This window comes from Streptomyces sp. NPDC052299, from assembly GCF_040679335.1.
Classification (GTDB): Bacteria; Actinomycetota; Actinomycetes; order Streptomycetales; family Streptomycetaceae; genus Streptomyces.
In genome coordinates, this window is sequence record NZ_JBFAUP010000005.1 from 1 (window position 1) to 56,969 (window position 56,969).

At 71.8% G+C, this 56,969-nt stretch carries 46 protein-coding genes (1 of these 46 running past the window's edge); 19 read left to right on the forward strand and 27 right to left on the reverse strand.

The annotated features are described in order from the left end of the window. Positions 1-141: 141 nt before the first annotated feature. Both AB0L33_RS09855 and AB0L33_RS09860 read left to right on the forward strand, forming a co-directional pair. Positions 142-1,056 carry a hypothetical protein gene (locus AB0L33_RS09855; protein ID WP_365679454.1) on the forward strand — a complete coding sequence of 305 codons (915 nt, stop codon included), beginning with the start codon at positions 142-144 and terminating at the stop codon, positions 1,054-1,056. A 310-nt stretch (positions 1,057-1,366) separates the two neighbouring features. After that, positions 1,367-1,972 (forward strand): winged helix-turn-helix domain-containing protein, encoded by a 606-nt coding sequence (locus AB0L33_RS09860; protein ID WP_365679456.1) that lies wholly within the window; start codon positions 1,367-1,369, stop codon positions 1,970-1,972. A gap of 75 nt (positions 1,973-2,047) precedes the next feature. Here the strand turns inward: AB0L33_RS09860 and AB0L33_RS09865 are convergent, their stop codons facing one another. Beyond that, positions 2,048-4,183 (reverse strand): MMPL family transporter, encoded by a 2,136-nt coding sequence (locus AB0L33_RS09865; protein WP_365679458.1) that lies wholly within the window; start codon positions 4,181-4,183, stop codon positions 2,048-2,050. A 239-nt stretch (positions 4,184-4,422) separates the two neighbouring features. Here AB0L33_RS09865 and AB0L33_RS09870 point away from each other — a divergent pair, with 239 nt between their 5' ends. After that, the gene (locus tag AB0L33_RS09870) at positions 4,423-5,691 is read left to right on the forward strand and encodes a sensor domain-containing protein (protein WP_365679460.1); all 1,269 of its coding nucleotides are present in this window, start codon (positions 4,423-4,425) and stop codon (positions 5,689-5,691) included. Beyond that, the gene (locus AB0L33_RS09875; protein ID WP_026171579.1) at positions 5,676-6,323 is read left to right on the forward strand and encodes a response regulator transcription factor; all 648 of its coding nucleotides are present in this window, start codon (positions 5,676-5,678) and stop codon (positions 6,321-6,323) included. The genes AB0L33_RS09870 and AB0L33_RS09875 overlap by 16 nt, the downstream gene beginning before the upstream one ends. A gap of 20 nt (positions 6,324-6,343) precedes the next feature. Here AB0L33_RS09875 and AB0L33_RS09880 read toward each other — a convergent pair whose 3' ends face one another. Further along, positions 6,344-6,859, reverse strand: a complete 516-nt coding sequence (locus AB0L33_RS09880; RefSeq protein ID WP_365679462.1) for a MarR family transcriptional regulator — start codon at positions 6,857-6,859, stop codon at positions 6,344-6,346. 72 nt (positions 6,860-6,931) lie between these two features. Between AB0L33_RS09880 and AB0L33_RS09885 the strand changes: the two genes are divergently transcribed. From AB0L33_RS09885 to AB0L33_RS09905, 5 genes are all read left to right on the forward strand, one after another. Further along, complete coding sequence (locus tag AB0L33_RS09885; protein ID WP_365679464.1) at positions 6,932-7,477, forward strand: carboxymuconolactone decarboxylase family protein; 546 nt, start codon at positions 6,932-6,934, stop codon at positions 7,475-7,477. Positions 7,478-7,554: 77 nt separating this feature from the next. Continuing rightward, positions 7,555-9,486, forward strand: a complete 1,932-nt coding sequence (locus AB0L33_RS09890; RefSeq protein ID WP_365679466.1) for a hypothetical protein — start codon at positions 7,555-7,557, stop codon at positions 9,484-9,486. A gap of 79 nt (positions 9,487-9,565) precedes the next feature. Continuing rightward, on the forward strand, positions 9,566-10,471 hold the full coding sequence (locus tag AB0L33_RS09895) for a metal-dependent hydrolase (RefSeq protein WP_365679468.1): 906 nt from the start codon (positions 9,566-9,568) through the stop codon (positions 10,469-10,471). 2 nt (positions 10,472-10,473) lie between these two features. Beyond that, on the forward strand, positions 10,474-11,565 hold the full coding sequence (locus tag AB0L33_RS09900) for a PDR/VanB family oxidoreductase (protein WP_365679470.1): 1,092 nt from the start codon (positions 10,474-10,476) through the stop codon (positions 11,563-11,565). Positions 11,566-11,601: 36 nt separating this feature from the next. Beyond that, positions 11,602-12,324: a TetR/AcrR family transcriptional regulator gene (locus tag AB0L33_RS09905; protein WP_365679472.1), complete on the forward strand. Its 723-nt coding sequence runs from the start codon at positions 11,602-11,604 to the stop codon at positions 12,322-12,324. Between the two features lie 37 nt (positions 12,325-12,361). On the opposite strand, the gene AB0L33_RS09910 is transcribed toward AB0L33_RS09905, so the two are convergent. The 5 genes from AB0L33_RS09910 to AB0L33_RS09930 all read right to left on the reverse strand — a co-directional run bounded on the left by AB0L33_RS09910 (position 12,362) and on the right by AB0L33_RS09930 (position 23,388). Further along, positions 12,362-13,585 (reverse strand): hypothetical protein, encoded by a 1,224-nt coding sequence (locus AB0L33_RS09910; protein WP_365679474.1) that lies wholly within the window; start codon positions 13,583-13,585, stop codon positions 12,362-12,364. A gap of 72 nt (positions 13,586-13,657) precedes the next feature. Further along, positions 13,658-14,008 carry a 5-carboxymethyl-2-hydroxymuconate Delta-isomerase gene (locus AB0L33_RS09915; RefSeq protein ID WP_365679477.1) on the reverse strand — a complete coding sequence of 117 codons (351 nt, stop codon included), beginning with the start codon at positions 14,006-14,008 and terminating at the stop codon, positions 13,658-13,660. Between the two features lie 80 nt (positions 14,009-14,088). Beyond that, positions 14,089-16,125 (reverse strand): regulator, encoded by a 2,037-nt coding sequence (locus AB0L33_RS09920; protein WP_365679479.1) that lies wholly within the window; start codon positions 16,123-16,125, stop codon positions 14,089-14,091. A 95-nt stretch (positions 16,126-16,220) separates the two neighbouring features. Next, entirely contained in the window at positions 16,221-21,545 is a 5,325-nt protein-coding gene (gene pulA / locus AB0L33_RS09925) for a pullulanase-type alpha-1,6-glucosidase (RefSeq protein WP_365679481.1), read from the reverse strand. Between the two features lie 124 nt (positions 21,546-21,669). Further along, positions 21,670-23,388, reverse strand: a complete 1,719-nt coding sequence (locus tag AB0L33_RS09930) for a carbohydrate-binding module family 20 domain-containing protein (protein ID WP_365679483.1) — start codon at positions 23,386-23,388, stop codon at positions 21,670-21,672. Positions 23,389-24,104: 716 nt separating this feature from the next. Between AB0L33_RS09930 and AB0L33_RS09935 the strand changes: the two genes are divergently transcribed. Next, positions 24,105-24,923 (forward strand): hypothetical protein, encoded by an 819-nt coding sequence (locus tag AB0L33_RS09935; protein ID WP_365679485.1) that lies wholly within the window; start codon positions 24,105-24,107, stop codon positions 24,921-24,923. A gap of 88 nt (positions 24,924-25,011) precedes the next feature. Here the strand turns inward: AB0L33_RS09935 and AB0L33_RS09940 are convergent, their stop codons facing one another. The 5 genes from AB0L33_RS09940 to AB0L33_RS09960 form a co-directional block, all read right to left on the reverse strand. Next, a complete protein-coding gene (locus tag AB0L33_RS09940) occupies positions 25,012-26,082 on the reverse strand; it encodes a LacI family DNA-binding transcriptional regulator (protein WP_365679488.1) in 1,071 nt (356 codons plus the stop codon). Next, positions 26,067-27,743, reverse strand: coding sequence for a glycoside hydrolase family 13 protein (locus AB0L33_RS09945; RefSeq protein WP_365679490.1), 1,677 nt, complete (start codon positions 27,741-27,743; stop codon positions 26,067-26,069). The genes AB0L33_RS09940 and AB0L33_RS09945 overlap by 16 nt, the downstream gene beginning before the upstream one ends. A 100-nt stretch (positions 27,744-27,843) precedes the next feature. After that, positions 27,844-28,731, reverse strand: a complete 888-nt coding sequence (locus AB0L33_RS09950) for a carbohydrate ABC transporter permease (RefSeq protein WP_365679492.1) — start codon at positions 28,729-28,731, stop codon at positions 27,844-27,846. Then, the gene (locus AB0L33_RS09955; protein WP_365679494.1) at positions 28,728-29,744 is read right to left on the reverse strand and encodes a sugar ABC transporter permease; all 1,017 of its coding nucleotides are present in this window, start codon (positions 29,742-29,744) and stop codon (positions 28,728-28,730) included. The genes AB0L33_RS09950 and AB0L33_RS09955 overlap by 4 nt, the downstream gene beginning before the upstream one ends. Positions 29,745-29,765: 21 nt before the next feature. After that, positions 29,766-31,040 (reverse strand): extracellular solute-binding protein, encoded by a 1,275-nt coding sequence (locus AB0L33_RS09960; RefSeq protein ID WP_365679496.1) that lies wholly within the window; start codon positions 31,038-31,040, stop codon positions 29,766-29,768. A 371-nt stretch (positions 31,041-31,411) separates the two neighbouring features. Between AB0L33_RS09960 and AB0L33_RS09965 the strand changes: the two genes are divergently transcribed. Together AB0L33_RS09965 and AB0L33_RS09970 are read left to right on the forward strand one after the other, a co-directional pair. Further along, positions 31,412-32,482: a LacI family DNA-binding transcriptional regulator gene (locus AB0L33_RS09965; RefSeq protein WP_365679498.1), complete on the forward strand. Its 1,071-nt coding sequence runs from the start codon at positions 31,412-31,414 to the stop codon at positions 32,480-32,482. A gap of 162 nt (positions 32,483-32,644) precedes the next feature. Further along, entirely contained in the window at positions 32,645-33,553 is a 909-nt protein-coding gene (locus tag AB0L33_RS09970; protein ID WP_365680110.1) for a phosphatase PAP2 family protein, read from the forward strand. A 59-nt stretch (positions 33,554-33,612) separates the two neighbouring features. On the opposite strand, the gene AB0L33_RS09975 is transcribed toward AB0L33_RS09970, so the two are convergent. The 7 genes from AB0L33_RS09975 to AB0L33_RS10005 form a co-directional block, all read right to left on the reverse strand. Beyond that, complete coding sequence (locus AB0L33_RS09975; RefSeq protein ID WP_365679500.1) at positions 33,613-36,603, reverse strand: bifunctional [glutamine synthetase] adenylyltransferase/[glutamine synthetase]-adenylyl-L-tyrosine phosphorylase; 2,991 nt, start codon at positions 36,601-36,603, stop codon at positions 33,613-33,615. A gap of 166 nt (positions 36,604-36,769) precedes the next feature. Next, the gene (locus tag AB0L33_RS09980) at positions 36,770-37,573 is read right to left on the reverse strand and encodes a putative protein N(5)-glutamine methyltransferase (protein ID WP_365679502.1); all 804 of its coding nucleotides are present in this window, start codon (positions 37,571-37,573) and stop codon (positions 36,770-36,772) included. 164 nt (positions 37,574-37,737) lie between these two features. Then, positions 37,738-37,962 (reverse strand): hypothetical protein, encoded by a 225-nt coding sequence (locus AB0L33_RS09985; protein ID WP_365679504.1) that lies wholly within the window; start codon positions 37,960-37,962, stop codon positions 37,738-37,740. Positions 37,963-38,015: 53 nt separating this feature from the next. Beyond that, positions 38,016-38,369, reverse strand: a complete 354-nt coding sequence (locus tag AB0L33_RS09990) for a hypothetical protein (RefSeq protein WP_365679506.1) — start codon at positions 38,367-38,369, stop codon at positions 38,016-38,018. After that, complete coding sequence (locus AB0L33_RS09995; RefSeq protein WP_365679508.1) at positions 38,366-38,806, reverse strand: tetratricopeptide repeat protein; 441 nt, start codon at positions 38,804-38,806, stop codon at positions 38,366-38,368. The genes AB0L33_RS09990 and AB0L33_RS09995 overlap by 4 nt, the downstream gene beginning before the upstream one ends. A 111-nt stretch (positions 38,807-38,917) precedes the next feature. Further along, a complete protein-coding gene (locus AB0L33_RS10000; protein ID WP_365679510.1) occupies positions 38,918-39,292 on the reverse strand; it encodes a hypothetical protein in 375 nt (124 codons plus the stop codon). A gap of 14 nt (positions 39,293-39,306) precedes the next feature. Further along, the gene (locus AB0L33_RS10005; RefSeq protein ID WP_365679512.1) at positions 39,307-40,560 is read right to left on the reverse strand and encodes a helix-turn-helix transcriptional regulator; all 1,254 of its coding nucleotides are present in this window, start codon (positions 40,558-40,560) and stop codon (positions 39,307-39,309) included. Positions 40,561-41,227: 667 nt separating this feature from the next. Here AB0L33_RS10005 and AB0L33_RS10010 point away from each other — a divergent pair. Then, the gene (locus AB0L33_RS10010; protein ID WP_365679514.1) at positions 41,228-41,734 is read left to right on the forward strand and encodes a contact-dependent growth inhibition system immunity protein; all 507 of its coding nucleotides are present in this window, start codon (positions 41,228-41,230) and stop codon (positions 41,732-41,734) included. Here the strand turns inward: AB0L33_RS10010 and AB0L33_RS10015 are convergent. From AB0L33_RS10015 to glnA, 3 genes are all read right to left on the reverse strand, one after another. Next, positions 41,665-42,666 carry a response regulator gene (locus tag AB0L33_RS10015; RefSeq protein WP_365679516.1) on the reverse strand — a complete coding sequence of 334 codons (1,002 nt, stop codon included), beginning with the start codon at positions 42,664-42,666 and terminating at the stop codon, positions 41,665-41,667. The genes AB0L33_RS10010 and AB0L33_RS10015 overlap by 70 nt on opposite strands. Next, positions 42,641-43,651, reverse strand: a complete 1,011-nt coding sequence (locus AB0L33_RS10020; protein WP_365679518.1) for a HAMP domain-containing sensor histidine kinase — start codon at positions 43,649-43,651, stop codon at positions 42,641-42,643. The genes AB0L33_RS10015 and AB0L33_RS10020 overlap by 26 nt, the downstream gene beginning before the upstream one ends. A 281-nt stretch (positions 43,652-43,932) precedes the next feature. Continuing rightward, complete coding sequence (gene glnA, locus AB0L33_RS10025) at positions 43,933-45,294, reverse strand: type I glutamate--ammonia ligase (protein ID WP_365679520.1); 1,362 nt, start codon at positions 45,292-45,294, stop codon at positions 43,933-43,935. Between the two features lie 227 nt (positions 45,295-45,521). Between glnA and AB0L33_RS10030 the strand changes: the two genes are divergently transcribed. From AB0L33_RS10030 to AB0L33_RS10040, 3 genes are all read left to right on the forward strand, one after another. Continuing rightward, entirely contained in the window at positions 45,522-46,208 is a 687-nt protein-coding gene (locus AB0L33_RS10030; RefSeq protein ID WP_365679522.1) for a DUF3105 domain-containing protein, read from the forward strand. Positions 46,209-46,364: 156 nt separating this feature from the next. Continuing rightward, on the forward strand, positions 46,365-46,799 hold the full coding sequence (locus AB0L33_RS10035; protein WP_365679524.1) for a CBS domain-containing protein: 435 nt from the start codon (positions 46,365-46,367) through the stop codon (positions 46,797-46,799). A gap of 72 nt (positions 46,800-46,871) precedes the next feature. Further along, on the forward strand, positions 46,872-48,626 hold the full coding sequence (locus tag AB0L33_RS10040; protein ID WP_365679526.1) for an NAD+ synthase: 1,755 nt from the start codon (positions 46,872-46,874) through the stop codon (positions 48,624-48,626). A gap of 92 nt (positions 48,627-48,718) precedes the next feature. Here AB0L33_RS10040 and AB0L33_RS10045 read toward each other — a convergent pair whose 3' ends face one another. The 4 genes from AB0L33_RS10045 to AB0L33_RS10060 form a co-directional block, all read right to left on the reverse strand. Continuing rightward, positions 48,719-49,966 carry an MFS transporter gene (locus AB0L33_RS10045; RefSeq protein ID WP_365679528.1) on the reverse strand — a complete coding sequence of 416 codons (1,248 nt, stop codon included), beginning with the start codon at positions 49,964-49,966 and terminating at the stop codon, positions 48,719-48,721. A gap of 230 nt (positions 49,967-50,196) precedes the next feature. Further along, on the reverse strand, positions 50,197-51,225 hold the full coding sequence (locus AB0L33_RS10050; RefSeq protein ID WP_365679530.1) for an endonuclease/exonuclease/phosphatase family protein: 1,029 nt from the start codon (positions 51,223-51,225) through the stop codon (positions 50,197-50,199). Positions 51,226-51,391: 166 nt separating this feature from the next. Next, positions 51,392-52,054 (reverse strand): TetR/AcrR family transcriptional regulator, encoded by a 663-nt coding sequence (locus tag AB0L33_RS10055; RefSeq protein WP_365679532.1) that lies wholly within the window; start codon positions 52,052-52,054, stop codon positions 51,392-51,394. A 114-nt stretch (positions 52,055-52,168) separates the two neighbouring features. Beyond that, positions 52,169-53,773 carry a DHA2 family efflux MFS transporter permease subunit gene (locus AB0L33_RS10060; RefSeq protein WP_365679534.1) on the reverse strand — a complete coding sequence of 535 codons (1,605 nt, stop codon included), beginning with the start codon at positions 53,771-53,773 and terminating at the stop codon, positions 52,169-52,171. 168 nt (positions 53,774-53,941) lie between these two features. Here AB0L33_RS10060 and panB point away from each other — a divergent pair, with 168 nt between their 5' ends. The 3 genes from panB to AB0L33_RS10075 all read left to right on the forward strand — a co-directional run bounded on the left by panB (position 53,942) and on the right by AB0L33_RS10075 (position 56,855). Continuing rightward, positions 53,942-54,826, forward strand: a complete 885-nt coding sequence (gene panB / locus AB0L33_RS10065; protein ID WP_365679536.1) for a 3-methyl-2-oxobutanoate hydroxymethyltransferase — start codon at positions 53,942-53,944, stop codon at positions 54,824-54,826. Positions 54,827-54,981: 155 nt separating this feature from the next. Then, positions 54,982-56,001 (forward strand): ATP-binding cassette domain-containing protein, encoded by a 1,020-nt coding sequence (locus tag AB0L33_RS10070; RefSeq protein ID WP_365679538.1) that lies wholly within the window; start codon positions 54,982-54,984, stop codon positions 55,999-56,001. Beyond that, positions 55,998-56,855: an ABC transporter permease gene (locus AB0L33_RS10075; RefSeq protein WP_365679540.1), complete on the forward strand. Its 858-nt coding sequence runs from the start codon at positions 55,998-56,000 to the stop codon at positions 56,853-56,855. The genes AB0L33_RS10070 and AB0L33_RS10075 overlap by 4 nt, the downstream gene beginning before the upstream one ends. Before the next feature lie 2 nt (positions 56,856-56,857). On the opposite strand, the gene AB0L33_RS10080 is transcribed toward AB0L33_RS10075, so the two are convergent. Beyond that, a protein-coding gene (locus AB0L33_RS10080; RefSeq protein ID WP_365679542.1) for a BTAD domain-containing putative transcriptional regulator crosses the window boundary here: on the reverse strand, positions 56,858-56,969 show its 3' end. It continues 3,209 nt past the right edge of the window; the window shows 112 of its 3,321 coding nt (coding positions 3,210-3,321); its start codon lies off the right edge, out of view; its stop codon occupies positions 56,858-56,860.

Sequence of the window (56,969 nt, forward strand, 5' to 3'; positions counted from 1 at the left end):
AACGCGGCTGATCGTGGACACCTGCGCCACGGCCCGGGATAAGGCCGGCCAGGAATCACCCGCCCCCGGTCAGGGGTGGGGCGCCCACCGCACGTGCGGTGGGCGCCCTTCGTTGTCAGTGCCGTGTGCCAGGCTGATCCCATGCTCAGCATCAAGGTCGAGACCGAGAACCAGCAGACCCACACCCGCGTTTCCGCCCAGCGGCTCGGGGACCTCGTGCACCGCATCGGCGCACCCGGGGACAACTTCCTGGTGGTGCAACGGATACCCGACATCCCCGGCACCTTCATCCAGGTGTGGCACGAGGCGGGCGGGGACTACGAGTTGGAGCACCGTACGGGTACGGCGACGAGCCAGGTCCGCACCGTCATCGGCGACCCCGAGCGGGTCCTCGCGCTGATGACGCGCTGGGCGCGCGAGGAGCCCGGCTGGGACGCGGGCACCGACTGGGAGAGCGCCGGAATCCCGGAGCCGGAGCCCGTGCCGGAGCTCGCCGAGGAGATCCGGCAGCAGTTGGAGCCCCGGGTCCGGGAGCTGCTGCGCGGCGGTTACGGGACCGTGCTGACGCTCACCGAGGCGGCCGAGGACTACCTCGTGAAGGACGGGGTGCGGCCGGTCTCCCGGGACCAGGCACGGGAGTTGGTGGAGCGGCTCTGGCTGGAGCGGGTCGAGGAGCAGCGGGGCTGGGCGGACGACATGACGGACCCCGACCGGCTGGAGCGGGCGTTCGCCCGGCTCGACCGGGGCGGCATCACGGCCCGGGAGAACTTCACCTGCTGCCGTTCCTGCGGGATGAGCGAGATCGGGGCGGCCGGACGCGAGGACGCCCGGGGCTTCGTCTTCTTCCACGGCCAGGGCACGGAGAGCGCGGCGGCGGGGCACAGCCTCGCGCTGTATTACGGCGGGTTCGACGACTCCCCGGAGACGACCGCCGCGGTGGGCCGCGAGGTGGTGGCCGCGCTGGGCGAGGCCGGGCTGACGGCGGAGTGGGACGGTTCGCCGGACAAGGCGATCGAGCTGACGGGCCTGGACTGGCGCAAGCGGCTGGTGGGTTAGAGCTTTCTCCTCTGGATCGGGCCGGAGTGAGGAACGTAACGCAAAGGGTCCGTATCGACGGGTGAGAGAGGTCTGCTCCCGGGCCGTGTTCTCTGCTTCAATGGGGGCATGGCCAGCTTCCCGCACACCTCGACAGGTCGCAGCGACCTCGAGCCGTTCTGGCCCTCCCGTCAGCACCACGACTTCGACCGGGTGTGTTGCCGCGCGCTGAACGCGCCGGCCCAGTAGAGCCCTCACCCGGCCTTCGGTCCGCGCGCACGCAGCAAGTCCGTCCATCGACGACTCCCTCGCGCGAAAGAGCTGACCCCTCATGGCGAACACCCGTACCTTCTCCGCCGCCGCCACCACCGCGGCTCCGGCGGTGGCCGCTGCGACCGCTCCCGTCCGTTCCCACTCCCCCAACCGGCACCGGCTGCGCGCCGTCGCCCCCGACGAGGTCGCCCAGCAGGCCGACGTCTCGGCGCTCCTGACGCCGGGTGCCACCTGGCTGCCCGCACCCCAGCACACCCTGCCCAGCCTGCCGGGCCGCCCGCCGATGGTCGGCTACCTGGTGCTCGTGCCCGCCGACCAGCAGCCCGCCTTCGCCGCCGCGGCGGCGCAGTACGCGGTGCCGGAGCCCGCCCCGGAGGCGGCGGCGGGTCCGGTGACCATCGACTCCGTGCAGCGCTCCGCGTCCGTGAACGGGCGACCGCTGGACCTCACCTACCTGGAATTCGAGCTCCTGGCCCATCTGGTGGCCCACCCCCACCGCGTCCACACCCGCGACCAGCTGGTGACCACCGTCTGGGGTTACGGGCACGTGGGCGACGGCCGCACCGTCGACGTCCACGTCGCCCGGCTGCGCCGCAAGCTGGGCGCCGAGCACCGCCGCTCGATCCAGACCGTGCGCCGGGTGGGGTACAAGTACACGCCCTGACACACGGCGAAAGGGGCGGGCCCCGGTACTGGTGAGTGCTCACCGGTACCGGGGCCCGCCGTCGTACGCCTCGCCTCAGCGCGGTCCCGGTCCGACCGGTGCCGGCGCGGGCACCGGGGCCGGCGCGGGCTCGCTGTGGTCCAGGCCGGGCAGCCGGCCGAGGCCGCGCGGGGTGCGCCAGTTGCGCTCGCCGAGCAGCGCCATCACGGAGGGCAGCAGCACCATCCGTACGAGCGTGGCGTCCAGCAGGACCGCGACCGCGAGGCCGACGCCCATCTGCTGCATGTCCTGCATGGACAGGGTCGCGAAGACCGAGAACACCGCCACCATGATCACGGCGGCGCCGGTCACCGCTCCGGCCGTGCGGCGGATGCCCTCGTCGATCGCGGCCCGGTTGCCGATCCCCCGGCCGTGCGCCTCGCGAATCCGGGAGACCACGAAGACGTGGTAGTCCATCGAGAGCCCGAACAGGACGACGAGGACGAACAGCGGCATCCAGGACTCGACCGCGCCGACGCCCTCCGAGCCGATCAGTCCGGCGCCCCAGCCGTCCTGGAAGACCGCGGTCATCACCCCGTAGGCGGCGGCCACGGAGAGCAGGTTGAGGACGATGGACGTCACGGCGATCACGTACGACCGGAAGCAGAACAGCATCAGCAGGAACGTCACCGCGGTGATGAAGAGGAAGACGGGGGCGATGCCGCGCTTCAGCTGGTCGTTGAAGTCGACGGACCCGGCCACCTCGCCGGTGACGTAGGCGTGGGCGCCGCTGGAGTCGAAGGCGGCGGGCAGGCGGTCGTCGCGCAGGGCGGCGAGGTCCTTCTCGCCGCCGGGCAGCGGGACCTCGAACTCGGCGATGTTCTGCGCCCGGTGCACGGCGACATCGTCGAAGCCGGCGAGGGCCTCGCGGACGGCCGGGGCGGTGATGTCGTCGGCCTCCACGACGACCTGGGCCGGGGCGGGGCCGCCGGGGAAGGTCTCACTGATGTGGCGGTAGGCGACGGACAGTGTGGAATCGGAGCCGAACTGCTTCTCCAGGCCCAGGGATTCGGTCTTCATGCCGATCGCGGGCGCGGCGAGCACCAGCAGGACGGCGACGGACGCGGCGGCGAAGAGCTTCGGGCGGTCGAGGACGGGGCGCAGCACCCGCCCGGCGATGCGGCCGCTCTCGCCCTTCCTCCGCTTGCCGCGCCGGTTGAGCAGCGGCACCCGGCCCGCGTCGACGCGGTCGCCGAGCCAGGACAGCAGGGCGGGGAGCACGGTGACGGAGCCGAGCATGGCGATGCACACGACGGTGATGGTGGCGAGGGCGAAGCCCTTGAAGAGCATCAGTCCGGACAGGAACATGCCGGCCATGGCGACCATGACGGTGATCCCGGAGACGAGGACGGCCCGGCCGCTGGTGGCGGCGGCGATGCGCAGGGCGGTGTCGGCGTCGCGTCCGGCGGCCCGCTCGTCGCGTTCGCGGCGCAGGTAGAACAGGCAGTAGTCGACGCCGACGGCGAAGCCCATCAGGAACATCACCGAGTACGTGGTCTGGAACAGGTGCAGCTGGTGGCTGGCGAGCGAGAGCAGGCCGAAGGCGGCCATGCACGCGGTGAGCGCGAGCCCGACGGGCAGCAGGGCGGCGACGACGGCGCCGAAGGCGACCAGCAGGATGCCGAGGGCCAGCGGTACGGCGGTGAACTCGGCCTTCTTGAAGTCGTCCGCGAGCAGGTCGCCGAGCCACTTGCCGGCGCTGGCGTCCCCGAACTGGCTCACGGTGACGTCCGGGTGCCCCTTCTCGACACCGGCGACGGCGTCCAGCACGGGCTGCACCCGGTCGGGGGCGGTGTCCGGGTCGCCCTTCATCTCGAAGGTGATCAGCGCGTCCTTGCGGTCCTTGGACGCGACCGGGTCGGCGAGGCCGGTGACCTCGCCGGTGTCCCGGACGGCGGCGGTCAGCTCGCGGACGGCGGTGCGCCAGCCGTCCGGCTCGGCGGACGACACCATGACGAGTTCGCCGGCCCGGTGGCCGAGCCCCGCGTCGGAGAGGATCTGCTCGGCGCGGGCCGAGTCGCCCGCGCCGTTCTCGGCGTCGGTCATCTCGACCATGCCCGAGGCACCGCCGATGCCCGCGGCGAGTACGACGAAGAGCAGCCAGCCGAGAATGGCCGTCTTGCGGTGGTGTGCGCTCCACACACCGATACGTGCCGCGAGGTTACGCCTCATGGCGGGTTCGCCCCCTGTTGGTGGAAGTCCGACGATGCCCCTCGAATCTAGGAACGCCGGGCCGGGCGCCCCAGCCGGTGAAACCCCCGGTGGCACGGCACACAGGGCGAGGGGGCGGGGGTGGTGCTGGGTACACCCCCGCCGGGTGGGAAACCGGCTGACGTGCGCGGGGCGCGCCGGGTCAGACTGTGTGCGACACGGGGCCGGCACAGGGCCCGGCGAGGGAACGAGGGACCGGGATGAACGCGATGCGGGGACGGATCGGGGCGGCACTGCTGGCCGCGTGGCGCGGGCTGGTGGTGTCGTTCGCCGCCCTCGCGGGGTCGTGCACGCTGTTCGTACTGGCGCTGCTCTCCATCTCGATGATCCCGCTGGGCATCGGCCTGGTGACCACGCCGTACATCCTGGAGGCGGTTCGCAAGCACGCCAACCAGCGCAGGCTGCTCGCGATCACCTGGTCGGACGTGCGCATCCCGGTCCCGTACCGGCCGTTCCCGAAGGACGTGCGCAGTGGGTTCACCGGGCAGGTGGAGCGGACGACGCTGATGCTGAAGGACCCGGCGACCTGGCGGGACATGCGGTGGATGGCGGTCGACATGACGGCCGGCTACACCGTGGCGATCCTGGCGGCGGCGCTGATGGTCTACCCGGTAGAGGGGTTCGTGCTGGCGGCGGGCCTGTGGCGGGTGTTCACGGACGACCGGTACTGGTACGCGTTCGTCCCGGTCGACAGCCAGGCGACGGGGCTGCTGGCCGCGGCGCTCGGCGTGGTGCTGTTCGCCTTCGGGGTGCTGGTGAGCGAGCGGCTGCTGCGGGCGCACTTCGTGCTCGCCCGCTCGGTGCTCGCCCCCACCCAGGAGCAGGAACTCGCGCTGCGCATCGACCGGTTGACCGAGACCCGGCACGAGGCGGTGGACACGGCCGCCTCCGAGCTGCGGCGCATCGAGCGCGATCTGCACGACGGGGCGCAGGCGCGGCTGGTCGCGATGGGGATGAACCTCGGCACCGTCGAGGCCCTGATCGAGAAGGACCCGGCGCAGGCGAAGAAGCTCCTGGCGATGGCCCGGGAGTCCTCGGCCGAGGCGCTGACCGAGCTGCGCGACCTGGTCCGGGGCATCCACCCGCCGGTGCTCGCGGAGCGTGGTCTCGGGGACGCCGTGAAGGCGCTGGCGCTGCGGCTGCCGATCCCGTGCGACGTGGACGTCGAGCTGGGCGGTCGGGCGGAGGCGCCGGTCGAGTCGGCGGCGTACTTCGCGATCAGCGAGGCGCTGACGAACGCGGCGAAGCACTCGGGGGCCGGGCGGATATGGGTGGACCTGCGCCACGGTGACGGGGCGCTCAGGTTCTCGGTCACGGACGACGGGAGGGGCGGTGCCTCGGTGGGCGCGGGCTCGGGGCTGAGCGGAATCGAACGGCGGCTCGGTACATTCGACGGCGTCATGGCCGTCAGCAGCCCCGCGGGCGGTCCCACCATGGTGACCATGGAGATCCCTTGCGAGTTGTCCTAGCCGAAGATCTCTTCCTGCTGCGCGACGGCCTGGTGCGGATGCTGGAGGCGTACGACTTCGAGATCGCGGCCGCCGTCGAGACCGGGCCCGAACTCACCAAGGCCCTCGCCGAGTTGGAGCCGGACGTCGCGGTGGTCGACGTCCGGCTCCCGCCGTCCCACACGGACGAGGGCCTGCAGTGCGCGCTGGCGGCCCGGCGGGCGCGGCCGGGGCTGCCCGTCCTCGTGCTCTCCCAGCACGTCGAGCAGTTGTACGCGCGCGAGCTGCTGGCGGACGGCAACGGCGGGATCGGATATCTGCTCAAGGACCGGGTGTTCGACGCGGACCAGTTCATCGACGCGGTGCGCCGGGTCGCGGCGGGCGGTACGGCGATGGACCCGCAGGTCATCTCGCAGCTGCTGACGCGGCGTTCGCAGGACAAGCCGATGGGCGGGCTGACGCCGCGCGAGCGGGAGGTCATGGAGCTGATGGCCCAGGGCCGGTCGAACGCGGCGATCGCCTCGCAGATGGTGATCACGGAGCGGGCGGTGGCCAAGCACACCTCGAACATCTTCGGGAAGCTGGGCCTGCCGCCGTCCGACGACGACAACCGCCGCGTTCTGGCCGTACTGGCGTATCTGGACCGGGGTTAGCTGCCGGACGGCGGCTGCGCTCAGCCGTTGAACCAGGCCGCCACGTCGAGCCGGAAGGCGCCGTCCGGGGCCATCGTGCGCAGGTCGTCCTCCAGGGCGCGGACCCGTTCGGCACCGAGGGTCCGGACCCACTCGGCGCGCAGCCGGTCGAAGCCCTCGGCGGACCGCCGGAGCACGTCGATGCCCCGCGCGGTCAGCAGGACCAGCTTGCGGCGCCCGTCGGCCGGGTCGTCGGCGCGCTCCAGGTAGCCGAGCCCTTCCAGCCGGTCGACGGTCTTGCCCGCGGCCTGCTTGGAGACGCCGAGGCGACGGCCGATCTCGCTGGCGGTCGCCCCCTGGACGCCGACGGCCTGGAGGACGTAGCCGTACGCGGGCCGCATGTCGGGGTGTCCCTGCTCGGCCAGCTCGCGGTGGAGCGCGTCGATGACCGTGCGGAAGCCGGCGAACAGCAGCAGGGGCAGCTCGAATCCCCTGCCGCCTTCCTCGGGGCGCGCTTCGGGGCGCACCTCTCCGTGGCCGCCCGCACGCTCAGCCATTGCGCAACTCGACAACCTGGTTTACGTTTTTTTCGTCAATCACGTTGTCGAGTTTACCCGAGGGGCCCCGCCATGCCCGCGACCGCCTTCCCCGACCACACCCTGGAATCCGCCCCCGCCGCCGCCCGCCCCGGGCTGTCGGCCATCGCACGGAAGCAGGGTTTCCTGCCCGCCGCCGCCGGGCGGATGGCCGCCTCGCCCGAGGTGCTGAGCGGCTTCCTGAAGATGAACGCCCTCTTCGAGTCCACCACCCTGGACAAGCTCTCGCGCGAGGTCCTGAGCATGACCATGGCCACCCGGAACGGCTGCCACGTCTGCGTGGCGATGCACACCGGGATACTCACCGCCCTGGACGCCGAGCCCGCCCTCGTCACCGCCCTGCGCGAGGGCACCCCGCTCCCGGACGAACGACTGGAAGCCATGCGGCGGTTCACCCTGGCCGTCCTCGCCGTGAACGGGGCCGTGGACGACGCGGCGATCGAGGCGTTCACCGCCCACGGCTACACCGCGCGCAACGCGCTGGAGGTGACCCTCGGCATCGCCACCTACACCCTGTCCACCTTCGCCAACCGGATGACCGGAGCGCCGGTCGACGGCCCACTAGCTCGCTTCTCCTGACGCCCGCGGAACCCGGCGCAGGGCCCCGGCGCAGGGCCCCGGAGTGACCATCGCACCATTCGCTCGTTCAGCTGAATGTGCGCCCACCGACAGAGCTACCGCAGGCCGTCGTCCCGGTCGACGCGGAACAGGCCGAGGCCGCCCTGGTCGAGCACTACCCGCGACTGGCGCGGATCGGCTATCTCCTGCTCCCGCCCTCGCGGAGCCGCGCCCGGCGGGTGCTCGCCGCCCACGCCCTCGCCCAGCGCTCCCTCCAGGCCGCCCACCGCGCCGGGGCGGCGAGCGTCCCCCTCCCCCGCCGCCCCGGCCGCACCGGCGACGCCGACCCCGCGTACACCTACGTGCGGCGCCAGCTGCTGCGCAGGGTGCTGGCGGCGGGGCGCTCCCGGCGCCTCCGGTGGCGGCCTCGCCGCGCCGCGCTGCCGCCCGTCCTGCCGTCGGTGTGGGGCCTGCGCCTGCTCCCGCATCCGGGCGGCGCCGGTGAACTCGCCCTGGAGCGGGAGCTGGCGGCGCTCACCGCCCCCGCCCGGGCCGCGTTCGTCCTGCGCGGCCTGGAGGGGCTCGCGGACGGGGAGGTCCGGCGGGAGCTGGCCGCCGCCGGGGTGACCGATCCGCACGCGGCCCTGACCGAGGCGGACGGGGTGCGGGCGAGCCACGCGCTCCTGGGCTCCCCGGAGTTCGACCCCTGCTCGCTCCAGGCCCGGCCGCCCGATCTGCCGGGCCGCCGCAGACGCGCCCGCACCGCCCTCGCGGCCGGTGCCGCGCTCCTGGTGTGCGGGGCGCTGTTCGGGCTGCCCGGCGGCGGCTGGGGGCAGGGCGGGCTGACCGCCCCGGTGTACGCGCGCAATCCGGCGTCCGAAGCGGCCCTGGACCCGGGGGCGTTGCGCCGGGTGCCCGCGACGTACTGGCGCCGCTCCGCGCGCGCGGACTTCACCGCCTGGCCCACGCGCGGCGACCGCACCCAGGACACCCGGCTGCTGCGGCGCGCCCTGGGGGTGTGGGCCCGGCCCGGCGGCGGCGTCCGGACATCGGCGACACCGGACACCCCGACCGGCCCGCCGATGGGCGCTCCGCAACTGCTGTACGCGGGTGAGGTGGGGAACTCCGCGGTGGTGCTGTTCCACGACGGGCTGCGCGTCGTGCGGTACGCCGAACCGCGCAACGCCGACCCCGCGCTGGGCGCCGCCCTCGACTTCGCACGGGTGGACGGGGCGGACGAGGCGTCGTCGGGCGCGCTGGTGGTGGCCAGGACCGCGGACGGGGTGCGGTATCTGACGGCGCCCTGGGTGCGGGGGGCCGGGGTGCGGGACCTGCTCGCGCCGGACCGGGCGGCCCGCCCGCTGGACCTCTCCCCGGACGGGGTGACCGGCCCGCTGGCCGACCCGGCGGCGGGCTCCGGCTGCCGGTCCTGGAAGGCCGTCGAGCTGACCGGGGGCCCGTCCGTGCGGCTGGTCACGGACCTGGGCGAACTCGCCCCGGCCAGGCTCACCTCGGGCGCCCCGGGCAGCCCGCACGACGTCACGGGGCGGGCCGAGCGGGAGAGCTGGGCGCGCACCGCGTGTCTGCTGCGGACGGTCCGGTCGCACGGGGTCCGGTCGGTCAACTCCTGGGCGTACGCCCGGCAGCCGCTGCCCGAGGGCGGGGGCACGGCGCGCTGGGTGTGCACCCGGGCCGAGACCTGGCGCGGGGCGGGGAGCAGGGTCATCGCGCAGTTCCAGGCCCCGTCGGCCCGTCCGGCGGCGTCCGGCGCGGTCGCGGCGCGGGGCGAGGACGCGCCGGAGTGCGGGGCGCGGACGCCCAGGGTGCTGGCGGGCGTGCTGTGGCAGTCGCCGGGCGGGCGGTGGTACGTCCTGGCGGCGGGCAGCGGGCAGTTCGCTTCGCTGTCCACGTCGGGCGGGGTGACGGGCACCGTCCGGGGGTGGCTGCTCGCCGTGCCCGCGGCCGAGGGCATCCGGCCGCGGCTCCACGGACTGCTGAAGGACGGCAGCCGGGTCGACGCGCTGCACTGAACGGCCGGTCCGGCGCGGGGGCCCGGGAATTCGGCGCACGCCCCTGTTCCCCGCGCCTACCGCTCAGTATTTTGACAACATGTCCAACAAGCAGCCTGCGGCGGTCGCGTCGGAGCGGACCCCCCTCAAGGCCCGCCGGGTCGGCTTCGCCTGGGACCGGACGCCCTTGCACTGGGTGCCGGGCGACCCGTTCACCACGCACACCATCAACGTGCTCCACCTCCTGCTGCCCGCCGGGGAGCGCTGGTTCATCCACGTCTACCGCCAGGTGCTCCCGTACATCCACGACGAGGAACTGCGTCAGGACGTCATCGGCTTCATCGGCCAGGAGGCGGTGCACTCCCAGGCCCATGACGACGTGCTGCCGCACCTCAAGGAGCTGGGGCTCGACCCGACGCCGTACACCGCGCAGGTCGACTGGCTCTTCGAGAAGCTGCTCGGCGACCGGACGCTGCCGCCGGGCCGGGCACGCACCTGGTGGCTGAAGGAGCGGGTGGCGACGATCGCGGCGATCGAGCACTACACGGCGTTCCTCGGCGACTGGATACTCAACGCCGACGAGCTGGACCGGCGCGGGGCCGACCCGACCATGCTGGACCTGCTGCGCTGGCACGGCGCCGAGGAGGTCGAGCACCGCTCGGTCGCCTTCGACGTCTTCATGCACGTCGACGGCGGCTACCGGCGGCGGGTGCGGACCTGGGCGACGGCGTTCACCGCGCTGCTCTTCCTCTGGCAGCGCGGCGCCCGGTTCTTCATGGAGAACGACCCGAGCCTGCTGGACGGCAAGGCGTCCTTCGGGCAGTTCTACCGCAGCGGCCGGCGCGGCACCCTGCCCAGCACCCCGGCCATGCTGCGGTCGATCCCGCGCTATCTGAGCCGTACGTACCACCCCTCGCAGGAGGGCAGCACGGCCCAGGCCGTCGACTACCTCACCCGCTCGCCCGCCGCCGTCGCGGCCGAGGCCCGTACGACGGAAGCCCGCTGACCATGCCGCGTTCCCTGCCCCTGCCCCGCCTGCGTACGGTCGCCGTGGCGGCCGGAGCCGTGCTGCTCGCCCGGCGGGCGATGCGGCGGCGCATACGGAAGTCGCCGCTGTGGCCGATGCCGGCGCTGGAGGAGCCCGTGTCCGGCCGGAACACGCGCCGTTCGACCACCGGGCGGCGGCTGCTCGTCACCGGGCGGACCAGTCCCGCCGAGGGCGTCGTCCAGCTCCGCCTGGAGGGGCCGGACCTGCCCGCCTGGGAACCCGGCGCCCATCTGGACCTGGTGCTGCCCTCCGGCCTGGTCCGGCAGTACTCGCTGTGCGGGGACCCCGCCGACACCGGCTCGTACACAGTGGCCGCCCGGCTGGTGGAGGACGGGAGGGGCGGCTCCCGCGAGGTGCACACCGCGCTCCACGAGGGCGCCGAGGTCGAGGTGCGCGGCCCGCGCAACCGCTTCCCGCTCGCCGCCGCCCCCGCGCACCTACTGATCGCCGGCGGCATCGGCATCACCCCCATCCTGCCGATGGTCCGCCGGCTGGCCGCCGAGGGCGCCGACTGGCGACTGCTGTACGGGGGCCGGAGCCGGGCAACGATGCCGTTCCTGGCGGAGGTCGAGAAGCTGGGCGCGGACGGCGGCCGGGTCACGGTCGTCCCGCAGGACGAGGCGGGGCACCCGGACCTCGCCGCCGCCCTCGCGGACGCGGCCGACGGCACGGCGGTCCACTGCTGCGGACCGCAGCCCCTGATGGACGCGGTCGCCGCCGCCCTGCCGCCCGGCTGCACACTGCACCTGGAACGCTTCACGGCGGCGGGCCCCGGAACGGCCGGGGCGGCCCCGTTCGAGGTGGAGCTGCGCCGCTCGGGGCTCACGGTGCCGGTCGCCGCGGACCAGTCGGTGCTGGCCGCCGTGCGCGCCGAACTCCCGCACGTCGCGTACTCCTGCGAGCAGGGCTTCTGCGGGACGTGCCAACAGCGCGTCCTGGCGGGCGAGGTGGAGCACCACGACGAGCTGCTGACGGACGCGGAGCGCGCAGACTCCATGCTGATCTGCGTCTCCCGGTGCCGGGGCGGCGGCCGGCTGGTGCTGGACCTCTGATCCGGCCCGGACCCACCGGTCGGTACGCTGGACGGCATGACGACCGGGGTGCGGCGCAGGATGGGCGTCGAGGAGCGCAGGCAGCAGCTGATCGGCGTCGCGCTGGAGTTGTTCAGCCACCGGGCGCCGGACGAGGTGTCGATCGACGAGATCGCGTCGGCGGCCGGGATCTCGCGGCCCCTGGTCTACCACTACTTCCCGGGCAAGCAGAGCCTGTACGAGGCGGCCTTGCGCCTGGCCGCCGACGAGCTGGCGGCGAGGTTCCTGGAGCCGCGCGAAGGACCGCTCGGCGCACGGCTGCTGCGGGTGATGGGCCGGTTCTTCGACTTCGTGGAGGAGCACGGGCCCGGGTTCGCCGCGCTGATGCGGGGCGGTCCGGCGGTGGGCTCGTCCACGGCGAACGCCATGATCGACGGGGTGCGCCAGGCCGCCTGCGAACAGATCCTGGCCCATCTGGACGTCGGGGAGCCCCCGGCCCGGCTGGAGTTGGTCGTACGGTCCTGGGTGTCGCTCGCCGAGTCGACGGCGCTCCTCTGGCTGGACGGGCGGCGGGTGCCCCGGGCCGAGCTGGAGCTGCAGCTCGTGCACGACTTCGCCGCACTGGCCGCCGTGAGCGCGGCGTACGACGAGGAGATGGCGGGAATCGTGCTGCGGGTGCTGGCGCAGGAGCCGGCGGACGGGCCGTTCGGGGACCTGCTGGCCCGGCTCTCCGCGCTGGCACCGGCCGTTCCGGCGGTTCCGGCGCAGCGGCTGCCGTAGGGGACGGCGCGGTGTCACGCGCCGCCCCCGGGGGTGTTCAGCGTCGTACGGACACGAACGGCTGCGGCTCGGCGCCCTCGGCGGTCGAGGTGCCGACCACCGTCAGCCCGGCCCGGCCGCCGGTCACCGCGCTCGCCACGTTCTCCACCGGGCCCGTCGCCGCGGGCTGCGGAAGCCCGAGGTCCTTCCAGCGGCCCGGGCTCCCGGACTGCCACGCCCACGCCAGTGCGTCCCGCCGCTCACCGAGGGTCTGGCCGACGACGGCGATGCCGCCTCCGGAGCGTGCGGTGACGCCGAAGAGCCGTGCGGGCACGTCCGGCACGGCGAGCTTGTGCCAGCCGGTGGCGTCGTGGCGGGCGACCAGGGCGCGCGTCGATCCGTCCTCGGGCGACCAGTCCTCGCCCACCAGCCACACCGCGCCGTCCTCGGTCACCGCGAACTTCTGGGCCTGGCCGGGGATGTCCGTGACGCCGGGGGCGTCCACCCGCTGCCAGGAGGCACCGTCGTAGTGCAGCAGCAGGGGGCGGCCGGTGTCACCCTCGTAACCGGCCGCCCAGACGTCGTCGTCGGCGACCGCCTGTATGCCGTTCAGGTACCAGTACTCGCTGGGCAGTGCGGGAAGCGGCACGTCACGCCAGGCCGCTCCGTCGAAGTGGCGGACGATCCCGGCGGTCCGGTACTGGATGTTCCAGGTCCCCTTCGCCTCGTTCCAGGTGCGGGAGACCTCGATCTGCGCGAGCCCGGCGGCCCAGGCGCCTCCCGGGCGGGCGTCCACGTCCAGCAGCGAACCGGCGTCCGACTTCTCCGGCAGCTCCGCCGGCACGACCTGCCAGCGCTTGCCGTCGAAGTGCTGGGTGTACACCTTCCCGTCCAGCACCGCGGAGTCGTCGCCGACGAGCCACACGTCACGGCCGCCGTCCGCGTCCATGGCGTTGACCCGGCTGCTGACCTCACCGGCGGCCGCGGTCGCCGAGGGCACGGGCTTCCACGCCGCGCCGGGCTCGGCGCGTTCGGCCACGACGGGCCGGAAGCGCGTCACCTGGCCCTCGTTGTGGATGGTGAACCCGGCCGCCCAGGTCCTCCCCCGCCCCACGTTCGCGACGTCGAGGAGTGTGGCGTCGCTGTACGGTGCCGCCTCGCCCGCCCAGGTGCGCCCGGCCCCGTCCAGCGCGGCGGCGGGCACGGGAGCGGACAGGGCGACGGTCAGGGCGGCCGTGGCCACGGCGGCGTGGAGCAGTGAGCGGCGGCTGTACTTCAGCACAGGGTGGTTCCTTCCGGAGACGATCTCACCCGGTAAGTGCCGTGGACCGCCCGCCGGGTTGCACCCGGGCGGTCAGACCTTGCGGTAGGAGGGGTCGAGGTCCCGGGCCTCCACCGAGAGGTGCAGCGTGGGTCCGGTGACCGCGCCGAGGTGGGCGCGCAGGAGCGCCAGGACGGCCTCGGTCAGCCGGGCCTTGGTCTCCGGGGTGCGGCCGGGCAGCAGCGAGATGTCCACGTGCACGAGCGCGTCGCCGTCCGGTGCGTCCGCGACCACGGTCTCCTCGGCCCGCCGGAAGCGGGTCTTGCACGCGGCGATTTTGGTGTCGACGGTCTCGGCGACGACCGGGTGCAGGGCGAGGGCGAACGCGGGGCGGTCGAAGGCGTCGCCGAGCTCGGCGGAGTAGTCGACGGTGATCTGCGGCATGGCGGTCTCCGGGGCGGTCGGGGCGTGGAGGGACGCCGCCCAGCCTTCCCGTACCGGCGAAGGCGCACAACCAGGATTCACTATGTGAGCAGTTCGCCGTGGAGTGCCAGGGCGAGGCCCGCCTCCGCGCTGTCCGCCCGACCCTGCTCGAAGGCGCGCCGGTACGCCGCGTCGCCGACCGCCTCCCGGGCGCGCCGTTCGCAGGTCTCGCGGACCGGACCCAGCTCGGGGGTGCCGCGCTGGGGGTGGCCGACCATCCGCCAGTAGACCTGTCCGGTGCCGTAGACGCGGGCGGCCCGTGCCCCCTCCCCCTGGGCGGCGATCGCGGCGGCCAGGATGTCGAGGCCGAGCGCGATGCCGAAGCGGTCGCGGAGCCGGTGCTTGCCCGCGAGCATGGCCCGGGCGTGCGCGGCGGCCGGTTCGGCGCGGCCCTGGAGCAGGGCGATCAGGGCGAGTTGGTAGTCCACGTAGGACCGGGTCCAGCACTCGTCCTGCGCCTCGCAGGCCGCCCGCAGCACCACGGCGGCCGACGCGGCCTCCTCCAGCCGGCCGAGGCCGGTGAGGGCGAAGACGGTGATGAGGTGGCAGCGCAGCCGGTAGGCGGCTTCGAGCCGGGTCCCGGTCGCGGTGATCCGCAGCACCCGTCGCGCCTCGCGGAGGCCCTTCTCGGGCTCGCCGGTCATCAGGTGGGTGAGTCCGCGCAGATAGGCGGCGGCGAGGATGCCCTCGTCGGTGCCGTCGGCGGCGGCCTCGCGGACGCACTCGCGGCCGATGCGCTCGGCGGCCGGGTAGTCGCCCTGGAGCAGTACGCAGATCCCGAGCACCCACAGCACCCGGGTGCGGTGGGGGCCTTCGGCCGGTCCGGTGTCCAGGGCGCGCTGGGCGTAGCCCCGGGTCTGCGGGAGGTGGCCGCAGCAGCACCAGAAGAAGCCGATCCGGCCGGCCATCTCCTGGGCGGCGGCGGGGTCGTGGGCGAGGAGGTGGTCGAGCGCGGCGCACAGGTCGGCGTGCGCGTCGGCGATGCGGTGGTACCAGAGGATCTGGTCGTCGCCGGTCCACCCGGCGTGGGCGTTGCGGGCGAGGCTCAGGAAGCAGGCGGCGTGCCGGTCGGCGGCCTCCCGTTCCTCGCCGAGCTCCGCGAGCCACATCCGGCCGTACTCGCGCAGGGTGTCGAGCATGCGGTGTCGGGTGCCCTCGCGGGTGACGACGGACTTGGCGGCCAGGCCGCGCAGGGCGGTGCGGACGCCGTCCTCGGTGAGGGGTCCGCCGGTGCAGACGGTGACGGCGGTGTCCTCCTCGAAGTCGCCGCGGAGCACGGTGAGCCGGGCCCACAGGAGCCGTTCGAGCGGGGTGCACAGCTCGTGGGACCAGCCGATGGCGGTGCGCAGGGTGCGGTGGCGGACCGGGCGGAGCGTGGCGTCGGCGAAGACGTCGAGCCGGGAGCCGAGGCGCTGGGCGATCTCCTGGACGCTCTGCCGGCCGACCGCCGCGGCGGCGAGCTCGATGGCGAGCGGGATGCCGTCGAGGCGGCGGCAGATGTCGGCGGCGGCCTCGGCGGTGCCCGGTTCCCGGAAGGGGGTGGCGGGGGCGGCGGCCGTGGCGCGTTCCCGGAAGAGCGTGAGCGCGTCGGCGGCGCCGTCGACGGGCAGCGGGTCGACCTCCACGAGCTGTTCGCCCCGCAGGTCCAGGGGCTGGCGGCTGGTGGCGAGGACGGTGAGCCCGGGCGAGGTGGTGAGGATCTCGCCGAGGAGGTGGGCGCAGGCGGGGAGCAGGTGCTCGCAGGAGTCCAGGACGAGCAGGAGCTGTTTGTCGGCGAGCCATTCGCACAGTACGTCGATGGGCGGGCGCACGGTGTGGTCGCTGAGGCCGACCGCGTCGGAGACGGTGGCGAGGAGGAGTTCGTCGTCGTGCAGGGGGGCGAGGTCGGCCCACCGGACGCCGTCGCGGTGGCCGGGGGCGGCGCGACGGGCGGCGCGGAGGGCGAGCCGGGTCTTGCCGACGCCTCCGGTGCCGGTGAGGGTGGTCAGCCGGCCGGTGGCGAGGGCGTGTTCGAGCCCGGTGAGCTCGGCCGTCCGTCCGACAAAGCTGGTGGTCTCCTCGGGGAGGTTGCTGGCCATCGTCACCGTCGCTGCACAGGTGGAGTGAAAGGCGTGCCCGGGGGTGTCTGGAGCGACACCCCCGGGCGGCTGCCCACACGGTAGTCCCGTAACGGTCAGCGCAGGGTGAACACCGCCACCGTGCGTCCCGGAACGGTGAAGCTTCCCGAACTCCGCTCGTACGAGGACTTCTTGACGGTAGAATCCGCGCCCTTCGCCTGGACGGGGTGCAGGACGTAGTCCTCACCGGCCAGCGCGGCGACCTTCTGGGTCGTGGTGGCGGGGGCCGCGTTGAAGACGACGACGAGCTTGCCGAGGCGCATGGTGATCACGCCGGGCGTCTCGTCCTTGCCGGACAGCGGGAAGGTGAGCCGGGACTGCACCTGCGCGGCGCTGGACAGGTCGAAGTCCTTCTCCGTGGTGCGGATGGTGAGCAGGTCCTGGTACGCGGCCGAGGCGCCGTTGATCTGCGCGCAGCCCGGGGTGACCGTGGCATTGGTCAGCAGGGGCTTCGCGTAGGGCCACTTGGCCTCGTTGTCCGCGGCCGGCGGCAGTCCGCGCCCGAAGCCGTTGCCGGCCCGGCAGTCCCAGTGCAGGGCGTTGAACCAGTCGCCGCTGTCGAAGGAGTTGCGGTCCAGCGACTTGGAGCGCAGCAGGTCCGTGCCGGCCTGGGAGAGCGCGGGGCCCTGCGAGAGGGTCGCCGTCGCCATGGCCAGGACCTGCATGCGGGCCCGGTCGGCGGCCGGGGTGCCGGCCGGGAGCTTGAACGCGAGCGCGTCGTACAGGGTCTCGTTGTCGTGGGCGTCGGCGTAGGCGAGGGCGTCACCGGGGGCGGCGGCGTAACCGGCCGGGGCGCCGTTGTAGTCGACGCCGGAGCCCTTGACCGTGTTCCCGGAGGTGTCGGTGAAGGTGTAGTCGGCGAGGTTGCCGCTGAGGCCGACCTTGATCAGGTCCTGGTAGTGCAGCAGGCGGGCCTTCTGCTCGGCCCGTGTGCCGTTGGCGGTGGAGTTGTTGGGGTCGGTGTAGAGGCCGGTGGCGAAGCCCTGGACGCCGGGGTCCTCGTCGAACGGGGAGCCGCCGCGCACGGCGTCGCGGGCCCGGTCGGAGAAGGTGGCGATGCCGGTGCCGGCCATGTTCTTCTGGGTGGCCTGGACGAAGCGGACGTCATCGGCGATCTCACCGAAGTTCCAGCCCTCCCCGTACAGGATGATCTTCTTGCCGTCCACGCCGTCCTTGGCGACGGTCAGCGCGTCGAGGGCCTTGCGGACGGCCAGGATGTTGGCCTTGGGGTGGTGACCCATCAGGTCGAAGCGGAAGCCGTCGACCTTGTACTCCTTGGCCCAGGTGACGACCGAGTCCACGACGAGCTTGCCCATCATGGTGTTCTCGGGGGCGGTGTTGGCGCAGCAGGTGGAGGTGGCGACGGTGCCGTCCTCCAGGAGCCGCTGATAGTAGCCGGGCACGATCCGGTCGAGGACCGACTTGTCGTCCTGGCCGGAGGCGACGGTGTGGTTGTAGACGACGTCCATGACCGTCCGCAGTCCGGCGCCGTTGATGCCCTGGACCATCTGCCGGAATTCGACGGTGCGCTTCGTGCCGTCCGGGTCGGAGGCGTAGCTGCCCTCGGGCACGGTGTAGTGCAGCGGGTCGTAGCCCCAGTTGAAGCCGTCCTTCGCGGCGGCCTTCGCGACGCACGCCTGCTGTTCGGCGGAGTCGGGGGCGTAGACGGACAGGTCGCAGGCGGGCTTCTGCTGGTCCTTCTTCTTCTCGGGGATGGTCCCGATGTCGAAGGCGGGCAGCAGGTGGACGTAGCCGGTGCCGGAGTCCGCGAGCTGCTTGAGGTGCTTCATCCCGTCGGAGCGGGTGTCGGTGAAGGCCAGGTATTCGCCGGGGTGCCCGGAGGTGGGGTCCGCGATGGAGAAGTCGCGGATCTGGAGCTCCTGGATCTGCGCGTCGCGCAGCGGCACGGCGGCGGGCTTGCGGAGGGTGTCCCAGCCCTTGGGGGCGAGCTTGCGGTCCGCCAGGTCCACGACGAGGCTGCGGGCGGAGTCGGCGGTCAGGGCGGTGGAGTAGGGGTCGGTGACCTTGTTGGTGACGAGCTTCTGGACGGTGGGTGCCCAGACGTTCACGACGTACCGGTAGGGCTTGCCGGTCCAGCTCTTCTTCCCGGTGACGGACCAGACGCCGGTGCGGTCGTCGCGCCGCATGGGCACGGTCTTCCCGTCGAGTTCGAGGGCGACGGTACGGGCGGTGGGCGCCCACACCGAGAGGGTGGGGGTGCCGTGGCGGAAGACCGGGCCGAGCGCGGCCCCGCTCGCCTTCGCGCCGTAGAGGTCGTCCAGGACTCCGGCGCTCTGCACCCCGGTGGCGGCGAGCAGGGCTCCGTTGGCGGCGCGCTGGGTGGCGATGAGCTGGCCGCGCAGGGCGTCGCGGACGCGGTCGCGGTCCCGGGCGTCGACGGTGAAGGCGGGGTAGTCCTTGAGGTGCGGGTACTTCGCCTTCTGGGCGTCGGTCAGTGCGGCCGGGGTGAGGCGGAGCCACTGCCCCTCGTCGCTGAGGGCGCCGTCCTCGACGGTGATGCCCCCCTTCTCGGCGTACACGAGCTGCTGGCTGGTGGCCTCGGTGGCCTTCACCTTCCAGACGACCGTCCCGGCGTCGATCCACTGCGCCTCGGCCTTGGTGAGGTCGGGCGTCGGCACGCCTCCGGCCTGCGGGAGCAGGTAGCCGCCCCGGCCGCCGAGCATCCACACCTCGTGGCCGTACGTGGCGAGGTCGAGGGACTGGTCGCTGGGCAGGTCCTTCTCGTCGCCCCGGTGCAGGATGTAGCTGAGCGAGGTCGCCCCGTCGGTGAGCGGGACCTCGAAGGTGAGCCCGGAGGCGTCCTTCTTCACGGGCTGGAGCGGCTTCGCCCAGTCCGTGGGCTCCTTGGCGCCGGTCCAGGTGTGCAGGCCCCAGCCGTCGTAGTCGCCGTCGGCCCGGTAGTAGTGCAGGACGGCCTTGGTGGTGTCCTGCTCCGGGCGGGCCCCGTCCGGCGCGGTCTCCGCCTGGCCGTCCTCGCCCTGCTCGATCCACACCTCACCGGTCTTCGCGAGGTCGACGGTGCGCTCGGGCCCGTCGGCGGTCCCGGCCTTCTCGACGGTGTACGGGACGGTGGCGGCGCCCTCGGGCACCTCGATCCAGGCGAACGCGCCGTACGCGTCGCGCCCGGCGAACGCGGCGGTGGCCTCGCCGGACCTGGCCTGCCAGCCGTCGTAGTCGCCGTCGGCGCGCTTGTAGTGGACGACCGCGTAGTCCCGCTCGACGGCGACGGGCCTGGCGGGGGCGGGCGCCTGTCCGGCGGTGGAGGAGGCGGTGGCGCTCGCAGTGCGGCCGGTGCGGTCCACCACGACGGCCTTGTAGCGCAGCGGTGTTCCGGCGGCGGTCTTGTCGCTCAGCGTCTGGGTGACCTTGTACGGGGCGTGGTCGGCGGTGCCGAGGGTGGTCCACTTGCCGTTGCCGGTCTGGGCGGCGAAGACGACCCGGTTGAGCGAACCGCCGTCCACGTCGGCGGTCAGCTCGACGGTGCCGGTGGCGCCCGCGGCGGGGGCCTTCAGGGTGACGGAGGGCCTGGTCGCCGGGGCGGCGAGCGGTCCGGCGGCGCGGAGCACCAGGCTCGACAGGGCCGGAACGGTGACGGTGACCTTCCGGTCGGCGCCGCTGCGGACCGTACCGGAACCGCCGTACAGCGTACGGAAGTCCATCCCGGCGGACCCGGTGGGCAGCTCGACCGTCTTCGCGGAGGTGCCGTTGTTGGTGGCGACGACGTACTCGGTGCCGCGCTCGGCGTCCGTGCGCGAGAAGGCGTACACGGAGCCCTCCGCGTACCGCTCGGTCTGGACGCCGTCGCGGAGCGCCGGGTTGTCCCGGGTCAGCTTCGAGAGGGCGGCGATGGCGCGGTAGAGCGGGTGGGTCTCGTCGTACGCGTCGGAGGCGTGCGTGCGGTCGGTGCCCAGCTCGTCGTCGTCCAGGTAGTCGGCGGTCTTCGAGGCGAACATCGTCTGGCGGGCGTCCTTGTCGCCGCCCGCGCCGGTGAAGCCCTGCTCGTCGCCGTAGTAGACGACCGGGTTGCCCCGGCTGAGGAACATCAGCTCGTTGGCGAGCTCCGCGCGCTTGACCAGCTCCGCGTCGCCGGCCTTCGGGTTGTCCTGCTTGAGGAAGGTCCCGATGCGGCCCATGTCGTGGTTGCCGAGGAAGGTCACCTGCTCATAGGCGTTGGCCTTGTCGGTGGTGTACCGGTAGTCGTCGCCGAAGACGGCGGCGAGCTTCGAGGCCGGGGCGCCCTGCGAGGCGTACTGCCGGGCCGCCTCCTGGAAGGGGAAGTCGAGCGTGGCGTCCAGGCGGCCCCGGGTGACGTACGGGGAGGTGATCGCGGTGTCGGACGAGTAGACCTCGCCGAACATGAAGAAGTCCTTGCGCCCCTGCTTGGCCGCGTAGGCGTCGAGCGCGGTGGCCCACTGGGTCCAGAAGTCCAGGTCGACGTGTTTCACGGTGTCGATCCGGAACCCGTCGATGTCGAAGTCGCGGACCCACTTCTCGTAGATCTTCTCCATGCCGGAGACGACCTCGGGCCGCTCGGTCCACAGGTCGTCGAGCCCGGAGAAGTCGCCGTAGGTGGTGGACTCGCCGGCGTAGGTCGAGTCCCCGCGGTTGTGGTACATCGTGGGGTCGTTGAGCCAGGCCGGCGTCTTGCCGCCGCCGCTGACCGGCTTGTACGGGAAGGAGTCGGCGTCCACCTTCGCCATGCCGGCGGCGTCGTCGAAGGGGCGCCCGTCGCGGTCGAGGTAGGGGTAGGCGCCCTTGGGCTTGTAGCCGTAGGTCTTCTCGGCGTAGTCGACGGTGTCCGCGGTGTGGTTGGTGATGACGTCGAAGAAGACCTTCATGCCCTTGCGGTGGGCCTTGTCGATCAGCTTCGTCAGGTCGGCGTTGGTGCCGAAGTGCGGGTCGACCTGGGTGAAGTCGGTGATCCAGTAGCCGTGGTAGCCGGCCGAGGCGTCCTTGCCGGTGCCCTGGACGGGCCGGTTCTTGAAGATGGGCGCCAGCCAGATGGCGGTGGTGCCGAGCCCCTTGATGTAGTCGAGCCGGTCGGTCAGCCCCTTGAGGTCGCCGCCCTGGTAGAACCCCTTGTCGGTGGGGTCGAAGCCGGTCTCCAGACGCGAACCGGTCAGCCCGCCCCGGTCGTTGCCGGTGTCCCCGTTGGCGAACCGGTCGGGCATCACGAAGTAGAACTGCTCGCGGGTCAGGTCGTGCCGGGTGGCCTGGGCGGCCAGCTTGGCGTCCGAGGGTGCGGCGGGCGGCCGGGCCGCGGCGGCAGGCAGCGCGGGCACCAGGGCCGCGCACAGGGCGGCCGCGACGACGGCGGTCGCCGTTCTGCGTGCGGGCACGCGCGGGTACGGACGTTTCACTCGGGCTCTCCTAGCGGGGGTACGAGGGTGTGCGGGGCCGGACGGGCCGCTGGGGGACGGCCCGCCCGGCGGGTGGGGGGTGGAGGCCGGCCGCTGGGGCCGGCGGGTCAGCCGCTGGGGCCGGTCAGCCGCGCCAGACGTCCGTGGTCAGCGTGACCCTGCCGGAGGACGGCACCGTGGCCGTGCGGTTGGCACCGCTCTCCCAGGTCACGTTGCCGCTCGCGTCCTTGCGGATGTACTTGTACTCGAACGTGGTGCCCGCGGGCAGGTTCACGTCGAGCTTCCAGACCGGGTACGTCGCAGGGTCCAGCTTCAGCGCGCTGCCGGTGTTCCAGTTGCCGAGCGCGGACTGGTTGCCGGTGACGTAGATGTTCTGGCCGAGCTGGGTGGTGGCGTTGACGCCGAAGGAGGCGCCGGAGCTGCCGGTCTCCGTGCCGGGGTCGGTCGGGTCGGTGGAACCTCCGCCGCAGGTGCGGGCGCCGGTGTGCAGGGCGAGCGCGGTGTTGGCGCCGAGGGTCGCGGTGAACTGGCCGGAGCCGTTGACCGTGACGCCCTTGCCGGACTGGACGTCGCAGTAGTCGCCGGCGGGCAGCGAGGTCTGGAACGTGCGCGTCAGCGAGGAGCCCTCGTGGTTGATCGCCACGTACGCCTTGGAGCCGCGTCCGAAGGCGATCTGGTCGCCGCCGTTGTCCCACCAGTTGGTGACGGCCTCACCGCGCGCGGTGTTGCGGAGGCCGACCATGGAGGAGATCTCGCGCCAGGCGTGCTGGCACTTCCAGCCGTCGCTGTAGCAGGCGTTCACCGTGCCGCCGTTGGGCGGGCCCGCGTCCTTGTCGGACCACTCGTAGCCGGAGTGGACGTCGGGCGAGCCGTAGGGCCAGGCCAGCATGAACACGCTGGCGAGCGTGTAGTCGGCGCCGTCCTTGTAGTTCAGCGTCTCGCCGTTGCGCTCGGTGTCGTGGTTGTCGACGAACACCGCGGCCTTCGAGGAGGACATGAAGCCCCAGCCCTCGCCGAAGTTCTTCAGGTTGGCGAGGTTCTCGTTCTTGAAGACCTGCTTCAGGCCGCGGGCGTAGCGGAACTCCTGGACGTCGCCGTTCCCGGCGTACTCGTCGGGCGAGACGGCCTCGCCGGCGCCGTAGATCGCCTCCTGCTTCCAGTAGACGTTCGGGTCGGTCAGCCGGGACTTGATGTTGGCGAGGTCCCCGGCGGGCATGTGCTTGGCGGCGTCGATGCGGAATCCGTCGACGCCCAGCGAGAGCAGGTCGTTGAGATAGCCGGCGATCCTGCCGCGCACGTAGTCCTCGCCGGTGTCCAGATCGGCGAGCCCGACCAGCTCGCAGTTCTGGACATTGGCGCGGTTGCCGTAGTTGTTGATCTCGGAGGTGCAGTCGTCCATGTCGTACGAGGAGTACAGCCCGGGGTAGTTGTACTTCGTGTACGAGGTGCCGCCCGTGCCGGTGCCCGAACCGCTGGTCATGTGGTTGATGACCGAGTCCGCGACGACCTTGACGCCCGCGCTGTGGCAGGCGCTGACCATGCGGGCGAAGGACGTGCGGTCGCCGAGCCGCCCGGCGATCTTGTAGCTGACCGGCTGGTACGAGGTCCACCACTGGCCGCCCTGGATGTGTTCCTGGGGCGGCGAGACCTGGACGAAGCCGTATCCGGCCGGGCCGAGGGTGTCCGTACACGCCTTGGCGACGGAGTCGAACTTCCACTCGAAGAGCACGGCGGTGACGTCCTTGGTGCCCGGGGCGGACGCCTGGGCCGTCGTGGCGGGGACCACGAGGGCGGCGGCTCCCGCGACGAGGGCGAGCGCGGCAGACAGGGGTCTGCTGGCCATGTTTTCCTCCTGCTGTGGGGGAAATGCGGGTGACGGTTCGGAGGGTGCCGGGTTGTCTCGGACCGGGCGGCCACGGCCTGGCACGCACGCTTCCGGCGTTGTCGTCGCTCGCCAACGCTCCGCGTTGACTCCCTCCTCCGCCTTGGAATCGCACGCACCAGACCGCGTCCGCTGTCCGATCCGAGACAACCCGGCACCCTCAGCCTCGTACGGCAACGCGCCCTGCCCTCAAAGGCTCTGAAGGTTCTTGCTGCAAGAATGCAAACCTTGCCGCAGCGAGACCGTACGAGCCCGACAGGTCCCGGTCAACCCTTTGGACACCGCCCGCTCACATCCACGAAATACCGCAGATTTCTTCCTGCAAGGTCTTACGCAAAACATTGCAACCCTGTTACGTTTCTCCCGACTCCGGTCCGGCCGGCCGGGGGTCCCGTTACCCCGGGCCCCACGCGCCCGGGCGGCCGGGCCGGTCGCAGAACAAGAGGGGCGCCGGAGGTCACTCTCCCCGCCGGCCCGACCGGGCCGACTTCCGGCGCCCTTCCTGCACGGCCGCCCCGGGCCACGGGCCCTTCCCGGCCCGTGACTAGGCTCGCCCCATGTGACCAGGAGAGCAGTCGCACCCCGATCACCCCAACACGCCGGGCGCGCAACCCGGTTCACCCCGGGCGCAGCCCGATCGCGGCACACCCGACTGGCACGCCGCGCCCACGATGGGCATGGGCACCCCCGAACCGCCCCGTCCCCGCCGCAACCGGACCACGGTCGCCGTGGTGGCCGCGTCCGCCGCCGTCGTCGTGGCCTGCGCCGCCGTGGGCTACCTGGCCCTCCGGGACAACGGGGACGCCGAGGCCGGCCCGCAGCCGACGCCCACCCCGAGCGCGTCCGCGAGCGACGGCAGCACGGACCGGGGCACCGGAGGCGGCGGCTCCGCCCCGCTCGTGCCCGGCTGGAACACCGTGGTCAACGCCAAGCGCGGCATCACCTTCGACGTGCCCGCCTCCTGGAAGCGCCAGTCCGCGGACTGGGTGAGCTACGTCACGGAGAACGACGACCCGAAGGAGAAGCCGCTGGTCGCGATGATGGCCCCGGCGGTCCTCGAGGAGAAGTGGTGCACGTCCGACGACGACAAGGACGGCACCCCCGAGGAGTCCTCGCTCGCCTCGGTCGGCACCACCGGGGAGCAGGGCGCCAAGAGCGCTGCCGAGGCCGCCGAGGACACCGCCGAGACCTGGGTCTACGGCCTCTACACCCAGCCCGACCGCTCCCGCCTGACGGTCGGTGAGCCCGAGTCGTTCCGTACGGAGTCGGGTATCGAAGGCAGCCTCGTCACGGTCACCTCGTCCGGGACGCCGAAGAAGGGCAAGTGCGACAGCGACGGCAAGGCGGTGACGTTCGCCTTCAAGAACGCGGAGGGCAGGTTCGTCTCGTGGACCTACGTCGGTGCCCACGGCGTCCCGGACGAGGTCTCCGACGCCACGATCCGCCGGATCCTCGGCACGGTACGCCTCTACAAGGACGGCGACGGCGCGGACTGACCCATGCGTACCCGCGCCGCCACGGCCTCCCCCCGGTACGGCCAGGGCCGGGTCCCCCCTCCGGACCCGGCCCTCTTCGTCTGCCCGCTCACGCGCTGCGCAGCGCCGCCGTCGAGCCCCGGACCACCAGCTCCGGCTGGAACACGTACTCCGTGCGCTGCACGGGGCTGCCGCCGATCTCCTCCAGCAGCGCGCCCACCGCGGCCGCCGCCATCGCCTGGACCGGCTGGCGGACCGTGGTCAGCGGCGGGTCCGTGAACGCGATGAGCTGCGAGTCGTCGAAGCCCACCACGGACACGTCGCGCGGCACGTCGAGCCCGCGGTCCCGGGCCGCGCGGACGACGCCCAGCGCCATCAGGTCGCTGCCGCAGACGATGCCGGTGCACCCGCGGTCGAGCAGCGCGCCCGCCGCGACCTGGCCGCCCTCGACGCTGAACAGCGTGGAGCAGACCAGGAGTTCGGCGTCCGCGCGGTCCAGGCCGAGCACCGAGACCGCGGCGTCCACGAAGCCGTCCCGCTTCCGGCGCGAGGGCACATAGCGCTGCGGCCCTATGGCCAGGCCCACCCGGCGGTGGCCGAGTTCGGCGAGATGGCTCACGGCCATCCGCACCGCGGCGGTGTCGTCGGGCGAGACGAACGGGGCGCTGATCCGCTCGTTGTAGCCGTTGATCAGGACGAACGGCACCCCGCGCTCGGTCAGCGCGGCGTAGCGCGCCGGGTCGGCCGAGGTGTCGGCGTGCAGCCCGGACAGGAAGACGATGCCGCCGACGCCCCGCTCGACCAGCTGCTCGACCAGCTCGTCCTCGGTGGCGCCGCCCGGGAGCTGGGTGCAGAGAACCGGCGTGTAGCCGTGCCCGGCGAGGACCTGCTCCACGGACTGGGCGAACGCCGGGAAGATCGGGTTGGTCAGCTCGGGGGTGATCAGCCCGATCAGCCCGGCGCTGCGCTGCCGCAGCCGCACGGGCCGTTCGTAGCCCAGGATGTCGAGCGCCGCGAGCACCCGCTGACGCGTGGTGTCCGCGACGCCCGGCTTGCCGTTGAGCACCCGGCTGACGGTCGCCTCGCTGACGGCCGCCTGACCGGCGATGTCCGACAGCCTGAGCGCACCGCCCGCGCCGGGGCCCCGCGGCAGGGGGACGGTCGTCACACCGTCCACCACACCGTGGTGTCGGCGGGCAGCTCGACCGTGTCGCCGTCGGTGGCGACCGGCGCGCTGGACAGCAGGGCCGTGCCCGGTACGGGGATGCGGACCGGGGCACCCGTGGTGTTGACGGTGCAGACGAACCCGGGGCGCGCGAAGGCGAGCAGCCCCTCCGGAGCGTCCAGCCAGCGCACCTCGGCGCCCGCGCCGAGACCGGGGTGCGCCCGGCGGGCGGCGATGGCGGCCCGGTACAGCTCCAGGGTCGAGCCGGCCACGCCGGTCTGCGCCTCGACGCTCAGCTCCCCCCAGCCGGTGGGCTGCGGAAGCCAGCTGCCGCCCGCACCGAAGCCGTACGAGGAGCCCTCGCGGGTCCACGGGATCGGGACGCGGCAGCCGTCGCGGAAGCCGTCCTGGCCGTCGGCCCGGAAGAACGAGGGGTCCTGGCGGGCCTCGTCGGGCAGGTCGGTGACGTCGGGCAGGCCGAGCTCCTCGCCCTGGTAGACGTAGGCGGAGCCGGGCAGCGCCAGCATCAGCAGGCTCGCCGCGCGGGCCCGGCGCAGGCCGAGCTCGCGGTCGCCGGGGGTGCGGATCTGGGTGCCGAGGCCCGCGGGGTTGGCGAACCGGGTGGCGTGCCGGGTGACGTCGTGGTTGGACAGCACCCAGGTGGTGGGGGCGCCGACGGGCCGCATCGCGTCGAGCGAGGTGTCGATGACCTCGCGGAGCGCGGCGGCGTCCCAGGCGGTGGCCAGGTACTGGAAGTTGAACGCCTGGTGCATCTCGTCGGGGCGCACGTAGTTGGCGGTGCGCTCGACGGTCGGCGTCCACGCCTCGGCGACCGCGATCCTGTCGCCGGGGTACTCGTCCAGAATGGTGCGCCAGCTGCGGTAGATCTCGTGCACCCCGTCCTGGTCGAAGAACGGCATGACATCGTTTCCGAGCAGCTTCAGCTGGTCGTGGGTGCCCAGGTCCGGCAGCCCCTCGGCCTTGACCAGGCCGTGCGCGACGTCCACGCGGAAGCCGTCGACGCCCATGTCGAGCCAGAAGCGCAGGATCGAGCGGAACTCGTCGGCGACGGCCGGATGCTCCCAGTTGAAGTCGGGCTGCTCGGGCGCGAAGAGGTGGAGGTACCACTCGCCGGGCGTGCCGTCCGGGTCGGTCGTACGGGTCCAGGCCGGGCCGCCGAAGATGGACTCCCAGTCGTTGGGCGGGAGTTCGCCGTCGACGCCCTTGCCGGGGCGGAAGTGGTAGCGGTCGCGCAGGGCGGAGCCGGGGCCCTCGGCGAGCGCGCGCTTGAACCACTCGTGCTGGTCGGAGGAGTGGTTGGGCACCAGGTCGACGATGATCCGCAGGCCGAGGTCGTGGGCGTCGCGGATCAGCGCGTCGGCGTCGAGCAGGCTGCCGAACATCGGGTCGATGGCCCGGTAGTCGGCGACGTCGTACCCGGCGTCGGCCTGCGGGGACGCGTAGAACGGGCTGAGCCAGACCGCGTCGACGCCGAGCTCCTTGAGGTACGGGAGTCTGCCGCGTACGCCTGCGAGATCGCCCATGCCGTCACCGTTGCCGTCGGCGAAGCTGCGCGGATAGACCTGGTAGATCACCGCGTCCTGCCACCAGCCGGTGCGGTGGCCGGCGGCGTCGTCGGACGTGCCGGTGGAGGGGGCAGCGAGGTGCTGGGTCATGTCGTCCCTGGGGTGTCTGGGTGGGGGGTGGCGCCGGGACCGGGTCGGGATTCCGGCGCCACCGTGACTGGTGCGTGCGTGCGGGTCGTACGGGCGTTGCTCAGCCCTTGACGGCTCCGGCGGACATGCCGGTGACGAGGTGCTTCTGCGCGAACAGGAACACCAGGGCCGCGGGTATCGCGATCAGTACGGACGCGGCGGTCATCGGGCCCCACTGGGCGCCGTACTGGTTGACGAACAGCTGGAGGCCGCCCGCGAGGGTGAGGTTGTCCTCGCCGACCATGAAGGCGGAGGCGTACGCCACCTCGCCCCAGGCGGTGATGAAGGAGTAGAACGCGGTGACCGCGAGGCCCGGCTTGGCCAGCGGCAGGATGAGCCGCCAGAACGTGCCGAACGGGGTGAGCCCGTCGACCTGCCCGGACTCGTCGATCTCGCGCGGGATGGTGTCGAAGAAGCCCTTCATCATCCAGGCGCAGAACGGCACCGAGATGGTCAGGTACGTGATGACGAGACCGGCGGGCTTGTTGAGCAGCCCCATGCCCGCCATGATGTTGTAGATCGGCACGATGAGGACGGCGACCGGGAACATCTGGGTGACCAGCAGCGTCCACATCAGCCCGCGCTTGCCGGGGAACCGGAAGCGGCTGACGGCGTAGCCGGTGGAGGCCGAGACGATGACGCCGATGAGCGTGGTGAGGCCCGCGACGACCAGCGAGTTGCCGAACCAGGTCAGGAACTTCGTGTCCTTGATGAGGTTCGTGTAGTTCTCGAACGTCGTGTCCTTGAAGAAGTCCGTGGTGGTGGCGAACTCGGCGGGCTTCAGCGAGGTGAGCAGGACCCACAGCACGGGGAAGACGGCGATCACGGACGCGACGATCAGCGTCAGGTGCAGTGCGGTGGAGGCCAGCGGCGAGCGCTCGCCGCGCAGCCGGACCTTGGCCGGGCGGGGCGCGGAGTGCCGCGCGGTGGGGGTGGGTGCGGTGGTCACCAGTCGTCTCCCTGGGTGCGCAGGACTCGCCGGTAGACCGCGGCGAAGATCAGCAGGAGTACGAGGATCAGCACGCCCCACGTGGAGGACTGCGCGAAGTCGCGCGGGCTGATCTCGAAGGAGAACTTGTACGCCTGGGTGACCAGGATCTGGGTGGCTTCGCCGGGTCCGCCGCGGGTGAGCAGGAAGATCACCGGGAACATGTTGAAGGTCCAGATGGTGGAGAGCAGGATGACGGTCGTGGAGACCGGCCGCAGTCCGGGCAGCGTGACGTGGCGGAAGCGCTGCCAGGCGGTGGCGCCGTCCATCTCCGCGGCCTCGTACTGCTCGCTGGGGATGGACTGGAGGCCGCCGAGCAGGGCGACCATCATGAACGGCACGCCGAGCCACACGTTGACGACGATGACGGAGATCTTCGCGATGGTCGGGTCGCCCAGCCAGTCGATGCCGTCGATGCCGCCGCCGGCGAGGATCTTGTTGAGCAGCCCGCGGTCCTGGTTGTAGAGGAAGCGCCAGGCGAAGACGGAGACGAAGCCGGGGATGGCCCAGGGCAGGATGAGCGCCATCCGGTAGGCGGAGCGGCCGGCGATCTTCCGGTTGAGGATGTTGGCCAGGGCCATGCCGAGGCCGAAGGTGATGGCCACGCAGGAGACCGTCCACACCAGGGTCCACCCGAGTGTGCCGAGGAACTGGTTGCCGGTGAGCGCGTCGGCGTAGTTGTCCAGGCCGACGAACTTGTACGTGGCGGGCAGGTGGTTGACACCGATGGACCGCGCGACGTTGCGCTCGTTGGCGTCGGTCAGCGACAGGTAGATGCCGCGGACCAGGGGATAACCGATGATCACGCCGATCACGACGACGACCGGGGCCACCATCGTCCAGGCGTACCAGTGCGTCGACAGGGCCCGCCGTATCCGTCCCGGCGGCGGGGGGTTACCAGTTCCGCGGCTCCGGCCGCGGGCGACGTCGTCGCCCGCGGCCTTCACCACCGACTGGCTGGTGTGGACAGCCATCAGCCGGCCTGCCTTCCTGAGTTACTTCCAGCCCTTGAGGAGCTTGCGGTAGGAGTCGCCGGTCGCCTTGACCGCCTTCTCCGGGGTCGTCTGACCGGTGAGGACCTTGGTGTACTCGGTGACGAGCGGCGCGAAGAGGCTGCCGGTCTCCGGGATCCAGGGGCGCTCGACGGCGCTCTCGACGACCGGCTTGAAGAAGCCGACGATCTCGTTGTTGACGACCGGCTCCTCGGCGTAGGCGGAGGTACGGGTCGGCAGGAGGTTCAGCTCCTTGGTGACCTGGGCCTGCGTCTTGACGGAGGTCATGTAGTCGACGAAGGCGTAGGAGGCGTCCAGGTTCTTGGAACCGGCGTAGACGGCCAGGTTGTGACCGCCCTGCGGGGCACCCTGCGCGGCGGAACCGGCCGGGACCGGGGCGACGCCCAGGTTGGCCTTGTCCTTGAACTCCTTGCCGGTGTAGGTGTCGGCGACGGCCCACGGGCCGTTGATCATCATCGCGACGTCGCCGTTCTTGAACGACGCCTGCATGTTCTCCCAGCCGTCGGTGGCGTCCGTCTTGGCGGCGCCCGAGTCGACCAGGTCCTTGACGACCTTCATGGCCTTGACCCCGGCGGCGTCGTCGATGGTGACCTTCTTGTCGGCCGCGCTGACCATGTCGCCGCCCTCGCCGTACAGGAAGGACAGGAACCAGTAGGCGTCGTCGCCGCGCAGGTAGAAGCCGGTCTTGCCGGTCTTCGCCTTGATCTTCTTGGAGACGGTCTTCAGCTCGTCGATGGTGGTCGGGACCTCGACGCCGGCCTCCTTGAACATCTTCTTGTTGTAGAAGATGCCCATGGAGTCGATGACCTGCGGCACCGCGTACGTCTTGCCGTTGTACTTGGTGGACGCGGCGGCCTGCTTCAGGAAGTCGTCCTGCTTCTGCAGGGCGGGGGTGCCGTCCAGCGGGGCCAGGTAGCCGAGGTCCGCGAACTCGGGGGTCCAGGCGACCTCGGAGCGGATCACGTCGGGGGCGCCGGAGCCGGCCTGCGCCGCGTTCTTGAACTTGTTCTGCGCATCGCCGAAGGGCACGTTGACGTACTTGACGTCGACCTTCGGGTGCAGCTTCTCGAAGCCCTCGGCGATCTTCTTGAAGACCTTGTCCTCGCTGCCCGCGGTGGAGGTGTCCCACCACGTCACGGTGCCGGAGAGCTCGCCCGAGCTCTTGGAACCGCTGTCGGACTTGTCGTCGCTGCCGCAGGCGGTCGCCGCGAGCGCCAGGGCCGCGACCAGGGCGGTGGCCGTTATGCCACGTCGCATCTGAACTCCTTCAACTGCCGTACCGCTCCGTCGCGGCGCCGGGTCGACGTGAACGTAACAAGGATGAAAGACGACCGAAAGACTTTGCGGAAGATTTCTGCAAGCTCCGGCGATCGTTACATTGGCGTGTCCTCAAGGTTGCCGTCAAGCCACTTGACGAATCTGTCCGATCCCTGCCACAGCGGGCCCACCAGCCCCGATTCCGCAGTGCGACGATCTGACCGCAGCCGGCAATCCGGGCCCGCAAGAGCTTGCAAGATGTTGCCGTCGGATGCGGCGGGGCGCCGCGCCGGGCGCCCCAAGGCGGCCGGTCCCGCCCGATTCCTGTGCATGGTGGGCAATCCGACCCGCTCCCGGTACAGTCCATTGCCATGACCGCACGGCTTGCCGATATCGCAACTCAGGCGGGGGTCAGCGAAGCGACGGTCAGCCGCGTACTGAACGGCAAGCCCGGGGTAGCCGCTGCCACCCGCGAATCCGTCCTCGCCGCGCTCGACGTACTCGGCTACGAACGGCCCGTACGCCTGCGCAGGCGCAGCGCGGGGCTCGTCGGCCTGATCACGCCCGAGCTGGAGAACCCGATCTTCCCGGCGCTCGCCCAGGTCATCGGGCAGGCGCTGACGAGGCAGGGCTACACCCCGGTCCTTGCGACCCAGACCCCGGGCGGCTCCACCGAGGACGAGCTGACCGAGATGCTGGTCGACCGGGGCGTCTCCGGGATCATCTTCGTCTCCGGGCTGCACGCCGACACCTCCGCCGACATGGGGCGCTACGAGCAACTGCGCGCCCAGGGCGTCCCCTTCGTGCTGGTGAACGGCTTCTCGCCCAAGGTGCAGGCACCTTTCATCTCGCCGGACGACCGGGCCGCGATGCGGCTGGCGGTGACACACCTGGTGTCGCTCGGCCACACCCGGATCGGGCTCGCGGTCGGCCCGAAGCGCTTCGTGCCGGTGCTCCGCAAGATCGAGGGCTTCCACGCCACGATGCGCGAGCAGTTGCACCTCACGGCGGACGAGGTCGAGGAGCTGATCCAGCACTCCCTCTACACGCTGGAGGGCGGCCAGGCCGCCGCCTCCGCGCTGATGGAGCGGGGCTGCACGGCGGTGGTGTGCGCGAGCGACATGATGGCGCTCGGCGCGATCAGGGCCGCCCGCCGGCTCTCCCGCGAGGTCCCGCGCGACCTGTCGGTCGTGGGCTACGACGACTCGCCGCTCATAGCGTTCACCGATCCGCCGCTGACCACGATCCGCCAGCCGGTGACGGCGATGGGCCAGGCCGCGGTGCGCACGCTCCTGGAGGAGATCGGCGGCACACCCGCCCCGCACAGCGAGTTCGTCTTCATGCCGGAGCTGGTCGTACGCGGCTCCACCGCGGCGGGCCCCGGCCCGGACACGGCCGCGACCGCCCCGGCCGCTCTTCCAGGGTCGCACGCGGGGGCGTAACCGGCCCGTCGCGCGCACCGGGGCACCCACTCCGAACGTGCAACTCGCGCTCCACCGGAGGATCATCGGGCAGAGAAGGCAAATCTGGCAGACTCTGTGCCTATGGGTGAATTGAGCGTGAAACGACAGGAAGGCCGCACGGAGGCCACCCCGTCACCCATCGTGAACGAGGCGGCTCCCGAGGCGAACACGAAGCAGTCCGGTCGCACACACGGGCTCGGCAGAGCGCTCGACAGACCACTCGATCACGTCGTGTCCCGGCTGCGCTCCCCGCGGTCGCCCCGGCGGCCCCGCCTCTGGTTCGAAATCCTGCTCGTCGCGATGAGTTACTGGGTGTACTCGCTGGTGCGCAACGCGGTCCCGGAGCAGAAGGCCGCCGCCCTCGCCAACGCGGACTGGCTGTGGTCGGTCGAACGGTTCCTCGGCATCGCGGTCGAGCAGTCCGTCAACCACGCGGTCAACTCGGTGACATGGCTCATCGTCTCGATGAACTACTACTACGCGACACTGCACTTCATCGTCACGATCAGTGTGCTCGTATGGTTGTTCCGCCGGCACCCCGGCCGGTACGCGGCAGCCAGGCTGGCCCTGTTCGCGACCACGGCGGTCGCGCTCCTCGGCTACTACCTGTACCCGCTGGCGCCGCCCCGCCTGATGAACGGCGGGAACTTCATCGACACGGTCCTGGTCCATCAGACCTGGGGTTCGATGGCGTCGGGCAACTTCAAGAACATGTCCAACCAGTACGCGGCGATGCCGTCGATGCACATCGGCTGGTCGCTCTGGTGCGGCCTCACCGTCTTCGCCCTGGCCTCGGTCCCCTGGGCCCGCGTCCTGGGCCTGCTGTACCCCGTGGTCACCCTGATGGTCATCGTGTCGACGGCGAACCACTTCTGGCTGGACGCGGTGGGGGGCGTGGCGTGCCTGGCGTTCGGTTACGCGGTGTCGTACGCGTGGTACGGGGCGCTGCCGCACCGGCTGCCCAGGTGGATCCCGCGCAAGGCGTCCCGCCCTCGCCTCAGCGCGTTGGGGGCGCAACCACGCCGCGAACCGGCGGCGACGCGCCACTAGCAGTTCAAGCCCCTCCGGCGATTGAGGAGCGGGGTGCGGGGCAGAGCCCCGCAAGAGGCTCACCCCCCGTAGAACCGCTCCTCCACGACGCCCCGCGCGCGCCGCGTGACGCGGCGGTAGTCGTCCAGCATGTCCCCCACGTGCCCCTCCTCGTACCCCAGGTACCGCCCCACCGCGGTCAGCTCCCTCGGGACCGAGGGGAACGTGTCGCCGGGGCGCCCCCGTACGAGCATGACCGCGTTGCGGACGCGGGTCGCCAGGACCCATGCCTCGTCCAGGGTCTGGGCGTCCTCCTCGGAGATCAGGTCCGCCTCGCGCGCCGCGGCCAGCGCGGCGCGGGTGCGGGTGGTCCGCAGGCCGGGGACCTCGTGGCCGTGCCGCATCTGCATCAGCTGGACCGTCCACTCGACGTCGCTCAGCCCGCCGCGCCCCAGCTTCGTGTGGAGCGTCGGGTCCGCCCCGCGCGGCAGCCGCTCCGACTCCATCCGGGCCTTGAGCCGCCGGATCTCGCGGATCGCGTCGTCGCCCAGCCCGTCCGCCGGATACCGCAGGGGGTCGATCAGCTCCACGAACTCCGCGCCCAGGTCCAGGTCCCCGGCCATCGGCTCGGCCCGCAGCAGGGCCTGGCTCTCCCAGCCGAGGGACCAGCGCCGGTAGTACGCGTCGTACGACTTAAGGGTGCGCACGAGGGGCCCGTTCTTGCCCTCGGGGCGCAGGTCCGGGTCGATGATGAGCGGCGGATCCGCGGTGGGCAGCTGGAGGAGGCGCCGCATCTCGGCGACCACGCGGTTCGCCGCCCGGCCCGCCTCCTGCTCGTCCACGCCCTCGCGCGGCTCGTGGACGAAGAGGACGTCCGCGTCGGAGCCGTACCCCAGCTCGTGCCCGCCGAACCGCCCCATGCCGATGACGGCGAACCGCGTCGGCAGGGTGTCGCCCCACTCCGCGCGGACGGCGGCGCGCAGCGCACCGGCGATGGTGACGGCGTTCAGGTCCGTGACGGCGCTGCCGACCCGGTCCACGAGGGCGCCGGGGTCGGGCTCGGCCGGGCTGTCCTCCGTACCGTACGAGCCGATGAGGTCGGCGGCCGTCGTGCGGAAGAGCTCGCGCCTGCGCACCCCGCGTACGACCGCGACGGCCGTCTCCGCGTCGTCCGCGCGGCCGACGGCGGCCAGCACCTCCTGCTCCAGGTGGACCCGGCTGCGCGGGGCGAGGCCGTGCGGGTCGCCGAGGATGGACACGGCCTCGGGGGCGCGCATCAGCAGGTCGGGGGCGAGCCGGCCCGCCGAGAGGACCCGGGCCAGGTTCTCGGCGGCGGCGCCCTCGTCGCGCAGGAGCCGCAGATACCACGGGGTCTTGCCGAGCGCGTCGGACACCTTGCGGAAGCCGAGGAGCCCCGCGTCCGGATCGGCGGAGTCCGCGAACCAGCCGAGGAGCACGGGCAGCAGGGTGCGCTGGATGGCGGCCTTGCGGGAGACCCCGGACGACAGGGCCTCCAGGTGGCGGAGGGCGGCGGCCGGGTCCTCGTAGCCGAGGGCGACGAGCCGCGCGGTGGCGGCCTTGGTGCTGAGCCGGGACTCACCGGGTGCGAGCTGGGCCACGGCGTCGAGCAGCGGCCGGTAGAACAGCTTCTCGTGCAGCCGCCGGACCACGGAGGCGTGCCGCCGCCACGCCTGGTTGAGCTCGGCGATGGGGTCGGTGCGCAGGCCCAGGGAGCGGCCGAGGCGCCGGAGGTCGGACTCCTCGTCGGGGACGAGGTGGGTACGGCGCAGCCGGTAGAGCTGGATGCGGTGCTCCATGGCGCGCAGGAAGCGGTAGGCGTCGTCCAGCTGCACGGCGTCGACGCGCCCCACGTAACCGCCCTCGGCCAGCGCCCCCAGCGCCTCCAGGGTCGATCCGCTGCGCAGCGCGGGGTCGCTGCGGCCGTGCACCAGCTGGAGGAGCTGTACGGCGAACTCGACGTCCCGCAACCCGCCGGGGCCGAGCTTCAGCTCCCGGTCGACGCGGTCGGCGGGGATGGTGTCGACGACGCGGCGGCGCATCTTCTGGACGTCGGGGACAAAGTTCTCCCGGTCCGCGGCCTGCCAGACGAGCGGCGAGACGGCCTCCACGTACTCCTCGCCGAGCGCCCGGTCCCCGGCCACCGGCCGCGCCTTCAGGAGCGCCTGGAACTCCCAGGTCTTGGCCCAGCGCTGGTAGTACGCGAGGTGCGAGGAGAGCGTGCGGACGAGGGGGCCGTTGCGGCCCTCGGGGCGGAGGTTGGCGTCGACGGGCCAGATGGTGCCCTCGACGGTGGTGTCGGAGCAGATCCGCATGAGGTGCGAGGCGAGCCGGGTCGCCGCCTGCATGGCCCTGCTCTCCTCGGCGCCGTCGGCGGGCTCGGCGACGAAGATGACGTCCACGTCGGAGACGTAGTTCAGCTCGTGGCCGCCGCACTTCCCCATCGCGATGACCGCGAGCCTGCACTGCGCGGCGTCGTCCGGGGCGGCGGCCGAGGCGATGCGGAGGGCGGCGCGCAGGGTGGCGGTGGCGAGGTCGGCCAGCTCGGCGGCGGTCTCGGCGACGTCGGTGGTGCCACAGACGTCCCGCGCCGCGATGGACAGCAGGCAGCGCCGGTAGCCGACGCGCAGCGCGTCCGGCCCGTCCGCCGCGGCGAGCTCCTGCTCGAACTCGGCGACCCCGGGGTGCAGGTCGGCGGCCTCGTACGTGACGAGAGCCTGCCAGTCGCGCGGGTGCCGGGCCAGGTGGTCACCGAGCGCCTCGGACGCGCCGAGCACCCCGAGCAGCCGGTCCCGCAGGGGCTTCGCGGTGACGAGGGTGTCGAGCAGGATCTGCCGCTCCCCCGCCGCCTCCGCCTCGACCAGCCTGACGAGGCCGCGCAGGGCGAGGTCGGGGTCGGCGGTGGCGCCGAGCGCGTCGAGGAGCACGGAGTCGGTGCGTACGGACGAGAAGTCCGGCAGGTCGAGCAGCCGCTCGGCGGCGGACGGGTCGGTGAAACCGTGCCGCAGCAGTCGGGTGAACGTACTGCTCCTGCGCCCCGGCACCATGGTCATCCCGCGCTCTCCCGCTCGCCGCCCGATCAGCTCCCAGCCTTCGGAGTTTAGGCGGTACGGGCGCGGGGCGCCGGGAGCGGGCGGGGTGCGGGCGCACGGCCGTGCCGGTCATGGCTCCCCGCACCTCGCGTCCGGCATCCCATCGCACCGCGCCTTCGGCATCCCGTCACGAGGCCGCGGTCCCTACCGGCAGCGTCCCGGTGAGGACGGTCGCGTACCGCTCCTCGCAGGAGTCGACGCGCGTCACGAGCCCGCCGTCCGCCAGGACCCCTGCGGCGGTCTCCGCCTGCCGCTCGCTCGTCTCGACCAGGAGGCTGCCGCCCGGGGCGAGCCAACGGGGCGCCTCGGCGGCGACCCGGCGCAGGACGTCGAGGCCGTCGCCGCCGCCGTCGAGGGCGACGAGCGGTTCGTGGTCGCGCGCCTCGGCGGGGAGGAGGGCGACGTCGCCGCTCGGTACGTACGGCACGTTGGCGAGGAGCACGTCGACGCGCCCGCGCAGGACCCCGGGCAGGGGCGCGAAGAGGTCGCCCTCGTGGACGCGCCCCCGGCCCCCGATGTTGCGCCGGGCGCAGCGCACGGCGGCGGGCTCGACGTCGGCGGCGTGCAGCTCGACCCGGCCCAGGGCGGCGGCGAGCGCGGCGCCGAGCGCGCCGGAGCCGCAGCACAGGTCGACCACGACCGCCGGGTCCGGGGCGAGGGCGACGGCCCGCTCGATCAGGAACTCGGTGCGGCGGCGGGGGACGAAGACGCCGGGGTCGACGGCGATCCGCAGCCCGGCGAACTCGGCCCAGCCGAGGACGTGTTCCAGGGGATGCCCGGCGGCGCGCCGTGCGGCCATGGCTTCGATGTCGGCGGGGCGGGCGGCGGTGGCGGCGATGAGCCCGGCCTCGTCCTCGGCGAAGACGCACCCGGCGGCGCGGAGGGTGGCGGCGAGGGCGGAGAGGTCGGACGGTGACAGCGGGACCGGCATGGTGCGGAGCCTTTCGGATGAACGCCGAGGGGTGCTCCGCGGCCGGTTCAGGTCCGGTCGGCCACGCGTTCGCGGGAGGGGAGCACCCGGGTCGAAACAGCGGTAATGGGTCCCACCTCCTTGGTCATGTCCCCGTGCGGGGATGCGAAAGACTACCTCAGGTCTCAGCCCCGCCTGGGCCGGTACTCGTTGCCGCCGTTGACGAAGCTGTTGTGGACCGCGTTCGACCGGTTCGCGGCGCGGATGTGGCGTATCTCCGCGCTGTGGTGCCGCTCGATCTCCTGGCCGTCGAAGTTGTCCGTACGCCGCCGCTGGCGCAGGCTCACCTTCACGATCAGGAACACGATGGTGCTCAGGAGCAGCCCGAACACAATGAGGACCGCGTGCATGGTGTGCCTCCCCGTTTCCCCCTGGTCCGCCCATTATCGGGCAGGGGGTGCCCTCAGCGGAACTCGTGAACCACCTGGATCTCGCCGACGATGTGCGCGTTGAAGTCATCCAACTCCTCTGCCGGGACCCAGAGTTCGAGGATCGTCCGGCCGCCCGCCTGCTGAACGGGATACCGGCGCAGGAACTCGGTCTCCACCTCGAAGCGGGTCACGTAACCGACGCCGCTGTGCTTGACGTTCCAGTCGCGGGCGATCCGAATCGCGTAGTCCTCGTTCATCACCGGGTAGAAGATCGGCTGCTCGGGAAGCCGTGGCGGCCAGGCCCGCCAGTTCAGCTCCCGTACGAGCGCCAACTCCTCGGGACCGGTGGGGCGCCACAGGGTGGTCGTGGCCTGCCGGCCGGTCACGAGGCCCCCTCCGCCTTCTCGCGCCGGATCGCCAGCACCTTCCGGGTCCACCGCGTGTCGGGGTCGTCCTCGCCCAGCACGCGCACCATGTCGGCCAGGACTTCTTCGTACGCGGCCAGGGCCCCGCCCCTGTCCCCGGCCTCCCAGATGTGGCCGGCGTGGTTGAAGCGCGTGAGGAGCACCTGCGGGTGTTCCGCGCCCAGGGCGTCCGTACGGGCGGCCAGCAACCGCGCGTGGACCTCCAGCGCACCGGCCGGGTCACCGAGTTCGCGCAGCCGATGAGCCTCGAACCGGAGGTCGACGGTCTCCGGCGCCTCCTGGCGCAACACCTGGTCCCGCACGTCGAGTTCCCGGTTCGCCCGGGCCACCCAGTCCCCCCGCCACCGCCTGCGCACCACCTCCGCAGCGCACCCGACGGCCAGCAGGGCAGCGGCCACCTTCCATCCCCGTGACATACGCGTCCTCCCGGCGCACCGACGTTTACGGTATCGACGGCCCACACGGGTGTCCGGGTTCCCGCAGCCCCGGTCCGCTCTGCTCGGCCGCCGCTACACCACGGGCGACGGCACGGCCTCGATGGCCTCGAAGATGTCGGCGTCGGTCTCCCTCTGCCACTCCGGCAACGCGTCCCAGTCGGCGACGTAACCGGGCTTCGGTTCCTCGAAGTGCCGGTACATCTGCGCCGTCCAGCACAGCGCGACGAACCGCCCCTTCTGCTCCCGCGAAAGCCGCGCCACGTGCCCGCCACTCACCTCGACGAACTGCCGCACCTGCGCGTACACGGCCCCGGCCGCGTCCCGCTCCCACTGCGGGGTCTCCTCCCACGGCGTGACGTACCCGGCCTTCGGCTCCCCGGGAAAGTGCCGCCGCACACCGGCGATCCAACTCTCCCGAAACAACCGCGCACCTTCGGTCTGCGACATGAAAACGCCCCTTCTCACTGTGTGTTGAGCACGCCGATCGCCGCCTCGAGCTCCGCCACACGTCGGTCGCCCCGCAAGGGGCCCAGCTCGTCGCACAGGGAACGGAGTCTACGGGCGACGTAGCCGGACCCCGAGGTGCGCGCCAAGCCAAGGGCTTCGGCTCCGTACGCGACCACCTGGTCGGGATCGCGCCGCTTCGCGCCGATGGCGGCCAGGTCCACGAGCACCGCCGCACGTCGCCGATAGGACGGTCCGGACGCCAGGGCAGTCTGCCCCAGCGCCTCCTGCAACGCCTGCTCCGCCAAGTCCAAACGGCCGAGTTGCACGTACCGCGAGCCCCGCTCCTCCACCAGGCGCGCGCCGTCGAACCTGAGCCAGCCGCCACTGATGTGGTCCCCCGGCAGGTCGCGTACGCGCTCGGCCTGATCCATCGCACGCTCGCACGCGTCCAGATCGCCGAGACCTGCGAACGCCTCCGCCTGAACCGAGGCGACCCAGTGGCGAGTCGAGAGCTGACTGTCGCCCCGCTCCGCCAGCCTCGCGGCGGCTCCGAGCATCTGCGCGGCCCGCTGATAGCGACACCCCGACATGTCGACGTACGCATGTCGAACGAGTGCGCACGCCCACAGGTCGTGCGCATCGGCGTCCTTGCTGACGGACGCCGCCAAAGTGTAGGAAGCTGCCGCATCGGCGTACCTGCTCCCATCGAACGCCACTTCACCGGCGAGCTGAAACAGGTCGGCAGCTGCGTTCAACAGGGGACGAGGGCTTCCACGATGGCCGGCGAGGGCATGGGTGAGAGTGGCCAGCTGGTCGCGGACAACCGGGTAAACAGACCCCTTGGAGCGGGCCAGTTGATAGACCTGCCAGAGATGGCCGTTCATGCGCGCGAAGTCCGCCGCCTCTCCCCTGCGTACGCCGTCGACAAGAGCCTCAGCCTCCTCCACCGGCAGGATGGTCAGAGCCCCGCTGATGGTCAGTATCCGTAGGAATTCACGGCGAATCATTTCGTCGGGGTCTCCCGCGTCGTGGGACTGTGCGGACTGGTGCCCAATCGCCTTCCCGCTCGCGACTTGTGGTGGTAGCAGGAGGGCATCGAGCTCGGGAAGGCTGACTTCCAGCGCTAACGCCAAGCGACGCCTCTGAGGTGGTTGGGGCTGGATCGCACCCCGCTCCCAGCGCCCGACCGTCGTACGGTCCACGGCCACCAGCTCAGCCAGTTTCTCCTGACTGTAGCCCAGCGTCCTGCGCCGCTCGGCCAGCCCCATGGCGCCTCCCTCACACCGACCCCGACCGGCACCGCGCCATGCCCGAATCTGCATCAAGGGTGCCGCATTGATGCCGTGGAGACCTGCGCCTTCGCGCGATTCCCTGGTTGTCGAACACGAGGGATACACGAAATCATCAAGGAGCTCGATCATGGCTGCGGGAAGAGATTCTTTGGCGAAGGGCAGCGATCCGCAGGTGGTCATGACCCTCCGGGTCTCCCGCGACTCCGGCCGGTCGTGGGGGCCAAGGACGGACGTAAGGGCGGACAGCGACCGGGTGGTGCCCATCGGCTCCGGCGTGTTCCCTCCGTGCATGTGCCCGCGCTGCACCACTAGCCCTACCCGAACGGCACTGTGATGCAGTGCACGCTCTGGCGCAGGCTGCCGCTGCCCCTTGCCGACGAGGCGCGCCGGATGACGGATTCGCGTTGCGTCGACACGGCCGTACGGTGCCAGCTGCCGCGCCACGCCGATGGCCCGCACTACGCACTCCTGGACGAGTCCGGGCCCGCCACGGCCCTGTGGCTCCGGTGGCACGACGCCGAAGTCGGGCTCAGCGTCCTCCCCGACTGCCCGTCCACCGCCCCCGGGCACGACGGCGACGCCTGCTGTCTGTTCGCCGGGCACGCCGGGCGGCACACGTGGAGCGAGGCCGACAATGAACGCCATGGGCCCTCTCCTGCACCTCGACCGCACGCTCGATGAGCTGGATCCCCCGCGCTGGCCGGATCCGCCCTCCGACACGACGCACCTGGTGCGGACGGTGCACGCGCTACGCCGCGTACCGCTGCGCGAACTGCGCCCGGCGGACCTGCGCGTGCTCGTATCCCAACAGGTGGCGCTGCCGTACGTCGTCCCACTCGCCGTGCGCCTGCTCCTGGAGGACCCGCTGCTCGACGCCTGCTTCTTTGAGGGCGACCTGATGCTGGCCACCGTGAATGCGCCCGCGACCGTCTGGGACCTGCTGCCGGAGCTCGCGGAACAGTTGCAGGCCGCCGTCTCGGCCGTGCCGGAGTCGGCGTACGCCGATCTCCCGCGCGGGGCGGCGGAGGAGGTCGGCCGCTTCGTCGCCGGGCGCCGACGGAGCGACCGGAAAAGTCCGGGCTACGGGGCATCGGGGGCAGGACGGCGGATGTGGCCCGTATCGATGACCTCCGACGTTCCGTCGCGGTAGTAGTCCGTGTGCCTGGTCGCGTAGGCGTCGTCGAACACCAGCACCACCAACGGGACCGAGGTGTCCTCGCGGCAGCAGCTGCACGACTTCACGAAGGAGAGGCGTAGCTTCTTGTAGACGGGGGCGCTCTCGATGTGGCGGGACTTCACATAGTTCTCCGCCGGGTCGGACGACTCCTCGGGAAGGCGATACGTCTCCTCCGTCGACGCCGTGGCCGTCGTCTCGGTCGTCCGGGCCTTCTTCACGATCCGGGTGACCGCCGCCTCGATGCGCGCGCCGACCTTCGTTTTCCTCGCGACGTCCGCCGCCAGGCTTCCCTTGGCGTTGTACTGCTGGGAGGTCTCCACGATGAACGTCTCCTTGACGGAGGTGCTGTACGTGTACTTCTTCTCCTGGCCCGCGTTGATCTGCTGGACCGTGACCCAGCTGCCCGGCAGCACATGCGCTTCGTCGAGGACCTGGACGCCGGACAGGTAGTACGTGACCCTGTCACCGAAGAGCAGGTACTTCCTCCGTTCGGAATGGAGGACTTCAGGGGCGCCGACGCGCCACTGGGCCGCCCGGTCCACCTCGTACTGGGTATGCCATTTGAGGACGACCTCGGACAGCCGCGCGATCTCGCCCTTGGCGAGGTAATCCGAGAACCCGAGAGTCAGTGCCCGACCGACCTCGTGCGAGCTCGCCTCTCCGGTGATCATGACGGCCTTGAGCGCGGGGTTCACCTCCTGAAGCTCGCCGTAGAGCTCGGTGCCGCTCTTGACCGGCATCCGCTGGTCCAACAGGACCACCCGGATCGGGTGTTCCTGCACGGCCGCGAGTGCGTCCTCCGGCTTGCTGCAGGCCAGTACGCGGAAGCCGGTCTGCACGGTGATCAGGTCGGCGAGCTGATCGGCCATGCTGCGCGAGTCATCGACCACCAGTACCGAGTACATCGCCGTCCTCCTCTCTCCGGAAAGGCAACGACACGGTGAACGTGACCTCGTCAGCGACCGCATCCATCGTGATCTCGCCGCCCGCGTAGCCCTCGACGAGGCCCTTGCTCACGGACAGGCCCACGCCCTGATGCCCGCTCTTGGTGGTGTATCCCCGGTCGAACACCTCGCCGCCCGGCGGTCCGCTCGCGCACATGTTGGAGATGGTGAAGGCGATGGCGTCCGGCCGTCTCGCGAAGTTCACCGCGATCCGTCCACGCTCCGGAGACGCGTCGACGGCGTTTTCCAGGAGCGGCAGAAGAGCGGCGACGACGAAATCGTTCGAATAGCCGACGAAGGACTCCGGAATGTCACCGACCTCTGCGCGGATGGGTTTACCGACCGCGTCCGAGTAGAAGTCGAGCGCCATGCTGAGCGCGTCGGCACCCGCGCCCGTGAAGGATTCCCCCACGCCCTTCTGGAGGGTTCCGTAGTTCCTGTACGCATTGATGAAGCACTTGCACAGCTCGACGCCCTCCCGGATGCGCCGGACAGCACGCTCCGCAGCCTCGCCCCCACCCGCCGGAAGGGACTCCATGGACAGCGCCGCCGCCTCGATCTGGGCCAGCGGGGTGCCGAGCGAGTGGGCGATCTCCTGTGTCAGCCTGGCCCGTTCGCCGCTCACGTCGGCCGAGCTCAGGTGGACGACGTCGGCTGTCACGTTGGTGACACGCTGCGTCCGGCGTTTCATGTCCTGCCACACCCGGAAGGCGATCTCATCGGGCAGGCGTTCAAGCAGCTCCGGGACCAATCGCTGAGACCTGGCCGCCTCCGACGCCTCGTACTCCTGCAGACGCAGGCTCTCCCGCATCGCCTCGATCGACCTGGCGAGTTCGTACGTCCTCTCGTTCGCCTGCCTGGACTGCCTGACGGCGAACCACAAGGCCAGCATCGCGACGGCACCCGCAGTCGCCCCTGACAAGAGTCCGGTGATGGTCTCGCTCATGGCCCCCCTCGGCAATGCGCCCAGAGTAGGCCGCACCTCCCGGCGCCGTCACCGCCCCGCCGAAACACAGCGGGGCCGTACCGCCTTCAACTCGCTCCGCGCCGGGACAGGTTTGCGGCAGGAGAAGTCGCAGCAAGGGGCGAGCGGTCAGTCGAGGATGACCGGATTCTGGCGGACTCCCCTTCTACGTCCGCCGATTCGGCGATCCGACTGCGGGCGGGGCGTCTCGGCCGAACCGGGCGCCCCGCCCGCGTGGTGCTCTCCACATCCCTGAGCCGCGCCTACAACACCGGCAGCAGCGCCTTCAGTTCGAAGGCGGTGACCTCGCTGCGGTACTCCTCCCACTCCCGCTTCTTGTTGCGCAGGAAGAAGTCGAAGACGTGCTCGCCCAGCGTCTCCGCGACCAGTTCGCTCTTCTCCATCAGGGAGATCGCCTCGCCCAGGTTCTGCGGGAGCGGTTCGATGCCCATCGCGCGGCGTTCCGAGTCGGAGAGGGCCCAGACGTCGTCGTCGGCGCCGGCCGGGAGTTCGTAGCCCTCCTCGATGCCCTTGAGGCCGGCGGCGAGGAGCACCGCGTACGTCAGGTACGGGTTGGCGCCGGAGTCGATGGAGCGGACCTCGACGCGGGCCGAGCCGGTCTTGCCGGGCTTGTACATCGGGACGCGGATCAGCGCGGAGCGGTTGTTGTGGCCCCAGCAGATGTACGAGGGGGCCTCGCCGCCGGCGCCGGCGGCGCGGGAGGAGCCGCCCCAGATGCGCTTGTAGGAGTTGACCCACTGGTTGGTGACCGCGGAGATCTCGGCGGCGTGGCGCAGGAGGCCCGCGATGAAGGAGCGGCCGACCTTGGACAGCTGGTACTCCGCGCCGGACTCGTAGAACGCGTTGCGGTCGCCCTCGAAGAGGGAGAGGTGGGTGTGCATGCCGGAGCCGGGGTACTCCGAGAACGGCTTCGGCATGAACGTCGCCTGCACGCCCTGCTCCAGCGCCACCTGCTTCATGACCAGGCGGAACGTCATGATGTTGTCGGCCGTCGACAGCGCGTCCGCGTACCGCAGGTCGATCTCCTGCTGGCCCGGCGCGCCCTCGTGATGGCTGAACTCGACCGAGATGCCCATGGATTCGAGCATCGTGATCGCCTGGCGGCGGAAGTCCATGCCGACGTTCTGCGGGGTGTGGTCGAAGTAGCCGGAGCTGTCGGCCGGGGTGGGCCGGGTGCCGTCGACCGGCTTGTCCTTCAGCAGGAAGAACTCGATCTCCGGGTGGGTGTAGAAGGTGAAGCCCAGGTCCGAGGTCTTGGCCAGGATGCGCTTGAGCACGAAACGCGGGTCCGCGAAGGACGGTGAGCCGTCCGGCATGAGGATGTCGCAGAACATCCGGGCCGTGCCCGGCGCCTCCGCGCGCCACGGCAGGATCTGGAACGTCCCCGGGTCCGGCTTGGCGATCATGTCCGACTCGTAGACGCGCGCGAAGCCCTCGATCGCGGAGCCGTCGAAGCCGATGCCCTCGTCAAAGGCCTGCTCCAGCTCGGCCGGGGCGACCGCCACGGACTTCAGGTACCCGAGGACATCGGTGAACCACAGCCGTACGAACCGGATGTCGCGCTCCTCAAGGGTCCTGAGGACGAATTCCTGCTGCTTGTCCATAGCCACATCCTTGCAGTTCAGACGGTCCGTGCTCCACCTCCCGGGGCTGGGGAGAGACTCCAGTATCACGACCCCGGATTTCACCCAGATTACGCACCCGACGTGACATGGAGCACTCGGCCACCCACTACGATCGGCGCCCGTGGTGTGCGCGGGCGGGAACCGCCCCGTCGCCCACCCCGAGCCGCCCGGTCCCCGTCCCCCTTCGCAGAAGGACCACACACGACATGAGCTACGACCGCAGGGCCCGAATAGAGCAGATGCGCAACGCCGACCGCGCGCGGGACCGCCGCAACCGGATCCTGATCGTGAGCCTCAGCGCCGTCGTCGTCGCGGGGCTCGTCGCCTTCGGTTCGTACACGATCCTCGACAAGTCGGACTCCGACGGCGCGGAGAGTTCGATGACCGCCGACGGGAAGGGCGGCACGCCCTCCGCCGGGGAGAAGGACGAGAACCTGGCCACCGGGCCGATCAAGGGCGAGAAGTCCTGGGACGCGAAGAAGCTCACCCGCAACCACGTGACCGACGCCGTCGACTACCCGATGAAGCCTCCGGTCGGCGGGGACCACAGCCCGGTCTGGATGAACTGCGACGGCGAGGTCTACAAGAAGGCGATCCCGGACGTGAACGCCGTGCACGCCCTGGAGCACGGCTCGGTCTGGGTGACGTACACCGACGACGCCCCCGCCGCCGACGTCCAGAAGCTCGCCGACCGGGTCTCCAGTACGCCGTACTCGCTCATGAGCCCCTACGAGGGCCAGGCCGGGGCGATCATGCTGAGCGCCTGGGGCAAGCAGGTCACCGTCGACGGCGCGGACGACCCGCGCGTGGCGCAGTTCTTCGCGCACTACGTGCAGGGGCCGCAGACGCCCGAGCCGGGCGCCGCCTGCACGGGCGGGCTCGACGGCTCCTGACCGGGGCCCGCCGGGCGGGGCGCCCGGAAAGTTCCCTCGTACCGTAAATACACCCGAATGGGCTATAGCGGTCGCATCCCCCGAACGGGCCCATGACGATGGGTTCGCTCGGGGATGTACGCACGGCTGCCCCTCGGTACGCAGGAGGAATCCCCCATGACCACCGCCAAGGACATCATGCACACCGGCGCCACCTGGATTCCGGCGCACGAGACGCTCGACCGCGCCGCCCAGATGATGCGCGAGCACCACGTCGGCGCGCTGCCCATCTCGGCCGACGGCGAGCAGGACCGGATGATCGGCATCCTCACGGACCGCGACATCGTCGTCGGCTGCGTCGCGGAGGGCCGGGACCCGTCCGAGGTCACCGCGGGCGACCTCGCCCAGGGCACGCCCCGCTGGATCGACGCGGACGCGGACGTGGGAGCGGTGCTGGAGGAGATGCAGAGTCATCAGATCCGCCGGCTCCCCGTCATCGAGAACAAGAAGCTCGTCGGCATGATCAGCGAGGCGGATCTGGCCCGACACCTGTCCGACGACCAGATCGCCGACTGGGCGGAACAGGTGTACTCGCGCACCGCCGCCGGCTGACCGGTCCCGCGCGTCGCCCTTTCGCACGGCCCGCCGGGACATCGCGTCAGTCAGACGATTAGAGTGGGGTGCGTGCCTCAACTACGCCTCGCACTGAATCAGATCGACTCGACCGTCGGCGACCTCGCCGGCAACACCGAGGCGATCGTCCACTGGACCCGGCACTCCGCCGAACAGGGCGCCCATTTCGTGGCGTTCCCCGAGATGGTGCTGACCGGCTACCCCGTCGAGGACCTGGCCCTGCGGTCGTCCTTCGTCGAGGCGTCGCGTGCGGCGCTGCGCGCGCTCGCCGCCCGCCTCGACGCGGAGGGCTTCGGGGAGATTCCGGTCCTCGTCGGATACCTCGACCGCTCGGAGTTCGCGGCGGAGCGCTACGGCCAGCCCGCCGGGTCCCCGCGCAACGCCGCAGCGGTGCTGCACCGCGGCGGGATCGCGCTGAACTTCGCCAAGCACCACCTGCCGAACTACGGCGTCTTCGACGAGTTCCGGTACTTCGTGCCGGGCGACTCGATGCCGGTCGTACGGGTGCACGGCGTCGACATCGCCCTCGCGATCTGCGAGGACCTGTGGCAGGACGGCGGCCGCGTCCCGGCCGCGCGCGCCGCCGGGGCCGGGCTGCTGCTGTCGGTCAACGCCTCGCCGTACGAGCGGGACAAGGACGACACCCGGCTGGAGCTGGTCCGCAAGCGGGCCCGTGAGGCCGGCTGCACGACCGCCTACCTCGCGATGATCGGCGGCCAGGACGAGCTGGTCTTCGACGGTGACTCGATCGTGGTCGACCGGGAGGGCGAGGTCATCGCCCGCGCCCCGCAGTTCGCCGAGGGCAGCGTGATCCTGGACCTGGAGCTGCCCGCCGCCCCGGCCGAGGCGCCGTCCGGCGTGGTCGCCGACGGACTGCGGATCGACCACGTGGTCCTCTCCGAGGAGCCGCTGCCGCCGTACGAGGCGGAGCTGGCCGGGGGTTACGCGGACCGGCTGGACGACGACGAGGAGCTGTACACGGCCCTCGTGGTCGGCCTGCGGGCCTACGCCGCGAAGAACGGCTTCAACAGCGTGCTCATCGGGCTCTCCGGCGGCATCGACTCGGCGCTGGTCGCCGCGATCGCCTGCGACGCGCTGGGCGCGCAGCAGGTGTACGGGGTCTCGATGCCGTCCAAGTACTCCTCGGACCACTCCAAGGGCGACGCGGCCGAGCTGGCGCGGCGCACCGGGCTCAACTTCCGGACCGTGCCGATCGAGCCGATGTTCGACGCGTACATGGGTTCGCTGGGGCTCACCGGGCTCGCCGAGGAGAACCTCCAGTCGCGGCTGCGCGGCACGATGCTGATGGCCATCTCCAACCAGGAGGGCCAGATCGTGCTGGCCCCCGGCAACAAGTCGGAGCTGGCCGTCGGGTACTCCACGCTGTACGGGGACTCCGTCGGCGCGTACGGGCCGATCAAGGACGTGTACAAGACCTCGGTGTTCCGGCTGGCGAAGTGGCGCAACCGGGCCGCCGAGGAGCGCGGGCAGACCCCGCCGATCCCGGAGGCGTCCATCACGAAGCCGCCGAGCGCCGAGCTGCGGCCGGGCCAGGTGGACACGGACTCGCTGCCGGACTACGACGTGCTCGACCGCATCCTCGAGCTGTACGTGGACCGGGACCAGGGGATCGAAGCGATCGTCGCGGCCGGGTTCGACCGGGCGCTGGTGGCGAAGACGCTGCGGATGGTGGATACGGCGGAGTACAAGCGGCGGCAGTACCCGCCGGGGACGAAGATCTCGCCGAAGGGGTTCGGGAAGGACCGGCGGCTGCCGATCACGAACCGCTGGCGCGAGGCGGGCTGACGCCCGCGGTTTTCCCGATGCGCGAGCCCGTCCGGGGCTGAGGGCTTGTCCTCAAGCGCCGGACGGGCTTGGATTTGGCCGGGCTCCGCCGGTCAGGTGCAGTCCGTTGTGGTCGGCGTTCTGTCCTCCAGCGCCGGACGGGCCGGGTTGCGCGCCGCGTGGACTCGTACGCGGCTCGCCACCACCTTCGACGTGCCGCCCTCCCGGTCCAGGGCGCCCGCCGTGATCGCGATCGCCAGGCCCGCCAGGGCCAGTACCGCGCCCACCAGCGCCGGGGACGTCCAGCCCCAGCCGGCCGCGATCGCCGCGCCGCCCAGCCACGCGCCGCCCGCGTTGGCGAGGTTGAAGGCGGAGTGGTTGGAGGCGGAGGCGAGGGTGGGGGCGTCCTTGGCCTTGTTCATGACCAGCATCTGGAGCGGCGTCGTCGTCATGAAGCCCACCGCGCCCAGCAGCACCACCATCAGCAGGGCCGCCCACTTCACCTGGGCCGCCAGCGGGAAGACCGCCAGGACGACGGCGAGGGCGCCCAGTGAGCCGTACAGGGTCGGGCGCAGGGCCCGGTCCGTGAGCGGGCCCGCCGCCAGCGCGCCCAGGGTCATGCCGATGCCGAAGAGCGCCAGCACCGGCGTCACCGCGGACTCGCCGAAGCCCATGGCCTTCGTGGTCATCGCCGACAGGTAGGAGTAGACGGCGAACACGCCGGCGAAGCCGAAGACGGCGGTGAGGAGTCCGATCAGGACCTGCCGGTTGCCGAGCGCCCGCAGCTCGCGGCGCACGTTCTGCCGGGCCTCGACGGGGATCTGCGGGACGAGCCGGGCGAGGGCCGCCATCGCGCAGACGCCGATGGCCGCGACGACCAGGAACGTGGCCCGCCAGCCGAGGTGCTGGCCGAGCAGGGTCGCGGCCGGCACGCCGACGATGTTGGCGACCGTCAGTCCGAGGAACATCGTCGCGACGGCCCGCGCCCGGCGCCCCTCGGGCACGAGCCGGGAGGCGACGACGGCCCCGACGCCGAAGAACGCGCCGTGCGGCAGACCGGCCAGGAGGCGGCCCGCGATCAGCCAGCCGAAGCCGGGGGCGAGCGCGGAGGCGAGGTTGCCGACGGTGAAGAGGGCCATCAGGAGCAGGAGCATCCGCTTGCGCGGGACGCGGGAGCCGAGGGCGGTGAGCAGCGGGGCGCCGATCACCACACCGATCGCGTACGCCGACACGAGGTAGCCGGCGGTGGGGACGGAGGTGCCGAGGTCGTCGGCGACGTCGGGCAGCAGGCCCATCATCACGAACTCGGTGGTGCCGATGCCGAAGGCGCTCACGGCCAGCGCGAGCAGGGCCAGGGGCATGAGGAGAGACCTTTCCGCTTCAGGGCCCCCCGCCGCAGCCCGGCGGGACCCGGTCGGGGTCTGCGGACACGCGGAGGGAGCAGGAGGGGACGTGGTCGTACGCACGCCCGCGCGGTCCGCCGGTCGGCGGGGCGCACGGCGGCGGACCGGCTCCGTCGCCGGCGACCTTGTTCCCGTACGGAACAAAGTCTCTCAGAGAGGAGGGTCTTTCCGGTAAACGGCCCGTTGCGTCAGAGTTTGACGCGGGCGGCGATCGGCAGATGGTCGCTGCCGGTGGCCGGGAGCGTCCAGGAGGACATCGGCTCGACGCCCTTGACCATGATCTGGTCGATCCGCGCCATCGGGAACTTCGCCGGCCAGCTGAACCCGAAGCCGTCGCCGGCCGCGCCCTGCGTGGAGCGCATCTGCGAGGTGACGGCCTTGAGCGCACGGTCGTTCATCGTGCCGTTGAGGTCGCCGAGGAGGGCGACGCGGGCGAGCGGTTCGTGGGAGATGGCCTTGCCGAGGGCGTCGGCGCTCTGGTCGCGCTGGTTGGCGGTGAAACCGGCGTGGAGCTTGACGCGTACGGACGGCAGGTGCGCCACGTAGACCGCGAGGGGGCCCTCCGGGGTCGCGACGGTGGTCCGCATCGCGCGGACCCAGCCCATCTTGAGGTCCACCGGGCGGGTGTCGCTCAGCGGGTACTTGCTCCAGAGGCCCACGGTGCCCTGCACCGAGTGGTAGCGGAAGCGGCCGGCGAGCGCCTTCTCGTACGCCGCCACCTTGCCGGCGGGCAGCTCCTGGAGGGCGACGACGTCCGCGCCGGAGCCCGCGACCTGGTCGGCGGTGGCGGCCGGGTCGGGGTTGTCCGCGTTGACGTTGTGCGTGGCGACGGTGAGGTCGCCGCCGCTGCCGGACTTGTCCGTGAACAGGCCGCCGAAGATGTTGAGCCAGACCACGACCGGCAGCAGCAGCGCCACCAGCGCGGTGCCCGAGCGGCGCACCAGGCCCAGCACGAGCAGCACCGGGAAGAACACGCCGATCCAGGGCAGGAACGTCTCGGAGAGGCTGCCCAGGTTGCCGATGGTGTTCGGGATCCGGGAGTGGAAGGCCATCACGAGGGTCAGCAGGAGCGAGCAGCAGGCCAGTACGATCCCGCGCCGCCAGGTGCCCCGGTCCCTCAGGCGCCGGGCGAATCTGTCGCGCAGGTCCCGGAAGCGGGAGCCGGAGCGCTGCGGTCCCACGCCGTTCCCGGTGTCCGCCCTGTACGCCTGCACCATCGCGCTGTCCTCACTGCCTTGCCGTACACATCGCCGCGCCCCCGACCCTAGGGGATGCGCGATGCCTTTCATGCCGCCTGTGGCGGTCGTACTGCCACGAGGACGTGGGAGGCGGCTCGGGCAGTTCCGGAGGAGCGGGGAATCGCGGTGTTCTGTGACGCAACGATCACATCCGTCCGCGCCGGGGCGCCAGACCCTCCAGCACCAGGGCGATGATGCGGTCGGCGAGGTCCTCGGGCAGCGGCGCGTCGGGCCGGTGGATGGTGCGTACGAGCATGGGGCCCAGGAACAGGTCGTCCATCAGCTCCACGTCCGTGTCGTCCCGCAGCTCGCCCGCCTCGACGGCGCGCCGGACGGCGGCGACCATGGCGAGGCGTCGGGGGGCTATCACGGTGCACTGGTACTCGTGCCAGAGCTTGGGGTGGCTCTTCATCTGCGCGAACACGTTGTGCAGCAGCACGGAGGAGCGCTGGGCGAGGCCGCGTCTGCGCATCGACTCCAGCAGGACGCGCAGGTCGCCCAAGCCGCCGGTGCCGGAGACCTCGGGTTCCGGGGGCTCGATGGCGCGGAGCACGTCGACGAAGAGCTCCTCCTTGCCGGCCCAGCGCCGGTAGATGGTGGCCTTGCCGACCCCGGCGGTGCGGGCGATGCGCTCGATGGAGAGCGCGGCGAGGGGTTCACCGGCCTCCAGCAGCTCCACGACGGCGTCCAGGATGGCCGCCTCGGCGGCGGCACTGCGCGGCCGTCCCCGGCGCGGCTCGGAGTCGTCCCCGGGTCCCGGGGGGCCGGGAACCTCGCCGGACCGCTCGTCCGGTGCCTGAGCCTGCACGTGAAACCACCTTTCGCCGCCTCCGATTCTCGCCGACGCGGTCGGGGGCCGGACCCCACGGGTGAACCGGGCCGCACGACGCGGCCCGGTTCACCCGGAAGGCTCAGCCCGAGGTCATCGTTCGGCGCCCGCCGTGGCGGGGCGCTCCTCCTCGCGTACGGCGCGGGGCGCGGCCGGTTCGCGGCCGGGCAGCCACAGGGCGACGACGACCGTGCCGACGAGGGCCACGGCGGCCGAGCCGAGGGCCGTGACGTGCATGGCGCTCATGAAGGCGTCGTGCGCGGCGGTGACCAGCGGGGCGCCCTTGGGGCCCAGCTTCTCGGCGATGGCGAGGGTGGCCTCGATGGACTCCCCCGCCGCGTCCCGGACTCCGGAGGGCAGCGCGCCGAGGTGGTTCTCGATGTCGCCCCGGTAGACGGTGGACAGCACCGAGCCGAGCACGGCGATCCCGAGCGCGCCGCCGACCTGGCGGAACGTGTTGTTGACGGCCGAGCCGGAGCCGGCCTTCTCGCGCGGCAGGGCCTGCATCACGGCGACGGTGACCGGCGGCATGACGTGGGCCATGCCGGTGCCCTGGACGAAGAAGACGACGCACATCAGCCAGACGGGCGTGTCGGCGTCGAAGAGGGCGAACGCGGCCAGGCCGAGGGCGACGGCCAGCATGCCCGCCGTGCAGACGGCGCGGGCGCCGAAGCGGGCGACGACGATCCGGGCGCGGGGCGCGAAAACCATCTGGGCCACGGCCAGCGGCAGGATCAGCAGCCCGGACTGGAGGGCGCTCCAGCCGCGGACGCTCTGCATGTAGAAGGCGGAGAAGAAGGTGACGCCCATCAGCGCGAAGAAGACCAGCGCGATCGCGGCGACGGCGGCGGAGAACGCGGGCTTCCTGAAGTACGAGATGTCGATCGCCGGGCTGGCGCTGCGCTTCTCGTGGAGGACGAAGACCACCAGGACGGCGAGGCCGCCGATGACCGGGAGGAGGACGGAGACGTCGGTGAAGTCGGCGAGCTCGCCGCCCCGGATGATGCCGTACACGAGGAGCACCAGGCCGATGATGGAGAGCACCACGCCGAGCGGGTCGAGCCGCCCGGGGCGCGGGTCCTTCGAGTCCGGCACCAGCAGGACCATAGCGACCAGGGCGACGATCACCACGGGGACGTTGACCAGGAAGATCGAGCCCCACCAGAAGTGTTCGAGGAGCAGGCCGCCGGTGATCGGGCCGATCGCGATGCCGAGGCCGACACTGCCGGCCCAGATGCCGATCGCCTTGGGCTGCTCGTCGCGCTCGAAGACGTTCATCAGGACGGCGAGCGTGGCCGGCATGACGAAGGCGGCGCCGAAGCCCATCAGGGCGCGCCAGGTGATGAGCTGGCCGGGCGAGTCGGACAGGGCGGCGAGGGCGGAGCCGATGCCGAAGAGGGTGATGCCGAAGAGCAGGACCTTCTTGCGGCCCAGTCGGTCGCCCAGCAGGCCGGCGGTGAAGAGGAGGCCGGCGAAGACGAGCGTGTAGGAGTTGATCGCCCACTCCAGCTCGCTCTGGGTGGCGCCGATTCCGGTGGGCGAGGGGGAGGCGATCGTCTTGACGGCGACGTTCAGGATCGAGTTGTCCAGCACGACGATGAGCAGGCTGAACATCAGGACCACGAGAATCGCCCAGCGGCGGCGGTGGACCGCCTCCGGTATCTGGGACACGGCGGGAGCGCCGGAGGGTGTGGACATGAGGAGCAGCCTAGACGCATTCCGATACGAGACCGTCTCGTATTGTAAATTCTTTACCGAGGGCCCGGCCGCGCGGCCCACTTCCCGCGACCGGCTCCGGGATGCCACCATGGAAGCGGTCCGGGGACGCCGTCAGGGCGCCTCGAGATGACGAAGGAGCCACCTGCCATGTCGCTTCAGGCTGCGCAGAATCAGTCCGCCACCCCCGCGGGTGCCCCCTCCGACAGCAGCAAGGCGCTGTACGGGGGCAAGAGCAACCGCCGGGTCACCGTCCACGACATCGCCGCCGCCACCGCGCGCGGCGAGAAGTGGCCCATGCTCACCGCCTACGACGCGATGACCGCGTCCGTCTTCGACGAGGCCGGCATCCCGGTCATGCTCGTCGGCGACTCCATGGGCAACTGTCACCTCGGCTACGAGACCACCGTGCCCGTCACGATGGACGAGATCGCCATCCTGTCCGCCGCCGTCGTCCGGGGCACCAAGCGCGCCCTGATCGTCGCCGACCTGCCGTTCGGCGCGTACCAGGAGAGCCCGGTCCAGGCCCTTCGCAACGCCACCCGGCTCATCAAGGAGTCCGGTGTCGGCGCGGTGAAGCTGGAGGGCGGCGAGCGCAGCCACGAGCAGATCAAGCTGCTGGTCGACGCCGGAATCCCGGTCATGGCCCACATCGGCCTCACCCCGCAGTCCGTGAACGCCATGGGCTACCGGGTCCAGGGCCGGGGCGAGGAGGCCGCCCAGCAGATGCTGCGCGACGCCAAGGCCGTGCAGGACGCGGGCGCGTTCGCCGTGGTCCTGGAGCTCGTACCGGCCGAGCTGGCCGCCGAGGTCACCCGCACCCTGCACATCCCGACCATCGGGATCGGCGCCGGTCCGGAGACCGACGCCCAGGTGCTGGTCTACACCGACATGGTCGGGCTGACCGGCGGCAAGGTGCCGCGCTTCACCAAGCAGTACGCCGACCTGCGGCAGATCCTCGGCGACGCCGCGAAGGCGTACGCGGAGGAGGTCGTCGGCGGCACGTTCCCGGCCCCGGAGCACACCTTCCACTGAGGCCGCACGGGGTGCCGGGGCGCACCCCCGACGACCACCACCGGTAACGACGACAGCCCGCCGACTTCCCCCATCGGCGGGCTGTCGGCCGTTGTCGGCGGGGCCGAGCGGGCTGTCGGCCGGCTGTCGGCGGCCTGTCGGTGGCGGCTGGTCTGATGGTCGGCATGACGCGAATCGACAAGAACCCCCGGCGCGGCGGGAACGCCGTAGAGGTGCGGGGACTGGTCAAGCACTACGGCGAGACCAAGGCCCTGGACGGCGTGGACCTCGATGTGCGCGAGGGCACCGTCCTCGGCGTGCTCGGCCCCAACGGCGCCGGCAAGACCACCCTCGTACGCTGCCTCTCCACGCTCATCACGCCCGACGCCGGGACCGCGGTCGTCGCCGGCTTCGACGTGGTGAAGCAGCCCCGCGCACTCCGCCGCACCATCGGCCTCACCGGCCAGTACGCCTCGGTCGACGAGAAGCTGTCCGGCTGGGAGAACCTCTACATGATCGGGCGGCTGCTCGACCTGCCCCGCAAGAAGGCGCGGGCCCGGGCCGACGAGCTGCTGGAACGCTTCTCGCTCACCGACGCGGCGAAGAAGGCCGCGATGGAGTACTCCGGCGGGATGCGCCGCCGGCTCGACCTGGCCGCCTCCATGATCGGCAGCCCGGCCGTCCTCTACCTGGACGAGCCCACGACGGGGCTCGACCCCCGGACCCGCAACGAGGTCTGGGACGAGGTGCAGCGCATGGTCGCGGAGGGGGCGACCGTGCTCCTCACCACCCAGTACATGGAAGAGGCCGAACAGCTGGCCAACGAGCTGACCGTCATCGACAAGGGCAGGATCATCGCCCGCGGCGGTGTGAACGAGCTCAAGGCCAAGGTCGGCGGGCGCACCCTGCAGATCCGCCCCTCGGACCCGGCCGAGCTGGCCCCGATGGCGCAGGCGCTGCGGGAGACCGGTCTCGACGGCGTCGCGGGCGCGCAGGCCGTCCCGGACGAGGGCCTGCTCTACGTACCGATCCTCAGCGACGAGCAACTGACCGCCGTCATCGGGCTGCTCGGCACCCGGGGCTTCTCGCTGGCCCACGTCGCCACCGCGCTGCCCAGCCTGGACGAGGTGTTCCTCGCCATCACCGGCGACAAGGCCACCGTCACCGACACGACTCCCGAGGAGGTCGCGGCATGAGCACCACGACTCTGACGCCCACCCCCACCGGCACGCCCGCCTCCGCGCCGGCCACGAAGCTCCACGACGAGGGCTCCATCGGACTGCGGAACAACCTGCGCCACATCGGGGCCCTGGTCCGGCGCAACCTGCTCCAGATCAAGAAGGATCCGGAGTCGATGTTCGACGCGCTGCTGATGCCCGTCATCTTCGTGCTGCTGTTCGTGTACGTCTTCGGCGGCTCGGTCGGCGGCAGCATGGGCGGCGGCCGGCAGGAGTATCTGAACTACCTGATCCCCGGTCTGATGGCGATGATGGGCATGAACATCGCCATGGCCGTCGGCAGCGGTGTCAACGACGACTTCCGCAAGGGGGTCATGGACCGCTTCCGTACGATGCCGATCGCGCGCTCCTCGGTACTCATCGCGAAGATCGTGGTCGAACTCGCCCGGATGATGGTCGCCACCCTCATCCTGCTGGGCATGGGCTTCGCCCTCGGCATGGAGCTCCACGGCTCGGTGCTCGGCCTGCTCGGCGCGATCGGCCTGTCGGCCGCGTTCGGCGCCGCGATCATGTGGATCTTCATCCTGCTCGGCCTGGCGATGAAGACGCCCCAGGCGGTTCAGGGCATGGGCATGCTGGTCATGATGCCGCTGCAGTTCGGTTCCTCGATCTTCGCCCCGCCGACGACGATGCCCGGCTGGCTCCAGTCGTTCACCGACTACAACCCGCTGTCGAACCTGGCGGACGCGGCGCGCGGCCTCATGATGGGGACCTCGCTCGGCCACTCGGTCTGGCTGACGCTCGGCTGGGCCGTGGTCATCACGGCGGCCGTGGCTCCGCTCGCGGTCTCCAAGTTCCGCAAGAAGTCCTGACGTCACGCGTTCTGCTCGGGAACGGCGTCCACGAGGGCGGCGGCCTCCTCCAGGGAGAGGCCGCCGCCCTCGGCGTACGCGGCCTCGTAGGCGGCGTCCCCGAGCCGGTCCCGG

What these genes read in the sequence shown, in the direction of transcription:
- AB0L33_RS09855 (WP_365679454.1), top strand. Translation starts at nt 142, where the DNA reads ATGCTCAGCATCAAGGTCGAGACCGAGAACCAGCAGACCCACACCCGC.
- AB0L33_RS09860 (WP_365679456.1), top strand. Translation starts at nt 1,367, where the DNA reads ATGGCGAACACCCGTACCTTCTCCGCCGCCGCCACCACCGCGGCTCCG.
- AB0L33_RS09865 (WP_365679458.1), bottom strand. Translation starts at nt 4,183, where the DNA reads ATGAGGCGTAACCTCGCGGCACGTATCGGTGTGTGGAGCGCACACCAC.
- AB0L33_RS09870 (WP_365679460.1), top strand. Translation starts at nt 4,423, where the DNA reads ATGAACGCGATGCGGGGACGGATCGGGGCGGCACTGCTGGCCGCGTGG.
- AB0L33_RS09880 (WP_365679462.1), bottom strand. Translation starts at nt 6,859, where the DNA reads ATGGCTGAGCGTGCGGGCGGCCACGGAGAGGTGCGCCCCGAAGCGCGC.
- AB0L33_RS09885 (WP_365679464.1), top strand. Translation starts at nt 6,932, where the DNA reads ATGCCCGCGACCGCCTTCCCCGACCACACCCTGGAATCCGCCCCCGCC.
- AB0L33_RS09895 (WP_365679468.1), top strand. Translation starts at nt 9,566, where the DNA reads ATGTCCAACAAGCAGCCTGCGGCGGTCGCGTCGGAGCGGACCCCCCTC.
- AB0L33_RS09900 (WP_365679470.1), top strand. Translation starts at nt 10,474, where the DNA reads ATGCCGCGTTCCCTGCCCCTGCCCCGCCTGCGTACGGTCGCCGTGGCG.
- AB0L33_RS09905 (WP_365679472.1), top strand. Translation starts at nt 11,602, where the DNA reads ATGACGACCGGGGTGCGGCGCAGGATGGGCGTCGAGGAGCGCAGGCAG.
- AB0L33_RS09915 (WP_365679477.1), bottom strand. Translation starts at nt 14,008, where the DNA reads ATGCCGCAGATCACCGTCGACTACTCCGCCGAGCTCGGCGACGCCTTC.
- AB0L33_RS09920 (WP_365679479.1), bottom strand. Translation starts at nt 16,125, where the DNA reads ATGGCCAGCAACCTCCCCGAGGAGACCACCAGCTTTGTCGGACGGACG.
- AB0L33_RS09930 (WP_365679483.1), bottom strand. Translation starts at nt 23,388, where the DNA reads ATGGCCAGCAGACCCCTGTCTGCCGCGCTCGCCCTCGTCGCGGGAGCC.
- AB0L33_RS09935 (WP_365679485.1), top strand. Translation starts at nt 24,105, where the DNA reads ATGGGCACCCCCGAACCGCCCCGTCCCCGCCGCAACCGGACCACGGTC.
- AB0L33_RS09945 (WP_365679490.1), bottom strand. Translation starts at nt 27,743, where the DNA reads ATGACCCAGCACCTCGCTGCCCCCTCCACCGGCACGTCCGACGACGCC.
- AB0L33_RS09955 (WP_365679494.1), bottom strand. Translation starts at nt 29,744, where the DNA reads ATGGCTGTCCACACCAGCCAGTCGGTGGTGAAGGCCGCGGGCGACGAC.
- AB0L33_RS09960 (WP_365679496.1), bottom strand. Translation starts at nt 31,040, where the DNA reads ATGCGACGTGGCATAACGGCCACCGCCCTGGTCGCGGCCCTGGCGCTC.
- AB0L33_RS09965 (WP_365679498.1), top strand. Translation starts at nt 31,412, where the DNA reads ATGACCGCACGGCTTGCCGATATCGCAACTCAGGCGGGGGTCAGCGAA.
- AB0L33_RS09975 (WP_365679500.1), bottom strand. Translation starts at nt 36,603, where the DNA reads ATGACCATGGTGCCGGGGCGCAGGAGCAGTACGTTCACCCGACTGCTG.
- AB0L33_RS09980 (WP_365679502.1), bottom strand. Translation starts at nt 37,573, where the DNA reads ATGCCGGTCCCGCTGTCACCGTCCGACCTCTCCGCCCTCGCCGCCACC.
- AB0L33_RS09985 (WP_365679504.1), bottom strand. Translation starts at nt 37,962, where the DNA reads ATGCACGCGGTCCTCATTGTGTTCGGGCTGCTCCTGAGCACCATCGTG.
- AB0L33_RS10000 (WP_365679510.1), bottom strand. Translation starts at nt 39,292, where the DNA reads ATGTCGCAGACCGAAGGTGCGCGGTTGTTTCGGGAGAGTTGGATCGCC.
- AB0L33_RS10005 (WP_365679512.1), bottom strand. Translation starts at nt 40,560, where the DNA reads ATGGGGCTGGCCGAGCGGCGCAGGACGCTGGGCTACAGTCAGGAGAAA.
- AB0L33_RS10010 (WP_365679514.1), top strand. Translation starts at nt 41,228, where the DNA reads ATGGGCCCTCTCCTGCACCTCGACCGCACGCTCGATGAGCTGGATCCC.
- AB0L33_RS10015 (WP_365679516.1), bottom strand. Translation starts at nt 42,666, where the DNA reads ATGTACTCGGTACTGGTGGTCGATGACTCGCGCAGCATGGCCGATCAG.
- AB0L33_RS10020 (WP_365679518.1), bottom strand. Translation starts at nt 43,651, where the DNA reads ATGAGCGAGACCATCACCGGACTCTTGTCAGGGGCGACTGCGGGTGCC.
- glnA (WP_365679520.1), bottom strand. Translation starts at nt 45,294, where the DNA reads ATGGACAAGCAGCAGGAATTCGTCCTCAGGACCCTTGAGGAGCGCGAC.
- AB0L33_RS10030 (WP_365679522.1), top strand. Translation starts at nt 45,522, where the DNA reads ATGAGCTACGACCGCAGGGCCCGAATAGAGCAGATGCGCAACGCCGAC.
- AB0L33_RS10035 (WP_365679524.1), top strand. Translation starts at nt 46,365, where the DNA reads ATGACCACCGCCAAGGACATCATGCACACCGGCGCCACCTGGATTCCG.
- AB0L33_RS10045 (WP_365679528.1), bottom strand. Translation starts at nt 49,966, where the DNA reads ATGCCCCTGGCCCTGCTCGCGCTGGCCGTGAGCGCCTTCGGCATCGGC.
- AB0L33_RS10050 (WP_365679530.1), bottom strand. Translation starts at nt 51,225, where the DNA reads ATGGTGCAGGCGTACAGGGCGGACACCGGGAACGGCGTGGGACCGCAG.
- AB0L33_RS10060 (WP_365679534.1), bottom strand. Translation starts at nt 53,773, where the DNA reads ATGTCCACACCCTCCGGCGCTCCCGCCGTGTCCCAGATACCGGAGGCG.
- panB (WP_365679536.1), top strand. Translation starts at nt 53,942, where the DNA reads ATGTCGCTTCAGGCTGCGCAGAATCAGTCCGCCACCCCCGCGGGTGCC.
- AB0L33_RS10070 (WP_365679538.1), top strand. Translation starts at nt 54,982, where the DNA reads ATGGTCGGCATGACGCGAATCGACAAGAACCCCCGGCGCGGCGGGAAC.
- AB0L33_RS10075 (WP_365679540.1), top strand. Translation starts at nt 55,998, where the DNA reads ATGAGCACCACGACTCTGACGCCCACCCCCACCGGCACGCCCGCCTCC.